Annotated in this window: 60 protein-coding genes, 1 pseudogene and 1 other annotated feature; of the genes and pseudogenes, 45 read left to right on the forward strand and 16 right to left on the reverse strand. The window is 41.6% G+C overall.

The features are described 5' to 3' along the window. Positions 1 to 237 precede the first annotated feature (237 nt). On the forward strand, positions 238 to 795 hold the full coding sequence (locus OTG27_RS20950) for a peptidoglycan-binding domain-containing protein (protein WP_268937994.1): 558 nt from the start codon (positions 238 to 240) through the stop codon (positions 793 to 795). 499 nt (positions 796 to 1,294) lie between these two features. Here the strand turns inward: OTG27_RS20950 and OTG27_RS20955 are convergent, their stop codons facing one another. Beyond that, positions 1,295 to 1,741 (reverse strand): hypothetical protein, encoded by a 447-nt coding sequence (locus OTG27_RS20955; RefSeq protein WP_268937995.1) that lies wholly within the window; start codon positions 1,739 to 1,741, stop codon positions 1,295 to 1,297. 198 nt (positions 1,742 to 1,939) lie between these two features. On the opposite strand from OTG27_RS20955, the gene OTG27_RS20960 reads away from it, so the two are divergent. Both OTG27_RS20960 and OTG27_RS20965 read left to right on the forward strand, forming a co-directional pair. Further along, complete coding sequence (locus tag OTG27_RS20960; protein WP_268937996.1) at positions 1,940 to 3,367, forward strand: phospholipase D-like domain-containing protein; 1,428 nt, start codon at positions 1,940 to 1,942, stop codon at positions 3,365 to 3,367. Positions 3,368 to 3,492: 125 nt separating this feature from the next. Beyond that, positions 3,493 to 4,344, forward strand: coding sequence for an MBL fold metallo-hydrolase (locus OTG27_RS20965; RefSeq protein WP_268937997.1), 852 nt, complete (start codon positions 3,493 to 3,495; stop codon positions 4,342 to 4,344). A 39-nt stretch (positions 4,345 to 4,383) separates the two neighbouring features. Here the strand turns inward: OTG27_RS20965 and OTG27_RS20970 are convergent, their stop codons facing one another. The 6 genes from OTG27_RS20970 to kynU all read right to left on the reverse strand — a co-directional run bounded on the left by OTG27_RS20970 (position 4,384) and on the right by kynU (position 10,005). Further along, entirely contained in the window at positions 4,384 to 4,731 is a 348-nt protein-coding gene (locus tag OTG27_RS20970; protein ID WP_268937998.1) for a hypothetical protein, read from the reverse strand. A gap of 144 nt (positions 4,732 to 4,875) precedes the next feature. After that, positions 4,876 to 5,508: a LysE family translocator gene (locus OTG27_RS20975; protein WP_098866059.1), complete on the reverse strand. Its 633-nt coding sequence runs from the start codon at positions 5,506 to 5,508 to the stop codon at positions 4,876 to 4,878. A 145-nt stretch (positions 5,509 to 5,653) separates the two neighbouring features. Beyond that, positions 5,654 to 6,277, reverse strand: a complete 624-nt coding sequence (gene kynB, locus OTG27_RS20980; RefSeq protein WP_268937999.1) for an arylformamidase — start codon at positions 6,275 to 6,277, stop codon at positions 5,654 to 5,656. 39 nt (positions 6,278 to 6,316) lie between these two features. Beyond that, positions 6,317 to 7,171, reverse strand: a complete 855-nt coding sequence (kynA, locus tag OTG27_RS20985; protein WP_191928677.1) for a tryptophan 2,3-dioxygenase — start codon at positions 7,169 to 7,171, stop codon at positions 6,317 to 6,319. Between the two features lie 46 nt (positions 7,172 to 7,217). Continuing rightward, positions 7,218 to 8,639 carry an amino acid permease gene (locus tag OTG27_RS20990; protein WP_057276868.1) on the reverse strand — a complete coding sequence of 474 codons (1,422 nt, stop codon included), beginning with the start codon at positions 8,637 to 8,639 and terminating at the stop codon, positions 7,218 to 7,220. A gap of 88 nt (positions 8,640 to 8,727) precedes the next feature. Beyond that, positions 8,728 to 10,005 (reverse strand): kynureninase, encoded by a 1,278-nt coding sequence (gene kynU, locus OTG27_RS20995; RefSeq protein ID WP_268938000.1) that lies wholly within the window; start codon positions 10,003 to 10,005, stop codon positions 8,728 to 8,730. Between the two features lie 171 nt (positions 10,006 to 10,176). Here kynU and OTG27_RS21000 point away from each other — a divergent pair, with 171 nt between their 5' ends. Next, positions 10,177 to 10,791, forward strand: coding sequence for a TetR/AcrR family transcriptional regulator (locus OTG27_RS21000; protein ID WP_268938001.1), 615 nt, complete (start codon positions 10,177 to 10,179; stop codon positions 10,789 to 10,791). 67 nt (positions 10,792 to 10,858) lie between these two features. Here OTG27_RS21000 and OTG27_RS21005 read toward each other — a convergent pair whose 3' ends face one another. Next, positions 10,859 to 11,236, reverse strand: a complete 378-nt coding sequence (locus OTG27_RS21005; protein WP_268938002.1) for a hypothetical protein — start codon at positions 11,234 to 11,236, stop codon at positions 10,859 to 10,861. Between the two features lie 245 nt (positions 11,237 to 11,481). Between OTG27_RS21005 and OTG27_RS21010 the strand changes: the two genes are divergently transcribed. The 6 genes from OTG27_RS21010 to OTG27_RS21035 all read left to right on the forward strand — a co-directional run bounded on the left by OTG27_RS21010 (position 11,482) and on the right by OTG27_RS21035 (position 15,491). Next, positions 11,482 to 11,829 (forward strand): lmo0954 family membrane protein, encoded by a 348-nt coding sequence (locus OTG27_RS21010; protein ID WP_268938003.1) that lies wholly within the window; start codon positions 11,482 to 11,484, stop codon positions 11,827 to 11,829. Positions 11,830 to 11,848: 19 nt separating this feature from the next. Next, positions 11,849 to 12,484 (forward strand): PspA/IM30 family protein, encoded by a 636-nt coding sequence (locus OTG27_RS21015; RefSeq protein WP_034309579.1) that lies wholly within the window; start codon positions 11,849 to 11,851, stop codon positions 12,482 to 12,484. A 157-nt stretch (positions 12,485 to 12,641) separates the two neighbouring features. Continuing rightward, entirely contained in the window at positions 12,642 to 13,388 is a 747-nt protein-coding gene (liaF, locus tag OTG27_RS21020) for a cell wall-active antibiotics response protein LiaF (protein ID WP_063575359.1), read from the forward strand. Then, the gene (locus OTG27_RS21025; RefSeq protein ID WP_268938004.1) at positions 13,385 to 14,431 is read left to right on the forward strand and encodes a sensor histidine kinase; all 1,047 of its coding nucleotides are present in this window, start codon (positions 13,385 to 13,387) and stop codon (positions 14,429 to 14,431) included. The genes liaF and OTG27_RS21025 overlap by 4 nt, the downstream gene beginning before the upstream one ends. After that, positions 14,424 to 15,065, forward strand: coding sequence for a response regulator transcription factor (locus tag OTG27_RS21030; RefSeq protein WP_034309572.1), 642 nt, complete (start codon positions 14,424 to 14,426; stop codon positions 15,063 to 15,065). The genes OTG27_RS21025 and OTG27_RS21030 overlap by 8 nt, the downstream gene beginning before the upstream one ends. A gap of 126 nt (positions 15,066 to 15,191) precedes the next feature. Next, positions 15,192 to 15,491: a hypothetical protein gene (locus tag OTG27_RS21035; RefSeq protein ID WP_268938005.1), complete on the forward strand. Its 300-nt coding sequence runs from the start codon at positions 15,192 to 15,194 to the stop codon at positions 15,489 to 15,491. A 61-nt stretch (positions 15,492 to 15,552) separates the two neighbouring features. Here OTG27_RS21035 and OTG27_RS21040 read toward each other — a convergent pair whose 3' ends face one another. Next, positions 15,553 to 16,716, reverse strand: a complete 1,164-nt coding sequence (locus OTG27_RS21040; protein ID WP_063575362.1) for an MFS transporter — start codon at positions 16,714 to 16,716, stop codon at positions 15,553 to 15,555. 187 nt (positions 16,717 to 16,903) lie between these two features. Here OTG27_RS21040 and OTG27_RS21045 point away from each other — a divergent pair, with 187 nt between their 5' ends. The 4 genes from OTG27_RS21045 (at position 16,904) to OTG27_RS21060 (ending at position 21,487) form a co-directional block, all read left to right on the forward strand. After that, complete coding sequence (locus OTG27_RS21045) at positions 16,904 to 17,137, forward strand: hypothetical protein (protein ID WP_268938006.1); 234 nt, start codon at positions 16,904 to 16,906, stop codon at positions 17,135 to 17,137. A 466-nt stretch (positions 17,138 to 17,603) separates the two neighbouring features. After that, positions 17,604 to 17,840: a binding site (T-box leader), on the forward strand. Between the two features lie 59 nt (positions 17,841 to 17,899). Then, entirely contained in the window at positions 17,900 to 19,249 is a 1,350-nt protein-coding gene (locus OTG27_RS21050; protein ID WP_249597298.1) for an amino acid permease, read from the forward strand. 227 nt (positions 19,250 to 19,476) lie between these two features. After that, positions 19,477 to 20,133: a phosphatase PAP2 family protein gene (locus OTG27_RS21055; RefSeq protein WP_268938007.1), complete on the forward strand. Its 657-nt coding sequence runs from the start codon at positions 19,477 to 19,479 to the stop codon at positions 20,131 to 20,133. A 151-nt stretch (positions 20,134 to 20,284) separates the two neighbouring features. After that, a complete protein-coding gene (locus OTG27_RS21060) occupies positions 20,285 to 21,487 on the forward strand; it encodes a hypothetical protein (protein ID WP_268938008.1) in 1,203 nt (400 codons plus the stop codon). A gap of 136 nt (positions 21,488 to 21,623) precedes the next feature. Here OTG27_RS21060 and OTG27_RS21065 read toward each other — a convergent pair whose 3' ends face one another. Beyond that, entirely contained in the window at positions 21,624 to 23,012 is a 1,389-nt protein-coding gene (locus OTG27_RS21065) for an L-cystine transporter (RefSeq protein ID WP_057276854.1), read from the reverse strand. Positions 23,013 to 23,296: 284 nt separating this feature from the next. On the opposite strand from OTG27_RS21065, the gene OTG27_RS21070 reads away from it, so the two are divergent. The 7 genes from OTG27_RS21070 (at position 23,297) to OTG27_RS21100 (ending at position 28,764) form a co-directional block, all read left to right on the forward strand. Beyond that, positions 23,297 to 23,806 carry a GNAT family N-acetyltransferase gene (locus OTG27_RS21070; RefSeq protein WP_268938009.1) on the forward strand — a complete coding sequence of 170 codons (510 nt, stop codon included), beginning with the start codon at positions 23,297 to 23,299 and terminating at the stop codon, positions 23,804 to 23,806. Positions 23,807 to 23,980: 174 nt separating this feature from the next. Continuing rightward, entirely contained in the window at positions 23,981 to 24,439 is a 459-nt protein-coding gene (locus tag OTG27_RS21075; RefSeq protein WP_095679147.1) for a VOC family protein, read from the forward strand. A gap of 96 nt (positions 24,440 to 24,535) precedes the next feature. Next, complete coding sequence (locus OTG27_RS21080; RefSeq protein ID WP_268938010.1) at positions 24,536 to 26,146, forward strand: ATP-binding protein; 1,611 nt, start codon at positions 24,536 to 24,538, stop codon at positions 26,144 to 26,146. Positions 26,147 to 26,148: 2 nt separating this feature from the next. Next, the gene (locus OTG27_RS21085; RefSeq protein ID WP_268938011.1) at positions 26,149 to 26,853 is read left to right on the forward strand and encodes a response regulator; all 705 of its coding nucleotides are present in this window, start codon (positions 26,149 to 26,151) and stop codon (positions 26,851 to 26,853) included. 44 nt (positions 26,854 to 26,897) lie between these two features. Further along, positions 26,898 to 27,179, forward strand: coding sequence for a hypothetical protein (locus OTG27_RS21090; RefSeq protein ID WP_268938012.1), 282 nt, complete (start codon positions 26,898 to 26,900; stop codon positions 27,177 to 27,179). A 73-nt stretch (positions 27,180 to 27,252) separates the two neighbouring features. After that, entirely contained in the window at positions 27,253 to 28,554 is a 1,302-nt protein-coding gene (locus OTG27_RS21095; protein ID WP_268938013.1) for a CitMHS family transporter, read from the forward strand. Between the two features lie 63 nt (positions 28,555 to 28,617). Beyond that, complete coding sequence (locus OTG27_RS21100) at positions 28,618 to 28,764, forward strand: hypothetical protein (RefSeq protein WP_176548666.1); 147 nt, start codon at positions 28,618 to 28,620, stop codon at positions 28,762 to 28,764. Between the two features lie 76 nt (positions 28,765 to 28,840). On the opposite strand, the gene yyaC is transcribed toward OTG27_RS21100, so the two are convergent. Beyond that, complete coding sequence (gene yyaC / locus OTG27_RS21105) at positions 28,841 to 29,410, reverse strand: spore protease YyaC (RefSeq protein WP_268938014.1); 570 nt, start codon at positions 29,408 to 29,410, stop codon at positions 28,841 to 28,843. A 224-nt stretch (positions 29,411 to 29,634) separates the two neighbouring features. Between yyaC and OTG27_RS21110 the strand changes: the two genes are divergently transcribed. Next, entirely contained in the window at positions 29,635 to 30,477 is an 843-nt protein-coding gene (locus OTG27_RS21110) for a pentapeptide repeat-containing protein (protein WP_268938015.1), read from the forward strand. A 385-nt stretch (positions 30,478 to 30,862) separates the two neighbouring features. After that, on the forward strand, positions 30,863 to 31,600 hold the full coding sequence (locus tag OTG27_RS21115) for a MerR family transcriptional regulator (RefSeq protein ID WP_268938016.1): 738 nt from the start codon (positions 30,863 to 30,865) through the stop codon (positions 31,598 to 31,600). Between the two features lie 85 nt (positions 31,601 to 31,685). Here OTG27_RS21115 and OTG27_RS21120 read toward each other — a convergent pair whose 3' ends face one another. Next, on the reverse strand, positions 31,686 to 32,087 hold the full coding sequence (locus OTG27_RS21120; RefSeq protein ID WP_268938017.1) for a hypothetical protein: 402 nt from the start codon (positions 32,085 to 32,087) through the stop codon (positions 31,686 to 31,688). A gap of 127 nt (positions 32,088 to 32,214) precedes the next feature. Here OTG27_RS21120 and OTG27_RS21125 point away from each other — a divergent pair, with 127 nt between their 5' ends. Then, on the forward strand, positions 32,215 to 32,592 hold the full coding sequence (locus OTG27_RS21125; RefSeq protein ID WP_268938018.1) for a UPF0715 family protein: 378 nt from the start codon (positions 32,215 to 32,217) through the stop codon (positions 32,590 to 32,592). Between the two features lie 31 nt (positions 32,593 to 32,623). On the opposite strand, the gene OTG27_RS21130 is transcribed toward OTG27_RS21125, so the two are convergent. Further along, the gene (locus tag OTG27_RS21130; RefSeq protein ID WP_268938019.1) at positions 32,624 to 33,304 is read right to left on the reverse strand and encodes a copper homeostasis protein CutC; all 681 of its coding nucleotides are present in this window, start codon (positions 33,302 to 33,304) and stop codon (positions 32,624 to 32,626) included. Positions 33,305 to 33,521: 217 nt separating this feature from the next. Here OTG27_RS21130 and OTG27_RS21135 point away from each other — a divergent pair, with 217 nt between their 5' ends. The 4 genes from OTG27_RS21135 (at position 33,522) to OTG27_RS21150 (ending at position 35,814) form a co-directional block, all read left to right on the forward strand. Beyond that, positions 33,522 to 33,788, forward strand: a complete 267-nt coding sequence (locus tag OTG27_RS21135; protein WP_034309540.1) for a transporter suffix domain-containing protein — start codon at positions 33,522 to 33,524, stop codon at positions 33,786 to 33,788. 39 nt (positions 33,789 to 33,827) lie between these two features. Further along, the gene (locus tag OTG27_RS21140; protein WP_307730145.1) at positions 33,828 to 34,430 is read left to right on the forward strand and encodes an NUDIX hydrolase; all 603 of its coding nucleotides are present in this window, start codon (positions 33,828 to 33,830) and stop codon (positions 34,428 to 34,430) included. Between the two features lie 394 nt (positions 34,431 to 34,824). Continuing rightward, positions 34,825 to 35,286: a DUF2690 domain-containing protein gene (locus OTG27_RS21145; protein WP_052137328.1), complete on the forward strand. Its 462-nt coding sequence runs from the start codon at positions 34,825 to 34,827 to the stop codon at positions 35,284 to 35,286. Between the two features lie 84 nt (positions 35,287 to 35,370). Then, positions 35,371 to 35,814 carry a DUF2690 domain-containing protein gene (locus tag OTG27_RS21150; RefSeq protein ID WP_176548667.1) on the forward strand — a complete coding sequence of 148 codons (444 nt, stop codon included), beginning with the start codon at positions 35,371 to 35,373 and terminating at the stop codon, positions 35,812 to 35,814. A gap of 25 nt (positions 35,815 to 35,839) precedes the next feature. On the opposite strand, the gene OTG27_RS21155 is transcribed toward OTG27_RS21150, so the two are convergent. Both OTG27_RS21155 and OTG27_RS21160 read right to left on the reverse strand, forming a co-directional pair. Beyond that, positions 35,840 to 36,382: a methylated-DNA--[protein]-cysteine S-methyltransferase gene (locus OTG27_RS21155; RefSeq protein ID WP_268938020.1), complete on the reverse strand. Its 543-nt coding sequence runs from the start codon at positions 36,380 to 36,382 to the stop codon at positions 35,840 to 35,842. Then, a complete protein-coding gene (locus OTG27_RS21160; protein WP_268938021.1) occupies positions 36,372 to 36,968 on the reverse strand; it encodes a bifunctional transcriptional activator/DNA repair enzyme AdaA in 597 nt (198 codons plus the stop codon). Before OTG27_RS21160 ends, OTG27_RS21155 begins: the two co-directional genes overlap by 11 nt. 173 nt (positions 36,969 to 37,141) lie before the next feature. Between OTG27_RS21160 and OTG27_RS21165 the strand changes: the two genes are divergently transcribed. Together OTG27_RS21165 and OTG27_RS21170 are read left to right on the forward strand one after the other, a co-directional pair. Beyond that, complete coding sequence (locus OTG27_RS21165; protein WP_307730146.1) at positions 37,142 to 38,068, forward strand: DNA-3-methyladenine glycosylase family protein; 927 nt, start codon at positions 37,142 to 37,144, stop codon at positions 38,066 to 38,068. Positions 38,069 to 38,503: 435 nt separating this feature from the next. Next, a pseudogene (locus OTG27_RS21170) lies at positions 38,504 to 38,694 on the forward strand (collagen-like protein); the annotation flags it as partial. A 35-nt stretch (positions 38,695 to 38,729) separates the two neighbouring features. Here the strand turns inward: OTG27_RS21170 and OTG27_RS21175 are convergent. Next, positions 38,730 to 39,086 carry a hypothetical protein gene (locus OTG27_RS21175; protein ID WP_268938022.1) on the reverse strand — a complete coding sequence of 119 codons (357 nt, stop codon included), beginning with the start codon at positions 39,084 to 39,086 and terminating at the stop codon, positions 38,730 to 38,732. 174 nt (positions 39,087 to 39,260) lie between these two features. On the opposite strand from OTG27_RS21175, the gene OTG27_RS21180 reads away from it, so the two are divergent. The 15 genes from OTG27_RS21180 (at position 39,261) to OTG27_RS21250 (ending at position 56,525) form a co-directional block, all read left to right on the forward strand. After that, positions 39,261 to 40,856: an ATP-binding protein gene (locus OTG27_RS21180; RefSeq protein WP_268938023.1), complete on the forward strand. Its 1,596-nt coding sequence runs from the start codon at positions 39,261 to 39,263 to the stop codon at positions 40,854 to 40,856. After that, the gene (locus OTG27_RS21185) at positions 40,850 to 41,539 is read left to right on the forward strand and encodes a response regulator (protein ID WP_268938024.1); all 690 of its coding nucleotides are present in this window, start codon (positions 40,850 to 40,852) and stop codon (positions 41,537 to 41,539) included. The genes OTG27_RS21180 and OTG27_RS21185 overlap by 7 nt, the downstream gene beginning before the upstream one ends. A gap of 87 nt (positions 41,540 to 41,626) precedes the next feature. Next, on the forward strand, positions 41,627 to 41,857 hold the full coding sequence (locus tag OTG27_RS21190) for a hypothetical protein (protein WP_268938025.1): 231 nt from the start codon (positions 41,627 to 41,629) through the stop codon (positions 41,855 to 41,857). 215 nt (positions 41,858 to 42,072) lie between these two features. Further along, positions 42,073 to 43,365 carry a CitMHS family transporter gene (locus tag OTG27_RS21195; protein WP_268938026.1) on the forward strand — a complete coding sequence of 431 codons (1,293 nt, stop codon included), beginning with the start codon at positions 42,073 to 42,075 and terminating at the stop codon, positions 43,363 to 43,365. A gap of 202 nt (positions 43,366 to 43,567) precedes the next feature. After that, complete coding sequence (locus OTG27_RS21200; RefSeq protein WP_268938027.1) at positions 43,568 to 45,511, forward strand: PTS mannitol transporter subunit IICBA; 1,944 nt, start codon at positions 43,568 to 43,570, stop codon at positions 45,509 to 45,511. An 86-nt stretch (positions 45,512 to 45,597) separates the two neighbouring features. Then, the gene (locus OTG27_RS21205; protein ID WP_268938028.1) at positions 45,598 to 47,688 is read left to right on the forward strand and encodes a BglG family transcription antiterminator; all 2,091 of its coding nucleotides are present in this window, start codon (positions 45,598 to 45,600) and stop codon (positions 47,686 to 47,688) included. 5 nt (positions 47,689 to 47,693) lie between these two features. Further along, positions 47,694 to 48,836 (forward strand): mannitol-1-phosphate 5-dehydrogenase, encoded by a 1,143-nt coding sequence (locus OTG27_RS21210; protein ID WP_268938029.1) that lies wholly within the window; start codon positions 47,694 to 47,696, stop codon positions 48,834 to 48,836. A gap of 556 nt (positions 48,837 to 49,392) precedes the next feature. Then, positions 49,393 to 50,922 carry a nickel ABC transporter substrate-binding protein gene (nikA, locus tag OTG27_RS21215; RefSeq protein ID WP_268938030.1) on the forward strand — a complete coding sequence of 510 codons (1,530 nt, stop codon included), beginning with the start codon at positions 49,393 to 49,395 and terminating at the stop codon, positions 50,920 to 50,922. Then, the gene (nikB, locus tag OTG27_RS21220) at positions 50,923 to 51,876 is read left to right on the forward strand and encodes a nickel ABC transporter permease (protein WP_268938031.1); all 954 of its coding nucleotides are present in this window, start codon (positions 50,923 to 50,925) and stop codon (positions 51,874 to 51,876) included. It abuts the gene before it with no gap. Then, positions 51,867 to 52,706: a nickel transporter permease gene (gene nikC / locus OTG27_RS21225; RefSeq protein WP_191928698.1), complete on the forward strand. Its 840-nt coding sequence runs from the start codon at positions 51,867 to 51,869 to the stop codon at positions 52,704 to 52,706. Before nikB ends, nikC begins: the two co-directional genes overlap by 10 nt. Then, positions 52,703 to 53,500 (forward strand): ABC transporter ATP-binding protein, encoded by a 798-nt coding sequence (locus OTG27_RS21230; RefSeq protein ID WP_268938032.1) that lies wholly within the window; start codon positions 52,703 to 52,705, stop codon positions 53,498 to 53,500. The genes nikC and OTG27_RS21230 overlap by 4 nt, the downstream gene beginning before the upstream one ends. Then, positions 53,497 to 54,261, forward strand: coding sequence for an ABC transporter ATP-binding protein (locus OTG27_RS21235; RefSeq protein ID WP_268938033.1), 765 nt, complete (start codon positions 53,497 to 53,499; stop codon positions 54,259 to 54,261). Before OTG27_RS21230 ends, OTG27_RS21235 begins: the two co-directional genes overlap by 4 nt. Before the next feature lie 289 nt (positions 54,262 to 54,550). Next, positions 54,551 to 54,955, forward strand: coding sequence for a DoxX family protein (locus OTG27_RS21240; protein ID WP_268938034.1), 405 nt, complete (start codon positions 54,551 to 54,553; stop codon positions 54,953 to 54,955). 4 nt (positions 54,956 to 54,959) lie between these two features. After that, positions 54,960 to 55,805: a VOC family protein gene (locus OTG27_RS21245; protein WP_268938035.1), complete on the forward strand. Its 846-nt coding sequence runs from the start codon at positions 54,960 to 54,962 to the stop codon at positions 55,803 to 55,805. 33 nt (positions 55,806 to 55,838) lie between these two features. Then, a complete protein-coding gene (locus OTG27_RS21250; protein WP_268938036.1) occupies positions 55,839 to 56,525 on the forward strand; it encodes an FMN-dependent NADH-azoreductase in 687 nt (228 codons plus the stop codon). Positions 56,526 to 57,088 lie beyond the last annotated feature (563 nt).

Genomic DNA, 57,088 nt, shown 5'->3' on the forward strand with positions numbered 1-57,088 from the left:
ACCCGCTCAATTAACGATGTTTGAAGTTATAGGTAAACCCCCTTTTGTTTTTATTCAAGAAACGGGACTTCCATCATATACTGGCTTTTGGAAATGCCACGATGAATCATATTTACCATTTTTTATAATTAAAGTAATAAAACACCAATAGAATAACTCCTTGCGTTATAATGAATGGGCTCCAAGGGAAGTGTCAGAAACCTGCAGGAGTGATCATTTGAATGGAGGTTATATGTCTTGAAGAAAAAATTATTGGTCATGATTCCAACAGTTGCCTTGATTTTGGCCCCTTTAGGAACGGGGACTTCAAATACCGAAGCGGCATCAAAGGGAAGTCAAATCCAGAAAATCGAAACGAAGGCGGAAACACGCCCGACCCTCAAGAAAGGCTCACGTTCAAGTTATGTAAGAGACTTACAGCAAAGCCTTAAAGATGTTAAATATCATGTAGGTGTTGATGGGATTTTCGGTACCCAAACACAAAATGTGGTAAGGGTGTTTCAAGTGGATCATAACTTAGCTTCAGATGGTATCGTCGGACCGAAGACATGGGCTGCTTTAGATGAAAATAAGGTGGAAAGAAGACAGTTCACGGAGAAAGACGCGATCGCGTTAGGGAAGAAGAAGCTTGGCAGCAACATCGTATTCAGCGGTGATGGCAGATTGCTGAAAGATGGCAAGGGAAAATCATATTACAACTTTAAAGCAGCTAATAAAGATTGGATCGATCAAGGCGGCTCAGGAACGATTGGGTGGTTCCACATTTATAAAGATGGCCGTGTAGTGGAACAATAAAAGAATACATGCTACATGCAAAAATGGTTCTCACTTTAAGTGGGATTTTTTTTATGTAAAGCATCAAGAAGACTAAATGCATCTATTTTTGGCTATAAATAACAAGTAAATACAGATATAATAGTAAATGGACAGCAATTTGGTATAGTGGGCAGCGGTCACTCCTTTTCAGAAAGGGGGTGTCGCTGGTGATTTCTATTATGGACGGACTGATGCTAATGATTTCATTTGCCTCTTTAATCGTCGCAGTAATCGCGGTTACATTAAAAAAGTAACCCCCTCCATACCATCCGGCCAGATGTATGTAGGAAAAGGGTTACTTTCATGATCGAGTAGCAACTGACTTACCACAGAAAGCCGCTGCTCTTTATGCAGTTTGCTGTTCATTGAGACGCTGGTTTAACCAGTGTCTTTTTTTTATATTTATTATTATATCCTCATTTTCCCTATACATTCAACTAAAAAACCTGGATGTAATCTTGAATAAAAGTAAAATCAATTAGATTTTCGTTAAATTCTTGCCGTTTTCCAGTTTGAATGTTTTCATCCCTTTATAAGAAACAATCGCAGGAATCATACAAAGCAAGGCCATCGGTAAACAATAAAGAAGATAGAGATGCCCTCCGCTATCGAGCAAGGGAATGAAGGCTAATGCAACAAAAAGTAAAGTGAAAAAAATGATCGTGAAAATCCCGAAAGATTGATGATAGAATGCATGTATTTCCCTTCTTCGTTCACCCTGGTTGGGTAAGGTCTTAACTGCTTTGTGCGTTCGAAGGAATAGGTACAGGGAGAACATTAGAAATAAAGCGGAAAATGGCAAAGCGATCGCAAATAATGAAACGTCAAGAATGGAAAGATAAAAGCTGGATAAAAAGAAAACCTCTGATACCCCTAATGCAAAACAATAATTGAAGATACTTATTCTATCAGGTTGTTTAAGCATGAAATCCCTCCTTCTATATCATATTATGCAACTGCTTTCATGTTCACCACTTTGTCACATTTAAAAGGAAAAAAATTCTTCCAATTCCACTCATCGCCGCTCGCTGCCCCGTCGTGTGTATCAAACCTGCCGATGTTGAATAGAGTCTTTGCATTTTACGAATAGTAATAAAATATCGCTTAAAGGGGGGAGTGCTCAATGACTGTAAAAACGGCAATTAAGGGATTATTGCTTGTTCTTCTATTATATTTCCTTTATGTAGTTGTGACGGCTGTTGTTCTTTTCCCAAAAGCAGAAAAAGAAGAAGACAGGCAGATTAAACAGGTAAGTGAATATATGGGAGAGAAGGAAACCACCGTGGATCGTGTCCTGCTTTTCGAAGACGGCTATGAGTCTGGCCTCGCAAGAATGCGAATGATCCAGGAAGCAAGGCATTCAATCGATATCGCCTACTATGCTTTTGGAAAAGGTGAATCAACCGAGCTTTTTCTTGGAGCCTTGATTGATGCGGCTGACAGAGGTGTCAAAGTCCGAATCCTTCTGGATGGAATGGCTCATGGGCTTAGAGGTCAATTAAGCAGTGCCCGTTATGCATTGGCTTCACATGATAACATTGAATTAAGATACTATGAAACCTTTAAGCCATTTAAGCCGTGGACCTGGCATAATCGCCTTCATGACAAAATCATCACGGTAGATGGAAAGCTAGGCATCATCGGAGGCAGGAATATTGCCGATAAGTACTTAGCAAGCAAGCCGCCGAGGAATTTTGTCTATGACAGGGATGTACTCATTTTCAATGCTAAAGAGGAGAAAGATAGTGTAATCGTTGAAATGAAGGACTATTTGAATGAATTATGGACCCATCCGTTTACGAACGATGTTTTTTCGGACCTGTCAAAAAGGCAAATGGAAAAAGGAAAACGCGAAAGAAATGCATTAGTGAAAAAATACAGCAAAGCTTTGCGCACTGAAACCGATTTCGTGAAACCAGTCGTCGATTGGAGCAAGGCTACAACACCTACTAAAAAAGTGTCCTTCATTCATAATCCGATCGAACGGTTCAACAAATACCCTATAGTGTGGAGATCTTTATTGGGTATTGCCGCGAACGCCAATCAATCGGTATACATCCAAAGCCCCTATATTGTCCCTGCGGATGCCTTGAAGGAATATGTACCGAAGCAATTGGATTCAAAGGCTGATTGGACCATACTTACCAACTCGGCTGCCTCAACCCCGAACATGATCGCTTTTTCCGGTTACTTGGCTTTTAGGGATCGCGTCGTTGGGACGGGGGCAAGGGTATATGAATATTCAAAGCCTTATTCTTTGCATGGTAAATCGATTGTCTATGATCAACGATTAAGTGCAGTGGGTTCCTATAATTTGGATTCTCGATCTGCCTTTTTAAATACAGAATCGATGGTGGTCATCGATAGTGAAAGATTTGCATCACAGTTAATAGGAGCCATCGATTCAAAGATCAAAAATAGTACACTCATTGCGGACAATAAAAAATATATACAACCGCCGGAAGATCGGAAAAGGGAAGAGTCTTTTTTTAAGGCCACCTTTTTAAATGCCCTATCGAAAATTACGGTATATTTCAATAGGTTCATTTGAAACAAAAAGACAGCAATCTCAGCGATTGTTGTCTTTTTATCCTTTTCCGGAGATTATCTTATGAATACATATGTAATTTGCTATACTTGAGCAAGCTAACTACAACAATTAAGGAGAACGGAAACATGCAAACATTACAGCACCTATCGAAACATATTGCCTACCTGCCGCCGGTTCAGGAAACGGATCGCCCGGTTCTTGCCGCCGTGACGGGAAACAAGAAAACGCTCATCATCGATGCCGGTAACTCTGTCAGGCATGCACAGCTTTTTGAGGACGAATTGCGCCGGAATGATATAAGCGGGAATTTCCTTGTGCTTACCCATTCCCACTGGGACCATGTATTCGGACTGGAGAATATCGGGATTCCGGTGATTTGTCAGGAAAAAACATACACGAGCATTAAAGATATGCAGCAGCTTTCATGGGAAGATCGGGCCCTTGATCAACGAGTCGAAGAAGGAACGGAGATTGCCTTTTGTGCCGATGCAATCAAATTGGAACATGGGACGAATAGAGAGATTTCCCTTCCCCTGCCCGATATCATCTTTGAAAAAACGATGACGATCGATCTCGGCAATATAACCTGTGTCATCGAACATGTCGGCGGCGACCATGCCAATGATTCCTGCATCATTTATATACAGGAGGAAAAGACCTTATTTCTGGGAGACTGCCTGTATGCCAATCTTTATGCGGAAAAATGGAATTATACGGCTGAACAGGCTTTGCTGCTTCTTAAGAAAATAGAAGCCTATGATGCCGAAACCTATATACTTTCCCATCATGATCAGCCTCGCACGAAACTGGAGATGGAGGCGGAGCTTAAGCTAATGAAAGAATGTGCCAGAGCGGTGGTCGAACATCGGGGAAACCGGGCTTTAATGGAGCAGGAATTGGCTAAAGAATTAAAGCGGGATTTAACTGAGGACGAGCTCGAAACGATTGGATTTTTCGTGAATGGGTATGTTGACTGACTGAACTATAAAGTGGGGGATGAGCTGGCATTATTGGGCTCATACCCAGGCCGATAAAAAAGAGATAATAAACGTTATTAGTGCTGAAAGAGTGAGAACTGATAGGAAGCCTGATATGATTTTCCCTGCTTTTGCTCCTCTATTATCAGGATATATATGACCAATAATAAAGGAGGGGATGAAAAATATAGCCGAATAGAACACTGTATAATGAATACCTGAATCTCCATTTGACCAGGAGCTAAGTCCGATAGCGTGTAAAATTTGATCTCCCATGCAAGATTCATCGCCAAATTCAAACGTAAACAATATTCCCAATAAACATAGCACGATAGAAAGTGAACCTAATCCGATATCTTTTGTTTTCTTAATTTCAATGGTTGCCATGTTCTTTTTCCTCCTTGCATTAAAAACCAAATTATGGTTTTTTGTAACGTAACTCAGCAAGTACTTAAATCCCTACACCTGTACCAGAACCCCGATATATTAAAACTGCACCTCCAATGTCTAACAATTAGGGTGCAGTTCAAATTAATTATGGGCTTTTTCTAGAGCTAGCTTTATCCCGAAACCAATCAAGACTGTCCCGGTTATTCCCTCGAATATCGCTTGGGTTCTAGGCTTTTTCATAAAAGCGCTGATCTGGTTCAGCAGATAGATATAAAATACAAACCACAACGCAGTTAAAACGGTATACGTCATGCCCATGATCAGGAACGGTAAAAACGTATCATTCCCCGGATTCACGAATTGAGGCAGAAACGTTAAAAAGAAGACGGCCACTTTAGGGTTCAGCAGATTGGTAAGGAACCCTTGCTTAAAGCATGACTGGTTTTCGTACTTACTTTTGACCGTCGTTTCCGCCGCTGCGGCCACTTGCTTATTCCTTAATCCCCATAGTGTCTTGAAGCCTAGATATACCAAGTAAACGGCACCGGCATATTTGAAGATGGAAAATAATAAAGCGGATTTCACAATGATCGCTGAAAGTCCGAACACGGCAGCAGATGTATGAATGAGCAGGGCACAGCATGTGCCGAACATCGTTTTAAAACCTCCCGAAGTCCCTACGGTTACGGTGTTCCTTGTGGCTATTGCTGTATCTGGACCGGGTAAGATGATGAGAAGGATGCACATGATGATGAATAAATAAAAGTTTTCCATATTTGGACCTCCACTCTTAGTGATGAATTCTGAAAATTATAACATAGATGCACGTGATTTAGGGAGATAAATTTGATAGTTAATGATTACAAAAAAACAAGCCAAATCAGTTTTTGATCTGGCTCGTTTTTTGAAAACATTTTGTTTAGGGCTTTTTCAACACAGCACGTACAGGACTTCCATCTGCTTCAACTAAAGGAAGAGGGAGGGCTGCCAACTCATAATTACCCGGTTCGATGCCGTCTAATACAAGTCCTTCCAAAATGTGAATGCCATGATCGGCAAGTTCATGGTGGGCAGACAGTTCTTTACTATCCAGTGGATCTACTGATGGTAAATCAAGTCCAATAAGACGGACGCCGTGTTCTGAAAGATATGCCGCTAATTCTGGCTGGATATGTGGAATGGTTTGTGGAAACACACTTCGATCCTTCCATGCATCCGTGCGAATTAACAGACGGGTAACGCCTTGTAGATCTATATGGGATAATTCGTTGACTCCGATGCTTGTCTTGTTTGGTAAATGGATAACTCGGGCATTTCCCATATATAAGTCGAGATCCAAATCAATCACTCTTTTTCCATCATCATCAAAATGAAAAGGTGCATCAATATGGGTCCCGGTATGGATACTCATATTGATTTGACCTACATTGACAGATCCACTTTCTTCTTTACTCCAATTGACTTTATAAGAGAAAGGTGTATCTCCAGGCCAAACTGCAACGTTATCATCCAGACGTTGTGAAATATCAATCCATGTCCCCATGCATTTACCTCCAGTTCTTCTGGCTGTTTCTTGAATATCTTATAGCTTCGTTCTTAGACTCCATAGCTCTGGGAAAAAGTGTTGATCCAGTGCTCTCTTTAAATACGTTACACCTGATGATCCGCCCGTTCCTTGTTTATTACCAATAATCCTTTCCACTGTGGTCATATGATTAAAACGCCATAATTGCTGTTGATGGCCGATGTCCACTAACTTCTCGCCCAGCTCATATAAGTCCCAATATTGCTCAACATCGCGGTAAACTGTCAGCCATGCCTCTTCTACACTGGCATTTGGTTCATATCTTTGGGACCAATCCCTGCTGAGGGCTTCTTGATCAATAGGTAATCCGCGTGCCACAAGAGCATTGATTGCCGCGTCATATATACTTGGCTCATGTAGGGCCTGCTGCATTTGCTCGTATAAATCCGTTTGGTGCTGATAGACGGTTAGCGTATGGACATTCTTGTTTCCTAATGCGAATTCAATCAAACGATTCTGGTAAGATTGGAATCCGGAAGATTGTCCCAGTTTATCCCTGAACTCCATGTATTCAGCCGGTGTTAAAGTTGAAAGGACATTCCATGACTGGATCAATTGCTGCTGAATCCTCGAAACGCGAGACAGCATTTTAAACGAAGGTTCCAACTTGTTTTGGCGGATGGACTCTGTTGCTGCTGTCAATTCATGTAAAATGAGCTTCATCCATAGCTCACTCGCTTGATGGATAACGATAAATAGCATTTCATCATGATGATCGGAACATCTATGCTGACTGGTTAAAATCTTATCTAGGTGGAGGTAATCTCCATAGGACATCGATTTTTGAAAGTCGGTTTGAATTTCTTTCTCTAGACCCGTTATTGTTTGTTCATTTTTATCTGTATTCTTCATTCCGCAATCTCCTCACTTTTCGCAAAAAACTATTTATTCCGCCATTCTATTCTATCTTCTTTTCCAGAGATTCTTCCATTACATTATGGTTAATATTTCTTCCTTTTGAAATAAAATAAGCAACAGCTAAAAAAAGTAACCAAGGAATCCCGAATTGAAGCATGATTTTGAAATCCGTAAACCATGACGTAATCATCAAACTGAATAGAAGAACGGCTCCTAGTATCGTTAAATAGGGGAAGCCGATCATCCTAACAGGTAATTTGCGTCCGCCGGTTTTCTCCCATTTCACCCTGAAAAACAAATGGGAAATGAAGATCATGAGCCATGTGAACATGGCACCGAACATGGAAATCCCCATCATGAAAGCATAGGATGAACCAGGAAGTAACGCATGAACGCCTGCAGCGATGAAAATCCCCGTTGAAGAGACAGCAAGGGCTTTCGTAGGAACACCGCTTTTGTTTAACTTTCCTAAAAAAGTAGGTGCATGTTTTCCGCGTGCCAATGAAAACATCATCCGTGTTGAAGCATAGAGCTGAGCGTTCATGGCAGATATGGCAGCCGTTAGAATAATAAAGTTCATGATCCCGGATGCACCTGGAATGTTCAGGATTTCCATCACTTTTACGAATGGGCTTACCTCGATCCCGGCCGTTTTCCAAGGAACGATCATCAGCATGATGCCGATTGTCAGCACATAGAAAGTGGATAAACGGAACACAGTCGCTTTTAATGCTTTTGGGACGGCGGCATCGGGATCTTTTGCCTCCCCTGATGTAACCGCTATCAATTCAGTTCCAAGAAAGCTGAATAAAGAAATAAATACGGCTATCCACATCCCCTTCAAACCAAATGGGAAAAAACCGCCTTCATTCACGAAGTTTTCCGGTCCAATATGCGGCTGTTCGGATGAACCGAACAGTACATAGGCCCCAAGTAGGATAAAGCCAACAATGGCACTTATTTTAATAAAGGAGAACCAATACTCAAATGTCGCGAATGTATTCACGCTGGTAGCATTTACATAAATCAGGACACCTGCAAACAACAAAATCCATACGATTCCCGGGACGTTCGGAAACCAATAATTCATATATACGCTGACTGCACTTACTTCAACCCCAACAGCCAAAACATTGCCAATCCAATAGGAATAGCGGACAAGATAGCCTGCCATTGGACTCATGTACTTTTCCGCAATGGCCCCAAAAGATCCGGAAGTAGGGTGGGCAACCGTCATTTCGGCTAAACAGCCCATCAATAGTAAGACAATGAACGCCCCAAGAGCATAGCTGAGCAATACACTTGGCCCTGCCGCTTGAATCGCAAGTCCGCTGCCAAGAAATAGCCCCGTCCCGATGGCACAGCCCATCGCGATCATGGAAAGCTGACTTGTTTTCAGCTCTCGCTTTAATCCTTTTTCTGGCTCATCTTTAAAGTTCAATTGAGTATTGTTTTTCTCCATAGTTCATCTCCTTTTTATCAAAAAGATTTTATCCTGCCCTAATTAATTAACCATTTGAAGGATGAGCCCCATCTGGCGGAACTCCGGGTTATGCGACCACTTCACGCTCATTCTTGTATTTTTCATATTGTTTTTCTGACATGATTTTCTTGAGTATTTGTACAACTTCCCAAACTTCCGCATAAGAAGTATAGAGTGCAACCGGGGCGAGGCGAATGATGTTAGGTGCACGGAAATCGGGAATGACACCGTTCTCTTTCAATGCCTTGCATATCCGTGCAGCTTCTTTATGCTCAAGGCTTACATGACCTCCGCGGCGGATGTCTTCTCTGGGAGTTCCAATGAAAAATCCCATGTCTTCCAATTCGAATTCGACTAAATCCATTAAATATTGATTGATTTTCAGGGATTTTTCACGAATATTTTCAATTCCAGCTTCTATGAAAATGTCCAAAGACCCAATCAAAGGTGCACAGCTTAACACATGCGGCGTGCCAATTTGATACGCTCCTGCTGAATCAGCTGGTGTTAAAGTATGTTCCATATCGAATTGTTTATCTTTTTTGGAGCCGAACCATCCAGCCAATCCAGGCATCGTCCCAAAATGTTTTCGATTTACATATAAACCGCCAACACCGCCAGGACCGCCATTTAAATGTTTATAATTACACCAATACGCAAAATCCACATCCCATTCGCTGAATGAATGCGGGATGGCACCGATGGAATGACATCCGTCAAATCCGATTACAATGCCTCTTTTATGAGCTTCATCAGTCAACCGTTTCATATCCAGTATTTGACCGCTGCGATACAGGACCGTTGGCAAGATGATCAAAGCGATGTCATCGGTCATTGCTTCGATGATGTCATCTTCTTCAAGAAATCGGCCATCACGGCTTTTCACGCGGATGAGATCGGTTTCCGGATCGTATCCATGTGTACGCAGCTGACTTTGAAGAGCATAAATATCAGTCGGGAAGGTTAATTCATCAGCCAAAATCTTTTTGCGCGTTTCTTGAGGCTTATAAAAAGTAGCTACAAGCTGATGCAGATTTACAGTTGTGGAGCCGGTTACAATAACTTCCTCGGGAGAAGCTCCGACCAATTGGGACATCTTCGCGCCCAATTTCTCAGCCATGAAAAACCATGGGTGATTCCCTTGCGTCCATCCATCAATCCCATGCTCTTTCCAATCTTCCAAAGACTCCAGAAGAGTGCGTTCAGCCCTTTTCGAAAGAAGTCCCAATGAGTTTCCATCCATATAGATGGAATCCGGCTTTAAATAAAACTCTTCCCGAAAACCTTTAAGCGTATCATTCTCATCCATTTGTTTAGCGTGATCCAATGTATATTCAGAAACCATAATCATCCTCCTATATTAGTTTTTTTAAATTCTAGGAGAATCGTACCAAAGAATATGACACAGTGTCAATAAGTTAATTCAGAAAATTAAAAACATTCAAGCTGACATTCCAACAAATGTTTTTTATTTTATGGAAATCCTTTATGCTAGAAGATAAAGGGAGGAATAAGCATGGAGAATAGCAAAACAGGGGATAAACGGCATTTACGCTCGATCATGACACGACAAAAGCTATTGGAAGCTGCAAAGGAAATATTTCTTGAAGAAGGTTATCAAGCTGCGCTTATTTCCCAAATGATCAAAAGGGCAAACATCGGATACGGGACAGCCTATGTTCATTTTAAAGGGAAAGAGGATCTGTTAATTGTATTAATGGAAAATGTAATGGAGCAATTCTATGAAATTGCCGAGACCTCTTTCTTTCCAAAATCAAAAAACGAAGCAAAACATATCATCAACAGACAAGCTAATGCATTTTTGAAAATGGCAGAAGCTGAACGCAACATGATGCAGGTCTTCGAACAGGCCATTGGCATATCAACCATTATTTCAGATAAATGGAAAGCGATCCGCATGAAGTTCATTCAGCGAATCTCAAAAGATGTGGCCTATGCACAGCAAAATGGACTGGCTAGAGCTGAACTAAACCATGAGCTTGTCGCAAGAGGATGGTTTTTCACAAACGAAATGTATCTATGGGAAATCGTGCGAAACGAACATCAAAGTTCAGTAGAAGAAATATCTCAAACCATCACCTCAGTCTACGTCGAAGGCTTATATGTGTAATGATGGTGGCAGCTAACCAATCTTCCGATTATATACAATCGGAAGATTTTTTTTTTATTTTCAAAACTCACGAGTAAAGCGGGGCATAATTCACGAGTAAAGTGCTCAAACTCACGAGTAAATGGTGCAAATTCACGAGTAAACTGCCCAAATTCACGAGTAAAGTGCCCAAATTCAGGAGTAAATGCAAATTTACGAGAAAAACAGCAAAACTCACGAGTAAAGTGCCCAAACTCACGAGTAAATAGCGGAAACTCACGAGTAAAGTGCCCAAACTCACGAGTAAATAGCGGAAACTCACGAGTAAATGCAAATTCACGAGTAAATAGCGCAAATTCACGAGTAAAGTGCCCAAACTCACGAGTAAACTGCCCAAATTCACGAGTAAAGCAGCATAATTCACGAGTAAACTGTTCAAATTCACGAGTAAAACCGCAAAACTCATGAGTAAATTGCTCAAACTCACGAGTAAATAGCGGAAACTCAGGAGTATATCCTCAAACTCTGGTATATATCGCTCAAACTTACAATTAGGTGCAAATTCCCGAGTAAACCGCCAAAATACCCTCCTCATTAGCATCGGACTTATAGCGTCTACGCCTTAAGTCTTACTAGAAAATATAGCTAAGGCTCATTATACGAACCTGTAAAAGTAGATAAGATATAAACATAGAAAGGAGGACGAAAACAATGAAGAAAATTAGTTTATTTATTGTAGGACTGATCGCACTTTTCCTGTTGCTGGCGAACGTTGGTCCACTGATCAGCCTGGCGATTTGCTTGGCGATCCTATACTTTGGGTTCAAGCAGTTCATGAAGTCCGAATCGACAGGGGCGAAGATTGCGTGGGGATCAGTCTCCATTATCGTGCTGATCGTTTCTATTTCCCATATCCCGGCAATATTGGGACTGGTGGCAGCTTATGTTCTTTACCTGGTTTATAAAAAATGGAATGAAAATGATGAAAGTGCTTCATCGAAAGAAAGTGACCCATTCTCAAATTTTGAAAGAGAGTGGAAAGAGTTGAATAAGAACTAATAGAAGGGATGTAATTGGAATGGGTAATTTATTTTCAAGAATGAAACAAACGATTTCGGCTGATTTTCACGATCTGTTGGATAAAAAGGAGCAAAAAAATCCAATTGGGATGTTAAATCAATATTTGCGTCAATGTGAGCAGGAGACGGAAAAGGTCGGTAAGTTGCTTGAACGTCAGTATCTTCTGAAAGAAGAGTTTACGCGTGAATATAATCAAGCGCAAAATCTGGCTGAAAAACGTAAGCATCAGGCTGAGATTGCCAAGCAGTCGGGAGAGACCGATTTGATGGAGTTTGCTGTAAAGGAAAGCCTGCACTATGAAGAGCGTGCGCAAAGTTTGAAAGAGGCGCATAAAAGTGCAGAGGTTCAGTTGGCTGAGCTGGAGCGGAAATATGAAGAAATGAAACATAAGCTGAAGGATATGCATCTAAAGCGGTTGGAACTGATGGGCAGGGAAAATATTGCCCGGGCAAATAACCGGATCAATCGGGTTTTGGACGGAGGCAGTTCCGAAGCCAAACCGGTAGCGATGTTTGAAGAAATGGAGCATTATATCGATCGCATCGAGCACCAGGTCCATACAGATTATAATCGGCATACGATCGATGCCAGGATTGTTCAGCTTGAAAAAGAATTGGAACAGAAAGAAGCGTAAAGTTTTTTTAAGGCATCGCTGTCATCCCCTCGTCTTTTGGAATGGAGGGCGGGGGAAAACAGGCTGTCAGAACGTGACAATTTCATGGTATTCTTAAAAGGCACGGGTTTCTGTGCCTTTTAAGAATATCGTGATCATATACAGGGGAGGCGAACCGATGTTGAACAAGATGAAGACGGACTATATGGGATGGATACTTCTCATCGGAGTCGTCCTGATTTTTTTAGAGATTGCATTTACGGGTGGAGGTCTCCTTTTTTCCCTCGCTTTTTCAATAGGATGCATCTATTTAGGCAGGAAATTCACAAAACGGACAATCGGGAAAATCCTATTTTTTATAGGGCTGATTTCGCTTATCATCAATGTCTTGAATATGTTCGTCTTTAAATTTTTCCTAATGGCGATCCTCATTTATCTTTTGTTTTTATATTATCAGTCCAAAAAGAATCCTGACTGGGTCAGTCCCATTATAACCAATGATGATTCGGACGAAGAAAAGATCAATAAGGAACGACTGCTGAAAACCGATTATCTATTTAAAAATAAGTTGTTTGGTCATCAACAAACGACCGAACATGTATATGAATGGAATTCCGTGAATGTTCAGGGCGGGGTCGGCGATACGGTTATCGATTTAAGCAAAACGATTTTACCGAAAGGCGATGCTGTCATTTCGATCAGGAATATCATTGGCAATATCACCGTCCTTGTACCGTATGGCATCGAAATCAGGGTCCATCATTCTGTCATTGCGGGCAGGGCGCGGATTTTTGAAAATAAACCTGAATCCAGAGTCTTTAATCAAATTTATTCCTACCAAACGGAAGGGTTCAATGAAACGGATCACAAGGTTCATATCATCACTTCAATCTTAGTTGGCGATTTAGAGGTGAAGCGGATATGAGCATAATGACACGGCAGATATTGACTGCCCTTGGTGTTGCTTTCGTTCTTTCCCTTGCTTTGCCGGCGATGGTTTTCTTCATCTTTCCTTTATCCGATTGGAGTGTATTGTGGGAGAAAGTGGTCATGGGATTACCCTTCGTCATATTTTTGCCAAGCCTGGTCATGACGGTAGGGCTGATTTATGGAGTCGTTTCGGGGATGTTTTGGAAGAGACAGCTTGAAAGGGTGGATGAAGGTCTGCATTTTCTTGAACAGGGCCGCTTACCCTCGCAACAGGAAACGTATCCAATTCAAGAGATGGCTAAAATGGAGGAACGGATGCAACTGATCTATAAGCAAATCAATGAGCAGACTAAATTATCGCAAAAAATGGCGAATGAAAAGGCCATTGATCAGGAGAAACAGATTCAGGAAATCGTTTCCCAGGAACGAAACCGTTTAGCGCGGGAGCTGCATGATTCGGTGAGCCAGCAATTGTTTGCGGCTTCGATGTTCATGTCGGCCATCACCGAATCACAAACCGATATGGAAAAAACGGTAATGAAACAATTCAAGGTAGTGGAAGAAATGATCCATCAATCCCAGCTTGAGATGCGGGCGCTATTGCTTCACTTGAGGCCTGTTGCATTAAAGGGAAAATCTTTACATGAAGGAATGAAGGAGCTTCTTTTGGAATTGGCCCAAAAAGTGACGATGGATATAAATTGGAAGATGGAGCCTGTCACTCTGGATAAGGGGATTGAGGACCATCTGTTTCGGATTTTACAAGAATCGATTTCCAATACGCTGAGACATGCAAAAGCGAATTCGCTTGAAGTGTTATTGATCGTCCGTGATGGAATGATCATTTTACGAATAACGGATGACGGCATCGGTTTTAACGTCGAGGAGTCGAAAACGGGATCTTATGGTCTGCAAAACATGCATGAACGGGCTGTTGAATTAGGCGGGACGATGCAAATTGTAAGTGTTCCGAATAAAGGAACGAAACTTGAAGTGAAAATCCCATTATTAAATGCTGGAGGTGATCATGATGATTAAAGTATTATTTGTCGATGACCATGAAATGGTAAGGATAGGGGTATCGGCTTATTTATCTGCACAGTCGGATATCGAAGTGATCGGGGAAGCGGACAATGGTTTGAAAGCTGTAGAACTGGCAATGGAATTGCGTCCGGATGTAATTTTGATGGATTTGGTGATGCCGGAAATGGACGGCATAGAAGCGACGAAACGAATTATTGAAAAATGGCCAGAAGCGAAAATCATCATTGTGACAAGCTTCCTGGATGATGAAAAAGTGTACCCGGCATTGGAAGCCGGAGCGACGAGCTATATGCTGAAAACATCAAAGGCCAGCGAGATTGCGAGAGCCGTCCGTTCCACTTTCCAGGGTCAAAGCGTACTTGAACCTGAAGTGACGGGAAAAATGATGGAAAAGCTGCGTCGCCCTAAAATCACCCAGCTTCATGATCAATTGACAAACCGTGAAATGGAAATTTTACTGCTGATGACACAAGGGAAAACGAATCAGGAAATTGCCGATGAACTATACATAGCCCTGAAAACCGCCAAAGTGCATGTCAGCAATATATTAAGCAAGCTTGCCGTACAGGACCGCACGCAAGCAGTGATCTACGCATTTAAGCATTCGCTCGTTCAAGAAGAAGAGTAAAGAGCGTCTATTTACCAATAGAGGAAAGTTTGTTATATTTAGGGAAATATCCCATCCTGTAAAGTTCATTCAAGGTTGCTGATTGCAGCCTTTTTTACGGATTACAGGAAAAAAGCAGGTGAAATGATGTTAAGAGTGATTTTAGAATTATTTCGTATAATCACCATTATTTTCGTTATTGGAATGATTATGGGGCTCATCATTCATTCAATCTATGCGATTTTTGGAATAACCGTAGAGAATGCCACGGGCGGATGGATCGTTGGTATGGCAATTTTTCCATTACTTTATGTACTCTATAAAAACCGGCTTCAATTTTCAGGTTTCTATAAAAATGGCAAACAAGTAAAACTCTCAAACAGGACAACTGCTACACTGCTTTGCTCCTCTGTGTTAATGTTGACGGTTGCCCCTTTATTTCGCTAACGGAATGTAAAAAGAGCATGTTTTATTCAAAACATGCTCTTTTTTATACCGTTTTTTTAGATTATACAGCTTCCTCTGCGGTATCGAGCCTCGTTCCGTATATCCGATAAAGAACCAAAGCGAATACCATTCCTACAAAGGAGATGGAGGAAATGAACAAGTAAAGGGTCTTCCCGCCATATGCTCCATATATGGCTCCGCCTATATAAGAAGCAATGATTCCCGAAACCCCAAAGAATAGCAGCGCCAGTACGGTCTGGCCTGTGGCACGCCATTCCACCGGAACAATCCGGTATAGATATTGGATGGCCGCCGAGTAGAAAATCGGGAAAGTCAACAGCTGCATGATTTGCAAATAAGCTAATAGCTGTGGATCGGTAATCCACGCAGAGACGAAATAACGGATAAAGAAAAATGCTGCTGCAAACGAAATGATGATGATTTCCTTACCTTTGCGCAGCCACCAAAAGCTTAAGGCGAATACAACGATTTCACTTCCCGCCGCCAAGAACCAGGTCAAGCCTACAAGCTTGGCACTTCCTCCAAGTTCCCGGATATATACTCCAAGGAAGGTATCGTTCATCCTTGCTGGAACAGCACAGATAAAGACCAATAACAGAAAGAGAAGCGTCTCTTTATTGCTGAAAAAATGCTTAAGGCTACTTAAGGTGACAGGTTTCCCTGAAACGGGAGCATCAGGCATCATCCAGCTGACAATGAAGCTGATTAAACCTATGCCTGCAAAAAGGAACGCAAGGCTGTTCGCTCCGAAATATGACATAACATAGCCGGTGATCAGCGATATGACCGCATAACCCAATGCACCATATGTCCGGATGGAGCCGTAGCTGATCCCGGATTTCTCTGCCATTGTAAAATTGAGGCTTTCCGTCAGGGGATCGATCGGCATCAGAAAGAAATATAGCAGCATGGCAAACAGGATGAGCTGAAGATAACTGCTTGAATCATAGAGGAAATAACCGATTACGCTCGAGAAAAAGATGAGTAACAACAGGACTTTTCGTATAGTCCTTGTTTTGTCGCTGATCATTCCCCATAAAGGCTGGGTAATGAGGGTGACAAAACCTCCTGTACCGATGATGAATCCGATTTGGGCTGGACGCAAACCTTGATCAGCCAGATAGACTGGGAGAAACGGAATGAAAATGGCAAGCAGTCCAAAATATAAAAAGTTAAAACTCTTTAATAATCGTATTGCTTTCATAAAAAATATGATACCTCACGTGTTCTATAGAGTGGATTGATTTCAGACCATGTTATTGTATCATTGATGACAGAATTTGAAAAAATAGTTTTAAATAGATTTGGTTTCGAGGGTAAATCTCACTTTTAAAATATGGATGTAAATGTTAGAATTAACACTTATTGTTAATTGAAGAGGGTGTTAATTCATGGACCAGGACACAAAAGTGATTCAAGAGTTGCAGCAATTGAAGCAAAAAGTCGGTCATCTTGAAGACTTATTAACGCAGCAACAGAATAAAAAGGAAAAAGCAGGACCATTTCGAATCTTCCTGGACGCAGTAGGCTCACTGCTATTTGGATTAATTGTTGTAGGACCGGTTGTGGTGATTGTCGTTGGGATTCTGATGGTGGCAGCTTCATGGTTAGGGAAGGAGTTTTAAACGTTTAGGAGAGTCTGGGCTTTTGTGAATTTATTGATTTGATGAGGTGACCAGTGAAGTAAGCCCTGCAATAGACAAGAAAAGTGGGATTTATTTCTATATAGAACCTGCTAAATAAGTCATAAGAACATTTGTTGAATTTACGAAACTACTGGTAAATTGAGGGTATCCATAAAGGACACTCTTTGTCTTTTGGAAACCTTGCAAATATGCTTCAACCATCATGGGTTCTTCATTTTCATCTTTTAAGACTATCTAACACTTGATTCTGCAGCCGCAGGATGTTCCTTAAGTGCTATTGAATTTGTATATTGTTTGTCCGCCAGTATTCTATAATTGGGTCAAGGGCTTTCACGATTTCCCCTAATTTGTTTCTTTGAAAATATTATCCTAAGAAAGTTATTGACAAATTTACCTTGAGTCCGTATAGTATGGGATATTATTAAAAATATTCAGATATAATTTTTCAAACGCAATGAACAGGAGTAGTAAAAGCTCATTATTCGGTGAAGAGAGCTGCGGGTTGGTGCAACGCAGTCCAATGATACTTTGAACTTGCCTGGGAGTGGTAAAGCGAAAGATAGGAATGATTCCATTCTTTTGTTTTAACGATTAACCTTCGTTACAAGGTTTTTAAAGCAGGGTTCTTTAAAGAGCCAATAAGAGTGGTACCGCGGTAAGCTTAAGGCATATCGTCTCTTTCTTCATTTGATTATGAAGGAAGAGACGATATGCTTTTTTTGATTTTTGGGAGGTAAGGATATGGAAACGGACAAACGGAATTTACAGAGGACAATGACTTCAAGGCATATTACGATGATGGCATTAGGCGGTGCCATCGGGGCAGGTTTATTTAAAGGAAGCAGTTCAGCCATTGATATGGCAGGCCCTTCCGTAATCCTTGCGTACTTGATAGGAGGCATCATCCTATTATTCATCATGCAAGGTTTAGCTGAAATGGCGGTCCGCAATAGCGGTGCACGAACATTCAGGGATTTGGTCCAATCGATCTTAGGAAAGTATCCTGCCTATTTCCTGGATTGGATTTATTGGAAAATGTGGGTGTTGAATATCGCGGCCGAATCAGTGGTTGCGGCGATTTTCCTTCAATATTGGCTGCCCGGATATCCAATCTGGATATTGGCATTAGCTGTTTCGGTTTTGGTTACTGCGGTTAACTTGCTGTCGGTAAAGGTTTTTGCTGAAACGGAGTACTGGCTTGCTTTAATTAAGATTACGGTCATCATTGTGTTCATCATGGCTGGATTATTGTTGCTGCTCGTTACTTTTGGTGATCATACCGCGGTCGGTTTTTCTAACTTGACCGAACATGGCGGTTTCTTTCCGAATGGATCGACAGGTTTGATCACGGCGATGCTGGTGGTAATCTATTCATATGGCGGTACGGAAATCATCGGGGTCACATTAGCTGAAACGAAAAATCCTGAAAAGGTGGTTCCAAAGGCCGTTCGCAGTACATTGGTCAGGATCATTTCTTTCTATATCATTCCTTTTTTCATCATCGTTAGCTTAATTCCTTGGAACGAAGTAAACGGGGTGAAGGAAAGTCCGTTTGTAATGGTCTTTCAAATGATCGGGATTCCAGGTGCCGACCATATCATGAATGCCGTCGTTCTATTAGCGATCATATCATCGATGAACTCCGGGTTGTATGGTTCATCCCGCGTTCTGTATACACAAGCCGTGGATGGTCGCGTTCCGAAAATCTTTTCCCGTTTATCCAAGAAGAAAGTACCTGTTCCCGCAATATTGATGTGTACTTCCGCTTTATATGGCGGTGTATTGATTTCCTTATTTGCTGGAAGCAAGACCTTCGATTTCCTAATGGGTTCGCTGGGATATACCGTATTATTCATCTGGTTGATCATTGCTTTCGCCCATTTGAAATCACGTAAACAACAGTCCGGAAAAACAAGTGCCTATTCGGTAAAATGGTTCCCGTATACGACTTGGGCTGCAATCATTGCTTTAATAACGATCCTGATCGGAATCATTTTCACGACATCCATAGTCGTTACGATCATTACTCTTTGCATCTACATCTTCATTTCCTTAACGTATGTATGGAAAAAACGCCATAACAAAATCTAGAGATGGCGGATTGATCACTTTTGCCTTCCCGCATATAAGTTTCATATCAAGCCGTGGTATATGCCATGGCTTTCGTTATGTATTCTTAGTCGGATTAAAAGTAAGAGATATCCATTTTACTAGTTCATGGGATTCATTAACTTTAGCGATTAAAGAGTTAATCCATTGAAAAATGTAGTATAATAATCTTTGGAAAAAAACTAATATATTGAAAGCCGGAGCGAGCTATGAAAAACAATTCCATACTATCCTTTCACCCGTTATATTATTTATCACTTTTGATGATTACTAGTTCCATCTATTCAATCATCAATCAATCTTCAGGTCATGCTGTCGATGTTACGACTATAATAGATAGGGAGATTCCCTTTATTAAAGAATTTGCCGTTCCTTATTTACTTTGGTATCCGTATATTTATGGATTGCTGATTTACTATTGCTTTGTTGACCGAAAGCACTATTTCGTCGGATTAGGCAGTTTGATATCGGGGAAACTTCTCTGTTTTCTTGTATATTGCCTTTGGCAAACGACAGTTCCGCGTCCAGAAGTCGTGGGCAACGATATCTTTGCCCAGTTAATGCGGCTCATCTATAGTCATGATCAACCTGTCAACTGCCTTCCCAGTATTCATGTACTGACCACATTCATCATGATGATCGTCGCCCATAAGCGGAAAGAAGAGCACAAATGGGAGTATGCCAGTGTCACTGCATTCGGAACACTGATCATCCTCTCCACGCTATTTACGAAACAGCATGCTGTATTGGATGCACTCGCAGGAATCCTCCTTGCATGCGGAGTATATGCAGCCGTCCAGTATACCTTCCATGCGCTACCTGGTTTTCAGGCCAATCATTACGCAGCGAGGCAAATTAAAAAGTGACCACAGGAAAAAGCCACTGTAAGAATATTCACTCCCATGAGTTGATATGTTACAGTGGCTTTTTGTTTTTTATTGAAAAATTGGACATTTATGTAAATTATATATGGTATTATATTTTTAATCGAATGGAAACAGCGGAGGGAGGAAAAGAATGCCTCATCATCTTGATCGAATGGCTGAAGAATTGGTTAAAGCAAAGTTGGAAAATTATTGGCCGGGTTTTGAACTTGTTGCCTATGCCATATATGACAAGAGTAATGTTTATCTATTCAATCATCCTAAATTCAGTAACAATCCACTATGTACATATCATATTTTAAAGTGGGATACCGAGTTTGCTGCTGACACAATCATTATGTATGAAGAATATCCCACTGCAATTGTTAATATGGATCACTATAAGGAATATGAAGGTTTGTTTTCAATAGCGGTTCATGAATTGTTTCACGGCTATCAATATATAAAGGATGAAAAACGGTTTCCCGATGAAATGCTGGGAATCACATATCCGTTGTCAAAAGAAAATGTGGAATTAAGAAATCAGGAACGAACAAATCTTTATTATGCAATGTTGGAAAATGACCAAATTAACAAGAAACAATACCTTAATGCCTTCATTGCCCTAAGGGAAAAAAGAGCAGCCAAGATTGATGAGTACCTGACATATGAAAATTTGATTGAAACCATCGAGGGACCTGCGTGGTATGTCGAATTGAAGGCTTACTCGGAGAAAAGCCCGCTTGATTACGATTCAGTTTTAAAAAAGTATGCACAACAGCTAATAAACAAGTATGAATCCACTTCTAGTATTAGAAGTAGTTGTTATAGCTCCGGGTTGTGTATGTGTTTGTTACTGGAGGAGCTTTCACCAGGCTGGATGGAAAGTTTTTTTGATAGAGAAGATACATTATATGACCTATTAAAACAGCAGTCCGGTGATGATATAGAAGATTCAATGGCTGATGTGAAGATAAGTCCTGAAACAGAGGAAGTCGTTAATTTTGCCCTGGAAAAGAGAATGAAAGCATTTGAAGAGTTTAATGAACAAGCAGGCATTCATTTATATATTGAAGGGGAAATGACTGCTAAATCCTTTGACCCGATGAATATCATCCCATTAGAAGATAGACTGTTACATAAGAGCTTTATAAAAGTAAGGATGAACAATGAAGATTTTCTTATTCAACAACCGGTTATTGCCCATGTTGATCATGGAATTCAAAACATAAATAAATTACATCTGATAGTAGGGAATGAACCCTTTGAAACCAATGATTCTCTAACCATTGATGGTGTTGGAGAAATAAAGGGAAGATATAAGAAGCAAGAAAATATCTGGCATGTACTTATTTAAACTGAATTTTATCTTAAACTGGGTTTCAAGCATCAATCTCTTATTCCTTTTTGTACCAAGAATGCTTGAATTGAATGTACAGCCCATGAAAAAAAGCATCGAACCTCCCATGACAGGAAGTCCGATGCTTTTTCTTTTACATTTCAGCTTCAATTTTCAAAGATGTTTCTTCGCTGAACTGTTCTTTATCCAGGTCGCCCGTTATTTTACTTGTCAGAATACCGGAAGTCATGCTTCCGCTGACATTCACGGCCGTTCTTCCCATATCGATCAATGGCTCGACGGAAATCAACAGGCCGGCCAAGGCGATTGGCAGGTTCATTGCAGATAATACAAGGATGGCAGCGAATGTTGCTCCTCCGCCTACACCTGCAACCCCGAAAGAGCTAATGGCCACGATGGCAATCAACATGGCGATAAAGGAAGGATCTAGCGGGTTGATCCCAACCGTTGGAGCGATCATGACCGCTAACATGGCCGGATAGATTCCGGCACAGCCGTTTTGACCGATCGACAAGCCAAAGGATCCGGCAAAGTTGGCAATACCTTCGGACACCCCTAGTTGTTTCTGTGTTTGGATGTTCAATGGCAGAGCGCCAGCACTTGTTCTTGAAGTGAAGGCAAACGATAATACTGGGAAAGCTTTTCTCAAATATACGATTGGATTCAATCCTGCAAGCATCAGCAATAGCAAATGGATGAGGAACATGACAATCAGGGCCACATATGAGGCACCTACGAATTTCCCTAATTTCAGGATGGCATCCAAATCACTCGTAGCTACCGTCTTCGTCATGATCGCCAAGATCCCGTAAGGTGTTAAACGCAGGATCAATGTTACTACGCGCATGATGATGCTGTGCAATGTATCTACTATTTTAGCAAAAAATTCAGCATGTTCAGGCTGTTTCCTTTTGACTCCTAAATAGGCAATCCCAAGAAATGCAGCAAAAATTACAACGGAAATGGTTGATGTCGGACGTGCACCCGTTAAATCAAGGAACGGATTGGACGGAATCAATTCAAGAATTTGCTGCGGCATCGTTTTATCCTGAATCGTACCGTATGTTTCCGATATTTGATCCCCGCGGCTTAACTCCGCTTCCCCTTGCTCAATTTGAACGGCTTCTAAATTGAATACAGTTGCCGAGGTGATTCCGACAGCAGCTGCAATCGCAGTCGTTCCAAGCAGGATTCCGATGATCAGGACACTGATCTTTCCAATATTGCTAGTCAGTTTCAATCTTGTGAATGCGGATAAGATCGAAATGAAGACAAGCGGCATGACGATCATTTGCAGGAACTTGACATAGCCGGAACCTACAATGTTAAACCAATCGACCGATTTAACGATCGCCTCTGACTGAGGTTCATAGAAGTACTGCAAAAGAAGTCCGAATACAATTCCTAAACCAAGTCCAGTAAAGACCCTTTTTGTAAAGGAAATATGCTTCTTATTCATGTAAAATAAAACGCCTAAAAGAACGAGCATTATGGCAAGATTTAAAAACACATAACCAATCATATATATTCCTCCTAATTCCGATTAACCAAATGAGAATAATAAATATCTGAAGCCTATGATACAACATCCGTTGATTTTTTACCAGAAGAAAATAATTTATTTTTGACTTTTCAAGTAATTCATGTATTTATCTTTATTCAGGATCTGGATTTGAGGGAACAATAAAGGGATGCTGGATCAAGCCAGGGTACAAATCTTCATCTATCTATTTATCAGGAAGGATAAGCCCTTTGTTTTCTTGAATGGTATATGCCAAGCGTTTTTTTTGAAAGGGTGAAAGAATGATGGATATATACATTGACAGGCTTAATGAACGGGATGCACAAGCGTTATTTGCATTTGAATGCAAAAATAGAAGGTTTTTCGAACAAACGCTCCAGGGACGGGGTGATGATTATTATAGCTTTGGAACGTTTGGAATCAGGCATAAGGAATTATTAAAAGAACAAGAAGAGGCCATCTCCTCTTTTTATTTGATTAAGGATGGTTCAGGCATAATCGTCGGCAGGATTAATCTTGTGGATATCGACCCCATCAAGGGTACGGCTCATGTCGGTTATAGAATCGGTGAAGCGTTTACGCAAAAAGGGATTGCGAATGAAGCTTTAAAGCTTTTGATGAAGCTGGCGCCGGATTTGAATGTGATGCAAATACAGGCCAAAACGACAAGTGACAATATCGCCTCCCAAAAGGTTTTGGTGAAAAACGGTTTTGAACGGATTTCGATTAATGAGGAAATTGGTGCGGATTCGGGTCAAAAGCTAACATTCTTCCATTATAGTAGGAACCTTTAAATCCATTTCCTTCTATATAATAGAACGCATTCCATTTTTTAATTGTGAAAAGAGGGGGAGGTAGGGGCTGTCAAAGAAAAAACCTTCCCTTTAAACTAACCGAGCATAGATAATTGCGAGATATTTTCCCTGCAAAAGAGTTCCTTTACTAAAAAGAAGAAAGGAGAATCCAATATGATAGAAGGTTTATATGAAGCCCATTTACCAGTCAAGAACCTGGACATCTCCATGGATTTTTATAAGAAAATAGGCTTGAAGCTAGCTTGGAGAGATGAAGATACTGCCTTTTTTTGGATCGAGGAAAACAAAAGCTGGGTCGGCTTATGGGAAGGGAAGGAATATCAAACTCCATACCACCCTTCACTAAGGCATATCGCCTTTCGGGTAACTTATGATAATATGAAAAATGCATTAACTTGGCTCAAATCCTTGCAAATTGAAGTCGTCCCTTTTGGAAAAAGGACAACGATTGAACCATTTGTACGGCCGAACCAAGGAAACGCTTCCGTCTATTTCAATGATCCCGATGGCAATAGTCTCGAACTTATGTGTTCGATAAAAGTCCCTGATGCATATAAGCATATGACCGAAAAACTTTCGCTTGAAAAATGGGAAGAACTATTAACCAGGTGAACTTTGTAAAGGAAAATTTCCCCGCCCAGTCTCAATCATTAATTTTTTATAGAAGTATGAGCAATCAATATGGAAAGGCTTAGGGTATAAATGTAGATGTTTAAAATTAGAGTGAACTTATTAACTCAAATGACATTGCTCATCATATTCGTTGTTTTCATCAGTACCTTACTTGTGAGCATTCTATTCTCTACACTGCTGGAAGACATCGTCGAAAACCATATGGGTAAGCAAGCAATGACGGTTGCCAAATTAGCGGCTCAAAATCCAACGATCATCCAGGGATTTAACGATGAACAGCCCTCAAAGGTGATTCAACCCGCATCAGAACGGATTCGTCAAACAACAGGGGCCGATTATGTAACCATTGCGAATAATAAAGGACTGCGATACTCCCATCCCAATCCAGAATATATCGGAAAGCCCACGGCTACTAGTAATGATGCAGTACTCAATGAACACAAAGCAATTATTTATCAAGGAAATGGGATATCGGGACCAGCGATTAAAGCTAAGGCGCCAATCTGGAATGATAAAGGGGAAGTTATCGGTGTTTCATCTGTAGGGTTTTTGGTAGAGAATGTGCAAGATCAGCTATCCAATTATAAAATGAAGATTATTCATTTGTCACTTATCCCAATCAGTGTAGGTATCGTGTGGGCAATATTTATAGCGCGACGCTTAAAAAAGCTCATTTTGGGTCTGGAGCCTGAGGAAATTTCTTTTCTTTTTCAAGAAAGGGAAGCGACACTTGATGCCATCCGATATGCTACCATTACGATTAATATTGAAAAACAGGTTACTTCCATGAATAAAAGAGCACGTGAATTGTTTCAGGATCATCAGCTTATGGTGGGTAAGCGGATTGTAAATGGACATTTAGAAAAACTCATCAAAATCGTAATCAGCACAAAAGAGGGACAGTTCAATCGTAAGTTACTCTTAGGCCAACAGCTATACATTTTGGATTTATCCCCTATCTTAAATCATAAGGACGTCAGGGGCATCGTTTTAACAATAAGGACAGTATCCGAAATTGAACAATTAACAGATGAATTTTCAGAAATCAAGGCCTTTTCAGAAAATATGCGGGCACAAAATCATGAGTTTTTAAATAAATTGAATACCATTTATGGATTACTTAGTTTAAAACAGTATGATAGGGCAATGAACATCATCTCTTCTGAAGTGAGAGAGAGGCAAGATATCATTTCGTTTCTTATGTCATCGGTAAAAGATCCTTTAATCGCTGCCTGTTTACTTGGAAAGATAAACCGTTCAAAAGAATTGCAGGTTATCTTAGAAATAGAGCAGGAAAGCAATTTAAACAGTTCATTAAAACCTGAGGATTCCCATCACTTGGTATCCGTAATTGGTAATATCATCGATAATGCGATGGAGGCAGCAAGGCAAAAGAACAAAAATAAGGGAAAGGTCAAAGTTTCGTTTACAGATTTAGGAAACGAAATCATATTTGATATCGAGGATAACGGTCCTGGTATCCCTCATGCAATGGAGGATATTATTTTTACGGATGGTTATACGACTAAAAATGGGGAAAATCATGGGATCGGTTTGGCCATTGTGAAAAACTCCATTGGTCTTTTAAGCGGTGATATTTATATTGATCGCAGTTATTTGGGGGGAGCAAGATTTACACTCGTCTTCCCGAAGGATATAAATATAAAAGGAGAAACGGAGGCGTGAGAATGTCCAAAGGACCGATTACAGTTGTCATTGTTGAAGATGACGAGAATGCAGTGAATATATATAAACAATTTACGAATCAATTAGAGCAATTTACTGTCATTGCTACAGCTAGCACAGGCAAGCAAGCGCTGAATATACTGCATGCCGCACAACCTGACTTAATTTTATTGGATATCTTTTTACCTGATATGAATGGAATTGACCTTCTTCGGGAAATTAGGAGGGAATACCGGGGGATTGATGTAATTCTGATCACCGCCGCGAATGATACCGAAACAGTCAGTGAAGCGATTAGGGGAGGTGCATTTGGGTATCTTATAAAGCCGATCATTATCGATAAGTTTCTTGCGACGCTCAACCAATACGACATGACGAGACGGCAGCTGCATAATGGCAACTTGGTAAATCAAGATAAAGTGGATACTCTTTTTCGGACCATAAGTGATTCAAATACAGCAAATGATGTCCAAATGAATTCTCTTCCCAAGGGGATAGACAAACATACCCTGAAAATGGTCAGAAGCAAGATTCAAAACGTCAATGGCAGTTTAAACGCGGATGAACTAGGTCAACTTGTTGGAATTAGTTATTCAACCATGCGGAGATACCTGGAGTATTTAGTTTCCTGCAATGAAATGGAAGTTGAGGTTTTGTATGGAAGTGTCGGAAGGCCTGAAAGAAAATATAAAATAAAACACATGTAAATCCCAGTTGATGAAATTCGTTTTCATCAATGGGGTTTTTTCTTTTGGCTCTTTTCGTAAAGATTGTTGTTTTAAAACGAAACTATTATAGGTTGATTGGAGCGGAAGTGCGAGACTCCTGCGGGAGCTGCGGGACAGGTGAGACCCCACAGGCGTTTACGCCGAGGAGGCTCACCGCCCGCACCAAGGAAAGCGAGCACCTGGAGGGGAAATCAACCACACTGCACTACTTCGTAAATAGCAACAAAGTATGCGAAAACAGCCTTTCTTTTTCAGGCGTGAAAAAAATGAAAAAAACTCTTATTACTTTCTTTATATGTGAATAAGGCTTAATGGATGATAGTCTCTAAAGAAAGCGCTATCAAAACAAGATGGTGATAAACAGAAGGGGGCTTGAAGATGTTATCCATTTTAGGATTTTCGATGATTGCAGTATTCATGTATTTAATTATGTCGAAGCGACTATCGGCACTAGTGGCCATTATGCTCGTTCCCATCATATTTGGAGTGATTGGAGGATTTTTTACAGAGCTGGGACCCATGATGCAGGAGGGTGTTGAAGGGATAGCTTCAACTGCCATAATGATTTTGTTTGCGATTTTATATTTTGGAATAATGATAGATTCCGGTTTATTTGATCCGCTTATTTCTAAAATATTGAAAATAGTAAAAGGAGATCCTTTAAAAATAGTTGTAGGAACCGCTATTCTCTCAATGACCGTCGCATTGGATGGGGACGGGACAACTACTTACATCATTACTGTCTCAGCGCTTTTACCCCTTTATAAGCGTCTGGGCATGAACAAAATCATATTAGCCACTGTAGCGATGCTATCCATGGGTGTAATGAATATGACACCATGGGGGGGAGCTTCCGCCATGGCGATGGCATCGTTGAACCTTGACGCATCGGAATTGTTCTTGCCAATGATTCCTGTCATGGGATTTGGCCTGATTTGGGTTCTTGTCGTGGCTTTTATATTGGGAAAAGGGGAACGAAAGAGATTGGGCGTAGTGGAGATCCAGCATAATCACACAAACTCGGAGGCCAATTCCGAGTTAGCGGCAACAACGGTTTCCCGTGATTATCGCAGGCCGAAATTGGTCTGGTTCAACTTCATTTTAACGATTATGCTCATGGCATCATTAATCATTGATTTTATGTCTTTGACCATTTTATTCATGATTGCTTTCGCCATCGCGTTATTGGTCAATTATCCTGATTTGAAAGATCAGCAGGATAGAATCGCCGTTCATTCGAAAAATGCCTTGGCCGTCGTTTCAATTGTCATTGCAGCCGGGATTTTTACCGGCATCATGTCTGGAACGAAAATGATTGATGCAATGGCCATTACGTTGGTCTCTTTTATCCCGGAATCTTTCGGACCATTTTTACCGGTTATTGTTGCGTATGCAAGTGCCCCTTTTACTTTCTTTATGTCAAATAATGCATTCTATTTTGGCGTACTTCCCATTATCGCACAAGCCGCTGATGCTTATGGAATTAGCGCGGCAGAAATAGGGCGCGCTTCATTAATAGGGCAGCCGATACACGTATTGAGTCCTTTGGTAGCTGCAGCACATTTGCTAATAGGTTTAGTTGGCACTGACTTCGGTGATTTACAGCGGTTTGCCGTGAAATGGGCATTAGGGACTGTCACGGTCATGACAATAGCGGCGATAATCCTGGGAGTCATTTAGTAAAAGGAAGGGTTACTCTATCGTGCAGATCGGCAAATCGATATTCTATAATGGAGGATTTCAATGTGGATCATCACACTCTATAAAAGCAGAGATATTGTAATGTATGAATTTGAAACAGAACAAGCAGCAAGGGACGTTTTCTGTAATATTCAGGGCAATAAGTTTCTTTCAGAAGTTATTTACTTTAATGATCCAGGTTTAGCATGATGATAGCAATGTCCTTCAAGACTATGCATTTCATTGTTTACCCCGAAAAAGCTTAGGCTTTATTGGGGTTTTCCCATTATTTTAAACTTTTAACAATGATTCTTGTGGTAATCTTCGCCAGATTCATGACAGTATCCAGTCTTGTTTCATTTAGAGATTGTTTGGGCAAAAGGGGGTCTAAATAATTTACGACGGCCTTTAGGTGATAATCACCCAATTCAGGTAAGGGTTTATTCATCGCTTCACCAGGGCTAAAAGGACCTTTTGTCAGAATGATAGAACCGATTTGATGATAACCGCCCAAACAAGCATCGATGCCAAAAATAAAGGGATTTTTGAATTGCTTTTTTATTTCTTTCAAAATACTTTTCAAATTAAGGGCGTGAACAGGTTCTGCGAGTGTTCCGAAGACATGATAAGGGACTTGGTTTTCTCTTAGCATCGTCCCTACTAAAGACCCGAATGAGTCTCCTGTGGATCGATCTGAGCCAATACATAAAAAGATGATCTCTTTGGACGTTGACCGAAGAACTCCTGCGATCCGAAAAGACATTTCGTCCATTTCACCTTCTGTATCCAGCGTGTAGTTGCAATCCTGCATTTCTTTTTTTGTCTCCCCATTTTTCCTGCCACCAAAAGGATACATGCCTACACCCCCTAGAGTACCGTGATCTTGAATAAAGTATAACATGATTATGGAAATCACTTGCTTCCCTCTAATGATTAATTTCAGATTTCTTGTTTATTTGTATATTGTTAATATATAGATTAATTGGTTTTTTTGATAAAATGAAAACAAAAAAATATACTGTATGAAACTTTTGATTTTAAAAAAGGCAGAGCCAGTGTTTTATAGAAGGAAGTGTAAGAATGCAAGTAACGAATAACGATAGTATCCATTATCAATTACGTGCAGACTGTGAGAATTGTTTTGGTTTGTGCTGTGTAGCATTGCCATATGCAAAGTCTGCTGATTTTGCATTTGATAAAGATGGCGGTACACCATGTTCAAACCTTCAATCCGATTATCGTTGCGGTATCCATGAAAATCTCCGAGCAAAAGGGTATAAAGGCTGCACAGTATATGAATGCTTCGGTGCCGGTCAAAAGGTATCCCAGCTTACCTATGATGGAAACGACTGGAGGGACAACCCCGCATCAGCAAAGGAAATGTTCGAAGTTTTTCCAATTATGCAACAACTGCATGAAATGCTTTGCTACTTAAATGAAGCACTTAATTTAGAAGATGCGCAACCTCTTCACCGAGAATTGCAGGCCGCTTTTGAAGACACGGAATACCTCACTAAACAAAGTTCAAAGTCTATCATGGACCTGAATGTACCAGCTCATAGAACGATCGTTAACGATTTACTTCTGCGCACAAGTGAAATGGTACGTGCAAAGGTTTCAATTAAGAAAAATAAGAAAAAGCCGAACAAAATAGGTAGGGGAAGTGACCTAATCGGTGCAAAATTGAGAGGTGCTGACCTTAGGGGAGCGAACTTAAGAGGTGCTTTGCTTATTGCATCCGACCTCAAGGAAGCCGACATGAGAGTGACGGACCTGATCGGTGCAGACTTTAGGGACGCCGATTTAAGCGGTGCCGATCTCACCGGAAGTTTCTTCATCACACAAGCACAGATTAACTCGGCTAAAGGCGACACGAAGACAAAATTACCGCACTCATTAAGAATTCCCGATCATTGGAGGTAGAAGAATGTTTCATTCATGAGTAAAAGCGTAAAACTCACGAGTAAAGCCCAAACTACGAGTAAAAGTGCCAAACTTACGAGTAAAAGCGCCAAACTCACGAGTAAAAGCGTAAAACTCACGAGTAAAAGCGCGAAACTCGCGAGTAAATGCGTAAAACTTACGAGTAATGGGAAATTTACTACATAGTGCATGAACATCAATAGCGGACAAGTAAATTGGATTGGGCTTTAATCTGAAGTTTTTACAGAGAGTAAACTCTACTAACAGCGATTCTTCATTAGGAAGGATCGTCTTTTAAATTTGGGCGGGAAATGTTCATTTTTCCTTTGACTCTGACGTTGCGTGATACCTTAATGTAAATGTTATCGAAAGGAGGTAAGAAGCAGTGGCAATGAAAGTGAAGGAGCTAGCCGATTTGGTTGGCATTAGTGTGCGGACACTGCATTATTATGATGAAATCGGGTTATTATCGCCGGAGGAAATAACCGATGCAGGTTATCGCCTTTATTCGAATGATAATCTTGAGATGTTGCAGCAAATCCTGTTTTTCAGGGAACTTGGCATGCCATTAAAGGAAATAAAACAAATGGTAAACAGCACTTCGTTTGATAAACAAGATGCGTTAAAGCAACATCAAAAAATGTTACTGGAGAAACGCAGTCAGCTCGATAAATTAATTAAGACGGTCGAAAAATCGATCAAGCATATGAAAGGGGAAATTCAGATGACGAATAAAGAGAAATTTGAAGGATTTGACTTCAGTCAGAATCCATATGAAGATGAAGCTCGCAAGCTTTGGGGGGATAAAGCTGTCGATGAGTCGAAGGCTAAAGTGGCGGGCATGTCTAAAGATGCAGAGAAAGTTGTTTCGGAGATCTATTTAAAACTTGCGGCAATCCGAGATGCTTCGCCTAAGTCGGAGGAGGCACAAGAGGCCATTAAAGAATGGTATGATTGTTTGAACAATAACTTCGGCACATACACGCTGGATGCTTTCAAAGGGTTGGGTCAAATGTACGTGGACGATCAACGCTTCACCAAAAATATTGATCAATACGGTGAAGGATTGGCAAAATTCATGTGTGATGCGATGGGGCATTTTGCTGATGCTAACAAAAATTAAATCTCGGGATTGGGAAATTTCATGATGGAAGGTTGCTCCGGCAACCTTCTTATTTTGGAGCTGGATATCAGGCAATATCCAACCCCTATGGTCTATACCCGTATGAAAAATTGAATATGAATATGGAAAGTAAAAAAACGGCCAATGCTGGAATGAAACTAATTAGCACCCATCCCTTCGCTTCCTTACTTTTCACACTTGTGAACCATTTAAAATAAATGTACAGGAGAATGATTAAAAAGGACCATGAATAATAACCAGTCATCGTGTCAACCCAGGCTGAATTTTTATCCCAGTAGGCGTCAGGCACAGGAGTGATATTTTCATACCGTTCATCAATTTTATTTTTTGTGGTAATGAAGATATAGGAAATGACAGAGTAATAAACGACAATGGCGGCTTTTACCAACCAGGGTATGAATCTATTGGAAAGGACGATTATAAAGATGATGGCCAGAAACACGAATAATTCGATATATAGCTCCAAAATAAAAACACCTCCATTTTATATAGTATAATGATTATGTAAAAATTCCCATTATATTATGGACTGCGAGGTATTGGTTAAAATGGAACTTTGGAAAGTCAGTTAAAAGGTTTCGGAGCTAAGCGATTTGATTCCTTATTATTTTTTTAGTCTAGTTTCTTCCTGTCTGTCGCTTTCCACGGTGTTAGTTGTATTCAGCCTGGATACCTGGGGGGTGATTGGCATTATCGTGATTTCTTTTTATGTCGTCATCCCTTATTTATTATTTGCTGTTCCGGTACAGGTCCTTTTCAATAAACATCCTAAAAAATTCAGTGTAATCTATTTTTGCCTTTATATTTTTTTCTCTTTGCCGGCCGTATTCATTTATAGTTCGGTGCTTAATTTTGACTTCAGCATGGATATTTTGACTACAAAGAATTACTATGCAATCAGCCTTTTAGCGGCACTGTTTTTTTGGTTTTGGGATTCGGTCTTTTTACAAAAAAAAAGCTCTGCATCATAAAAAGGGACCGGTTAAATGGTCCCTTCCAACATTATTTCTTTAGCAAGTTTACGATTTCTTTAGCTTTTTCTAATGTAACTCCTTCGATGATACTGTTGTTTTTTCGAACAGCCGTACCGAAATGATAGTGACCGGTATGCAGTTCGGAATGGATAGAAAGGATATTATCCTTATTCAATCCGCTTCCAACCAGTATGGCTATGTCGCCGCAGACTCTTTTCATTTGTTGAATCGTTTTCATGCGGCTAGGGAAATCCCCATGCCCGCCTGAGGTCAATATCGTAGTGATTTCTGGATATTTGGCTAGCATTTCAGCTGAAATGACAGGGTCGTGCGTATCATCGATGGCTCGGTGGAATGTAATCTCCAAACCTTCACATACGGTCAATAGTTCTTCGAGGTATGGTCGATTGATTTCATTTTTTTCATTTAATGCACCTAATACGACCCCGTTCGCTCCCAGTGATCGAATGATTTGGATATCTTTTTTCATGATTTCCAAATCCTTTTGCGTATAGCAAAAAGATTGGCTATGAGGTCTTACCATCACGTTGACTGGTATCTTCACTGAATTGACGACAGCTTCTATCAGGGCGTGGCTTGGAGTTAATCCACCCTCGGCTAAAGAACTGACAAGCTCGATTCGGTCTCCTCCCGATTCTTCGATTATAAGGGCATCTTCTATCGTTGTGGCAATGAATTCAATGTACATTGGATTTTCCTTTCCTGCATGCAAGTGTTATATGAATATTAAATCCATTAAAAATCGCAAAGTCAATTCATTAATAGTTTTCCTCAAATGGAATATCTTTATTTCTCAAATTTATGAAACGAAATGAACATTCAAACGTATAAAAAAAGAATACATTCAATGGTATATTTGTTCGGCGGGGTAATTAAATGAAAATATCATGACGGAGGTTATTTAATTGGATAAAGAAAGTAAGGAAATAAAGAAATCGAGATTTTACAAAGTAGGGATGGGGTTCCTTATCATTTCCCTTCTCACTTGGATCATTCCTGTCGCGGCTCCTTTTACGCCATTTTCGACTGCGGTTAAGGCTGGGGTCATAACAGGTGCGATTGTCTTTGCTGAAGTGATGTTTTGGGCAGGTGCGCTTTTGGTCGGGAAAGAAGTGGCCGCTAAATATAAAGGCTATTTAAACCCGAAAAATTGGAGAAAAGAAAAAGGCTGAAGCTGTTTTTTATAAAAAAGGGCTGGGAGTGAAGCTCAAATGGAAACTGAGTTGTTGAAAGTTTTCGATTCCAATCGCATTCAAACCGGTGTGGCTTCGCGAGAGGAAGTACATAGATTGGGACATTGGCATGAGGTTTTCCATTGCTGGTTCGCAAGTTCGGAAGCGGGCGTTGATTATCTATATCTTCAGCATCGTTGTGCGATGAAAAAAGATTATCCGAATCTATGGGATATTACGGCTGCCGGCCATTTACTGGCACATGAAACGGTATACGACGGAGTAAGGGAGATTAAAGAAGAGCTAGGCATTGACGTTTCCTTTGACGAGTTGGTTCCATTAGGGATAATTGAATACCATCAAACGAAAGAAGGCTTCATCGACAAAGAACTGGCAAACGTCTTTCTATATGAACGTGCACATAGCTTCGATGATTTCACCCTGCAGCCAGAAGAGGTTTCCGGGATGGTGAAGGTTGTGCTGACTGACTTCGAAGAGCTTTGGACCGAAGCGAAGGACAAAGTGAATATTAAGGGATTTGAAATGAATCACGAAGGCCGCAGGATGATGATCGATGATTTGTTGGACGGAATGAGTTCGTTCCGCATGATCGTTCCTATTATGATAACATCATTAGATTGATCAGAGAAAACCTCGCTAATTGAATTTAAAGCCCTGACAAAACGATTCGAGTTTTGTCGGGGCTTTTCTTTTTTTTTTGAAAAAAACATTAAGTATATCGACCTGTATCTTTCACGATCAACGGCAGCCTATTGGCTCGTTTTGTTCCAGCTTGATACGCATAAGTTCTTAGTTACCTTATTTTGCCCTGAATGGCTCATAGGGATAATGACTTTGTCTCTGTGATGATTCAGCTGATAAAGCAAGACATACCATACTGTAATGATGATGCCAGGCTGCATCGTAAAGGCGGGGATGTAGTTTTTCATGAACTAGGGAATTTATCACTTGTAAGAATATTACAAAATTGTAAGATGAACAGTGTATAAATTTTGTTAAGGGGATGAGTGAAATAATGAAAAAAATGGTTTTATGCATTTCATTTTTTGTAGCTTCTTTAGTCCTTTTTGGCTCCCTTGATTCTTTTGCGAACAAAGCTTCAGCCGAAACACACACCTATGATGGAAAAAGTCCTTACTATAATAGTTGTGCGAATAGCGCTGTCACGAAGAAGTCGGTGAAAATTTATGCCAATGGCGGTTCTGCCAATTTGGAATTGAAATTCAGCACTGTCTGTAAAACCGCCTGGGCGAAGATCACTCTAAGCAGACCTGCTAAAGCAGATGGTGAGGCAACGGCATTGGTTGTCCGCAATACTGATAATAAACAATTCAGCTGTGCATCTCCCGGAGGAAATGGTGAAATAAATAAAGGTCAAACGTCATGCTATACACCGATGGTATATGATTTAGATCCGCGTAAAGCAAAAGCGGTAGCCTTTTGGCCATATACAGCAGGTGAAACCGACTGGTATTAATGAAAAAATAAAAACCTTCATCTATATTTTTGCAAAGAAAGGATGAATGAATTGAATAAAAAGCTTAAAATGATAGGTTTAACCATGGTGATGACACTGTCGCTGTTTATTGTCGACTTTGGATTTGGAAAAAATCAAGCACTGGCCGAAACACACACCTATGATGGAAAAAGTCCATACTATAATAGTTGTGCAAATTCGGCGGTAACGAAGGATAAAAAATGGATTGATTCCAATTCATACGTAGAATTGAAATACAGCACTGTGTGTAAAACAGCCTGGGCAAAAGTGACCGTAACACGCCCCGCCGTATACAATCATGAAGCGGATGCCAGAATCGTCCGAAGTACTGATGGTAAGGCCTATACATGCTCAAGTTCCGGGGGTAATGGTGTTGTGAATATCGGGCAGACCTCATGCTATACACCAATGGTATATGATTATGACCCGCGCAAAGCACAGGCCCAAGGGATCCATGCGATTCCAAATAGTGATGCCTATAATAAAGCGGTGACTATTTGGTACTAAAAACAAAAAACGCAAAAAAGCATCCTTATAGCCGGATGCTTTTTTTGCAGTCAGATTGTGCTTCCAATTCAAGTAGATATCGTTTCATCTCCGTACCTCCACGGTAGCCGGTAATGGCCCCGTTTTTTCCGATAACCCGGTGACATGGCACCGTGATCAGAATTGGGTTGGCTCCAATGGCCGTACCAACCGCACGAACAGCTGCAGGTCTTTGGATGATTTGGGCAATATCGGAATAGGAACAGGTTTGTCCATAGGGTATTTGATTCAGCGCTGCCCAAATTTCTTGTTGAAAGGGCGTGCCTTTTACATCTGCAGGAAGGGAGAAAGTTTGCCTGGTTCCTTCGAAATATTCTTGTAGTTCTTTTAGATAGGGATTTAATGCTTTTTCATTTTCAACAAGGTTCGCATTTGGAAAGCGTTTTTGCATCATGGACTTCAGTTCTTCATACGTTTGACCGGGAGAGCCTACATAGCAAAGCCCTTTTTCCGTCCTGGCAACATATAATTGCCACTTATCATAATGCAATATGGCCCATTCAATGGTTTGTTTTTTATCATTCTTCATTTTCTTCACGCTCCAAAGCTTGAGTTTTGAGATAAGCATTTCTATATCCTGAAGGGGTATTCCCCATTTTCCTTTTGAATAACGTCATGAAATAGGGTGTACTGGAGAACCCGGCAGTGAAGCCTATTTCAGTTATCGGCAGTTCGGAGGTTTCCAGCAGCCTCGCCGCTTTTTCAAGGCGAAGCCGCTGAATGTATTCAGTGGGCGATATTCCCTTCACTCGCTTGAATGTTCGTTGTAAATGATACGGGCTGCCATGGGAAATATCCGCCAATTTGTTCAAAGTGAGGGGTTCGCTGTAATGGGTGTCGATCCATTCTGCTATTTGTTCAACCCATTCTTCTGTCGGCACATTCAGTCCTTCCGGTTTACATCGTTTACAAGGCCTGAACTCCTCTTCCAAAGCCATCATGGCATTTTTGAAGATCTTCACGTTTTCCTTATTAGGCACCCTTGATTTACAGGAGGGCCTGCAAAAGATGCCTGTCGTAATTACCCCGTATAAAAAATGATCATCATATGTTGCATCACAATCTATAATAGCTTTCCAATATTCATTCGGGAAATCTGCTTTTTTCGGATTCACTGCATTCACCTCTCCATTTAGTATACAAGAAAGGGTTGATATACAAACATTTTGATAATATAAAAGCAAGATAACGTAATTGTTAATAAATTTTGTTAAAATTAGGGAGTTAAATGAAAGAGCAAGATAACGTATCGGTTTGTCATTAGAATAAAGCTAAAGGAGGGAGCAGGATGAAAAAGACATTATCACATGATGAAGGCATGATGGAATTGAGGATTCATGCACCAAAAGAGTTTCGTTTTTCGGAAAATCTTAAATATTTATCAAGATCCTCCAATGAATGTCTGTTCGATATTGTTGATCAAAAAATTTATCGAGCACTTGTTGTCGAAAACGAGACGCTTTTAGTAGAAATCAGTGCGATGAATGAAACGGAGCTGACCGTCCGTTTCCCAGGAAGAACAGCACCGATGGAAAATCAGGTAAAGGATGCTGTTTGCCAATACGTTCGTCACTGGTTCGATCTTGAGACAAATCTGCTTCCTTTTTATGAGCTGGCCCAAAATGACCCTTTATTGCAAAAGCCGGTAAGCCAATTCTTCGGCTTGAGAAATATGGGCATCCCTGATTTATTTGAAGCGATTGCCTGGGGAATACTTGGTCAGCAGATTAACTTGACTTATGCCTATACCTTGAAACGGAGGCTTGTGGAGGGATTTGGTGAATATGTTGAATTTCAAGGAAAGCAATATTGGCTGTTTCCGACACCTGATGCAATCGCGAAATTGACCGTCGAAGATTTTGCCGATTTGAGGATGACGGTAAAGAAGTGTGAATATTTAATAGGTGTTGCTCAACTGATTGCAGAAGGGGAACTTACTAAAGAAAAGCTGTTGAATGCAAAGAATGTAAAAGAGGCTGAAAAAATGCTGACCAACATACGGGGAATCGGTCCGTGGACAGCGAACTATGTCTTGATGCGCTGTTTGCGTTTTCCAGCAGCCTTTCCAATCGATGACGTCGGGCTGCATAATTCCATGAAACTGCTCATGCAAACAGAAGCAAAACCAACGAAAGCGGAAATCCTGAAACTATCGGAAGCATGGGCTGATTGGGAATCCTATGCAACCTTCTATTTATGGAGATTGCTATATTGAATCCCGGGATAAAACTGCAGTAACGTCGATATATCCCTATATTCGGAGATAAAACTATAAATTACGACGATATATCTTTATTCGGAGATAAACAGTAGAATTCGTTGATATATCTCCATATTCGGAGATAAACAGTAGAATTCGTTGATATATCTCCATATTCGGAGATAAAACTGAAAGTAACGTCGATAAAACTCCATATTCGGAGATAAAACAATAAATTTCGTCGATATATCTCTATATTCGGAGATAAAACAATAAATTTCGTCGATATATGTCCATATTCGGAGATAAAACAATTAATTACGACGATATATCTCCATATTCGGAGATAAAACAATAAATTACGTCGATATATCTCTATTCGGAGATAAAACAATAAATTACGTCGATATATCCCTATATTCGGAGATAAAACTGCAAATAACGTCGCTTTCAGCATTTGCGATAGATCCGGGTGCGATTTCGTTTTGTCTGTTTTTTTATAACTAAACAATGGTGCGCGTTTCTGGTATTACCCCATCTTTGTCGGTCCGCGTTCTGTTGCCGGCTTCAGGTGGAATGGCAGGTTCTGGACGATTTTTGGCATCGATACAAGACAAATCAATTCATTTACCTGTTTTTGAAAAAATGCTCAAAGGAAATGTTTCCTTTGAGCATTTTATGTTTCTGATTGTTTTGCTTTCTTCCAATACGAAAAGGTATGGTAGCAAGACAGAAGCAGCACTATCCAAAGAAAAACATTATTAAGAGAAATGCCTATCGTTGATCGTCCCCCTAAAGCGGTCAACATTCCGACTAAGGAAAGGAGATACAAGGTGGAAAACAACTGCTCCTTGAACTTCGCACCATGATCGGCATGACGATCTTTCTTAAATAGGATACTGAGAAATAATCCTATCATAACGCCAAGAAGCACCTCAGATGAAATGATATCAGAAAGAAAGAAGACTGGAAAAAAATCATAAATCAGCAAAAGGGTGAGGATGATCATATAAATCATTTGAAAAGGATTCAATTCAGCACTTCCTTTTTTGTTAAATTATACCTTGTTTTGTTGCTTAAATCCTTTCATTCTTGAATGTGGCTAAATAAATGGCCAACAATGTTCAATATTTAATAGAAATGGTAAAATCATTATGCTCCTATAAAAATTAGTGAATGAAAATGAAAATAGAGGATGCTGTTGAATATGAGGAAAGTATCGCTGGAAACCAAGATTCTCGGGTTAGTCTTATCGTTGAGCCTGTTTTTGATCCTGTTATTGACGACTAGTTTTTCCTATATGGAGGGAAGGCAAATAGCGAAGGATAAAGGTCAATTGGCGTTGGAGCTTTCAAAGACGATTAGCTTCATGCCTACCGTTACAGAGGCTTTTGAGACGGATGATCCCGCTGGCATCATCCAGCCGATTGCCGAAAAGATCCGCAGGGAAACAGGTGCTGAGTTCATCGTTGTGGGGAATGCAGAGGGAATTCGCTATTCCCATCCGCTGGCTTCCGAAATTGGGAAGCGGATGGAAGGCGGGGATAATAGCAGGGCCATTCAGGAAGGCGAATATTATGTCTCCGAAGCGGCAGGATCACTCGGTCTTTCCATTCGGGGGAAGTCACCGGTATTCAATGAGGATGGAAAAATAATTGGAATCGTCTCCGTCGGTTTTTTGGTGGACGATGTCCGCGCCCAAATTTTCAAGGATTTGTCCAAGGAGATGATTGTATCTTTAGTGGCCATCATGATCTCGATCATTGGCAGTTATATGCTGGCAAGGAGCATACGTAAAGATACCCTGGGGCTGGAACCATTTGAAATCGCCAATTTATATAAAGAAAAAAATGCAGTGCTTCAATCGGTGAAAGAAGGGATTCTGGCCATTGACCAAAATGGGCTGATTACCTCGATGAATCAGCCGGCAAAAAAATTGCTGGATATTAAAGAGTCCGTTCGCCATTTGAACGTCGATGGCCTATTTCCTTCGAAATATTTATTCGAGGTGCTAAAGTCCGGTGAACCGCAAGTGGATAAGGAGATTTCATGGGAAGACAAATCCGTTATCGTCAATTGTACGCCGATTTTCGATAGTGAAGGGGTAAGCGGTGTTGTCGCTTCGTTCCGTGATCGAACGGAAATTGAGGAAATGGTCAACACACTATCCGAAGTGAAGATGCATTCAGAGGATTTAAGGGCACAAACCCATGAATTCACCAATAAACTATACGTCCTTTCAGGTTTGATACAATTAGGGGAATACGATGAAGCAATCGAGATGATTCAAAGCGAAACATCCGAATTGCATTCCCTGAACCGTGTCGTGTTCGAACAGATAAAGGATACAAAGGTACAAGCCCTGTTACTTGGCAAGATCGGGAAAGCATCGGAGAAGAAGATCATCTTCGAAATAGATGCACAAAGTTACCTGGAGAAACTGCCGGATCATATAAAACTGTCACAACTAACATTGATTCTAGGAAACATTATCGATAATGCACTTGAAGCGGTTTCAGGCATGGAGGAGCCGCTCGTGAAATTTTTCGCCACAGATATCGGAAATGATATGGTATTTGAAGTGAGTGATAACGGAAAAGGAATACCTGAGGATGCCATCGCCCATATTTTCGATAGGGGTTTCACTTCGAAAAACAGCGGAAGTCCGAGTGGTTATGGACTTTCGAATGCTGATCATGTCGTAAAAGAGCTTGGCGGCATCATCGAAGTTCAAAGCGAGGATGGGAACACCATATTCACCGTTTATCTTCCTAAAGAACAGCGAGGAGGGAAAGAATGCTGAAGATAAGAGCAGTCATTGCAGAGGATGATTTTCGTGTAGCAGATATCCATGAAAAATTCTTGAAAAACTTTGATGAAATAGAAGTGGTCGGAAAAGCTGTCAATGCCAAAAAAACGCTTCGGATTTTGGAACAAAAAAGCCCGGATTTGCTTTTGCTTGATGTTTATATGCCAGATCAGCTTGGTACAGACCTCCTTCCGGACATACGGAAAAAATTCCCGAATGTGGATATCATCATGATTACCGCGGCAACGGATAAAGAACAACTGGAAAAGGCGATTCACTATGGTGTTGAGAATTATTTAATTAAACCAGTGGAGATGAAGCGTTTCAACCAAGTTATTGAAGAGTATCTGAAGAAAGTCCATCTGATGAAATCCAAACAAGAGATAGACCAGGATTTTGTGGATCTCATTTTGAAAAAGGGTTCATCCGTATCGGAATCGAACGATGGGCAGGCCCTGCCGAAAGGGGTCGACGAAATCACTTTGGCGAAGGTGATCGAGGTACTCGAAGGAAGCGATATCGGTTTGTCGGCTGAGCAAGTGAGCGGACAGATCGGTGCTTCAAGGACAACCGCGAGACGCTATCTGGAATACTTGATATCCGTTAAGAAATGTAAAGCGGAAGTCGTATATGGGGTAGTGGGGAGACCTGAGCGAAGATATTATAAAATTCAATAGAATTAAGTGAGAGACACCTTCAAGATTGAAGGTGTCTTTTTTAGGCTGTTTTCCCATACTTTGTTGCTATTTACCAGGTAGTGAGTTGTGGTTGATTTCCCACTTCAGATGCTCGCTTTCCTTGGTGCGGGCGGTGAGCCTCCTCGGCGTAAACGCCTGTTGGGATCTCACCTGTCCCGCTCCTCCCGCAGGAATCTCGCACTTCCGCTCCAATCAACCTTAAATAGTTTCGTTTTAAAAACAAATACACCAACGACCAATATAGATTACGGCTGTGACCTTTTGGACGGACCGGAAAATTTATCATTTGAAGAATAAATGCGCGGAACATTTTCTTGAATATTCGCTTATTTCCTTAGAGAACGCGCCATTCAACCCGGGGAATGGCGTTCGGTTCCTCCTCGAAAAATCGGTTCCGTGAACACAATGAACACAATTAACAAAATAGTTTTAAAACACAATAAATTGAGAACGCTTACAAATGAAGCGGTTTCATATACACTTTATCTTATTAGAAGATAGGAGTGATAGATATGCTCGCTTTATTAGGATACTTGATGATAGTAGTGTTTATGATTTTAATTATGACAGGGCGACTTTCAGCCATGATAGCTTTGATTGCAGTACCAAGTGCCTTTGCACTTATTGGCGGGTTTGGCGGTAAAATGGGTGAGATGGCGCTGGAAGGGATCAAAGACGTTGCGCCAACGGGAATCATGATTTTATTTGCGATCCTTTTCTTTGGCATTTTGATTGATGCTGGGGTTTTTGACCCGATCATCAATACGATTCTTAAGGTTGTAAAAGGAGATCCGGTGAAAATTGCCATCGGCACGGCAGTCCTGGCTTTGCTGATTTCCTTGGATGGAGATGGAACGACTACTTATATGATAACGATTTCTGCCATGCTTCCGCTATATAAACGGATTGGAATGAGACCGCTAGTATTGGCCGGCATTGCCGTTTCGTCATCTGGAGTCATGAACCTTCTTCCTTGGGGAGGCCCTACAGCACGGGTGATGACCGCTTTAAAACTTGAAATGTCCGATGTGTTCACACCCGTCATTCCAGCGATGATTGGCGGAGTCCTATTCGTCCTTTTCATGGCATACTGCCTGGGTAAAAAAGAAAGAAAGAGAATCGGGATCATTGAAGTCGATTATCATGCTGTGGCACAGCACGCGGCTGCAACGGAAGATGCTTATCTAAAACGGCCTAAAATGATCATATTCAATTACGCATTGACTCTTACACTGCTGGTTGCGCTGATCATGGAACTTATGCCTTCAGCTGTTCTGTTCATGGTAGGTTTCGCGATTGCCATTACGGTAAACTATCCGAAACTCAGTGATCAGAAAGAACGTGTAGCAAACTATGCGGACAATGCTTTATCCGTCATTTCGATGATTTTTGCAGCAGGTGTTTTCACTGGAATCCTTGCCGGCACGGAGATGGTCGATGCCATGGCAAACTCTTTGATTCAGCATATTCCAGATCAAATGGGCGCACATTTTGCTGTCATTACAGCCGTCATCTCAGCACCATTTACGTTCTTCATGTCTAATGACGCATTTTATTATGGGGTTCTCCCATTGCTTGCTAAAGCGGGAGCTGCTTATGGAATTGACCCTGCCCTGATCGGCAGAGCTTCACTATTGGGGCTTCCCGTCCATCTGTTAAGCCCGCTTGTTCCATCTACCTATCTATTGGTTGGAATGGTAGGGGAAGATTTCGGTGCCTTGCAGCGCACTTTCCTGAAATGGGCATGCGGATCGACGCTTGTCATGATAGTGGTTTGTGTCCTATTGGGAATCATCCCGCTATAAAGCTTTAAAGAGTCCCATTCGCCACGATGCGAACGGGACTCTTTTCTGTCTGCATCAAGCGCTGAATAAATCTGGAAAAGTGAGATACATTATGTTTGTCTTCTCTTTCGCGACAAAGTTAGCTTTTTCTTTTATTGAATGAGGGATGTACGTACCTTAAGATTAAAGGAAACAATATTAATAAGAAGGGAAGAGAGCAAAAATGGCTCACTTTAATATAAAAGTTGCAGTTCAAAAGTTCGGTAACTTTCTAAGTTCAATGGTCATGCCGAATATATCAGCTTTCATAGCATGGGGGCTAATCACTGCCCTATTCATCCCATCTGGTTTTCTGCCAAATGAAAGCCTTGCCAAAATGGTTACACCGATGGTTACGTTTTTATTGCCGCTTTTAATTGGGTATACGGGCGGTAAGCTAATCCATGACCACCGCGGCGGCGTAGTCGGTGCGATTGCGACAATGGGCGTCATCGTCGGATCTGACATCCCGATGTTCCTTGGAGCCATGATAATGGGACCGTTCGGCGGTTATGTCATCAAGAAATTCGATCAATTGATTGAAGGGAAAATAAAAGCCGGTTTTGAAATGCTTGTTAATAATTTTTCGGCGGGGATTATTGGAGGCTTATTGTCCATTCTATCCTTCTTGGCCATCGGGCCTGCTGTTGACGTATTTACAGGCTGGCTTGTAGCAGGAGTCGATTGGCTTGTCGGTACAGGTTTACTGCCGTTGACAAGTATCCTGATCGAGCCTGCCAAGGTCTTGTTCTTGAACAATGCCATCAATCATGGTGTACTATCACCAATTGGTGTAGAGCAAGTCAAACAAACAGGGGCTTCCATCCTGTTCCTTCTGGAATCGAATCCAGGACCAGGTATCGGCGTACTGCTCGCTTATTGCTTTTTTGGAAAGGGAACGGCGAAGAAATCGGCGCCAGGAGCTGCCATCATTCATTTCTTCGGCGGGATCCATGAAATTTATTTCCCTTATATCCTAATGAAGCCGATGTTATTCTTAGCCGTCATTCTTGGAGGCATGAGTGGAGTTTTCACATTGGTCCTACTAGGCGGAGGATTGTTCGCTCCAGCATCTCCAGGCAGCATACTTGCCATTACAGCGGTAACTCCGCATAATGCAGGTGCATATATTGCTAACTTTGCAGGCGTCATCGTAGCCGCCCTTGTTTCATTCATCGTCGGTGCATTCATCCTGAAAACAGGAAAGCAATCTGAAGAAAATATTGAAGATGCCGCGAAAAAAATGCAAGAAATGAAAGGCAAGAAAAGCTCTGTTGCCGATGTATTCGCTTCAGAGCCGGGAACGATGCCAACAAACGTAAGCAAAATAATTTTTGCCTGTGATGCCGGAATGGGATCAAGTGCGATGGGGGCTTCGCTGCTTCGCAAGAAGGTGAAGGAAGCCAGATTGAATATCACTGTTACAAATACGGCGATCTCAAACATTCCTGCTGATGCACAAATCGTCATTACACAGGAGGAGTTAACTCCAAGGGCACAGAATAAGGTTCCGAATGCCTATCATGTATCCGTCGATAATTTCCTATCGAGCCCTGAATACGATGCATTGCTTGCACGGCTTCAGGATGACGGTACAGATGAGCTGCATGAAATCGTCGAAGATGCTGAAGAGAAGGTTCCCGGTGTTCGTGAACATTCAATCGAACCTGGCATCGACGAGGATGAGCCGGAAGGTAATGAATTGCTTCGTGAAGAAAATGTCTTCCTTAATCAACAGTTCGCCAATAAGGAAGAAGCGATCCGCTTTGCGGGAAGAGCTTTGGTCAATGCAGGTTACGTTAAGGAAAGCTATATTGAAGCGATGATTGCCCGTGATGAATTGACTTCAACCTATATGGGGAACGATGTAGCCATTCCGCACGGAACCGAGGAAGCAAAGAAAGATGTCCTTAAATCCGGATTTACCGTTTTACAAATTCCTGATGGTGTCGACTTTGACGGCCAAAAGGCACGATTGATATTCGGCATTGCAGGCAAGGACGGGACACATCTTGAAATTCTATCTGGCATTGCAGTTACATGCTCTGACATGGAGAATATTGAAAAGATGGTTAAAGCCACATCAGCCAGGGAATTGATGGATATTATAAATGTAGAAAATAATTAAATACTCTTAACCAAGAATAGAAAAGCGTTATACGCTTTTCTATTCAGTATTTTCTCGTGTTACTCCACCAGAAATGAGTTGGTAGCATGTATATTACTTCAAGGGAAAAATCAATCATAGAATTAATCATAAAAACTTCAGGAAAACATACAGCCTTATCCATTGCGACACAATTGAATGTTAGTGTCCGGACGGTTCAACGCGATTTGAAGTCCATAGAAAAAATTCTGCAATCATTCGAGTTGCATTTAACACGCAATACACATGAGGGACTGTCCATCGACGGGAAGAATGAACAAGTCTTTCGGCTTGTACAGCATCTGATGGGCAATCATCCGATCGATCAAACGCCACAAGAAAGAAAGCTGCATCTTCTTTTAGCTTTACTGCAGGAAGAATCCTATAAAACCCAAGTTCTTGCGGGGGATCTCGGAATAAGCATTACGACTCTTACAACCTATTTGGACGAACTGACCGAATGGTTAAAGAATTTTAATATCGTGATTACCAGAAAAAGGGGAGTCGGAATAGAGCTTGCCGGCACCGAAGAAAATAAACGGAAAGCCCAGGCAGCCTATTTCTTGCACTTCTTTAATGAAGAGCTGATTGAAAGTTTATTTTTGCTGCAAGAAGGGAAATTTCCAGAAGCGAAAATCCTCGACTATTTCGATCCCGAATATCTTCTGGCTATCGACGGGGTGCTGAACTCAACTTTTAACAGTGCCCACTCCCGGTTGGCGGATAGCGGGTATATAGGGTTAATTGTACATATTTATGTAACCCTGCAAAGGAATGAAAGCCAATATTTTTTGGAGAAGGATTTCAATAAAATAAGCGAACTTTCCGATGAGACTAATCTCATGAATAAAATAGGCAAGGAACTCAGCGCCATGCTGGAAGTCTCTTTTACCATCGATGATATAAGCTACCTTGCAGCCATCCTTAAAGGCTCCAAGCTTCATGCGGCGGATGCCGTTCCCTATGACAGTGTATTGCTTGGCCAGCTGATAAGAAACCTGATAAAAGATGTTTCGGCACAACTGCAAATCGATTTGACCAAGGATTTCCCATTGTATCAGGGGCTCCTCGCCCATATGGAACCATCGCTTTTCCGGATCAAACAGGAAATGGGATTGTACAACCCCTTAACCGAAGATATTAAGCGAAAGTATCCGGTTCTCTTTTTGGCAGTGAAGACCAGTCTGGAAAAGGGATTCAAAGAAATAAAAGAATTTCCTGAAGATGAAATAGCCTTCATCGTCCTTCATTTCGGATCTGCATTAGTGCTGCGGGAGGAAGAAATATCAATAAGGGCACTCATTGTTTGCCCGACAGGTATCGGTACGTCGAAGATGCTTGCAAGCCGGATCAAAAAGGAAATCATCGAAATCGAGACTGTAGAAATCAAGACGATCAAAGACATCCAGCAGCAGGGCAGCCTGAAAAACTATGATGTGATCATTTCTACCGTCCGGCTTCCGTATATCGATAGTGATTATATCCTTGTATCCCCTCTTTTGAGTGAAGAGAATATTTTGAACATCAGGAATTATTTAAGGAAGAATATCGAAAACTTCACGAAGAATAAGCGTTATGGCATTCAGTCAGCCGATAAGGATACCATGACCAAAAAAGAGGATGGCGAACTGAAAGAAGTGCTGCAGGAATTGAAAGATGCCCAGCAGAGCATCAAATCGATCATGGATAATTTCCGGTTTTATCGGCTGCCGCATCGGAAAGGACATCCAGAAATCATCGAAGAAATGGTGAGGATGGCTGAAACGGAAGAACTGCTGATGGGTGCTGATGATGTGGTCGGATCCTTGAAGGAACGGGAAAAAAAGGGCGGTTTAGGCATTCCGGGCACGGGGATGGGCCTTTTCCATACGAGACATAAGAATGTAAAAGAACTGATATTTCAGGTGGCTCACCTGGAGGAATATCGTCTCGTCAAAGGTATGGACGGCAATGACGTCCATATGAAAAATTTACTGCTGATGCTGGCGCCTGAAGAATTGAGTGTGAAGCAGCAGGAAATCGTCAGCTTAATAAGTTCAAGCTTAATTGAAAGCAATGAATCCATCATGATTTTTTCATCTTCGGACGAAGAAATGATTAGAAGAAGGCTGGAAGCCATATTTTTGGATTATTTATATACTAACTTGATAAAGGGATGATTGTAATGAAACAAGCAGTACATTTCGGTGCAGGAAACATTGGAAGAGGATTTATCGGAGCACTTTTTTCACAATCTGGATATCATGTGACATTTGTAGATATAGCTGATCAAATCATCGATCAGTTAAATGATAAAAAGCAATATCAAGTCAAACTGGCCACTGATCAACAAGAATCAGTCACTGTGAAAAATGTTTCGGGTTTAAACAGTTTAAAGCAGGAAGAGGAAGTCATTAAAGCAATTTCCGAAGCAACCTACCTCACCACTGCTATCGGTCCCAATATTTTGCCTCATATCGCTCCTTTAATTGCAAAAGGATTGGCATCAAGAGTGAAGGAAAACGATGAAAAACTATATGTGATCGCTTGCGAAAACCAAATATCGGCAACAGACCTTTTAAAAGGCTACATTCTGGAAAACCTGGATCAAGCCACAAAGGAAAAACTAGCCGATAAAGTCTACTTCTTCAACTCAGCAGTCGATCGCATCGTTCCTATCCAAAATAACGAAGGATCACTCGATGTTTTGGTGGAACCTTATTATGAATGGGTCGTTGAAACGAAGGAAAGCATACCTGCCGTTGAAGGGATGACCATTGTAAAAGAACTCGCCCCCTTCATTGAGAGAAAACTGTTTACCGTTAATACAGGGCATGCCGTCATTGCTTACCTCGGTTATCTCAAAAATAAAAAATCAACGATTGACCAGTCATTGGAAGACGCAGGCATTGTGGAGCAAGTTAAGAAAACCCTTGGGGAAACGGGTGCCTATTTAATAAAGCAATACGGTTTGGATGCAGGTGAGCATCAGCAGTATATCGAAAAAATCATTAATCGTTTTAAAAACTCCTACCTGAATGACTCGGTGAATAGAGTCGGACGTTCACCGCTGCGTAAACTCGGGCCAAACGACCGTCTCGTGCGCCCTGCCGTAGAAGCACAGAAAGCCGGACTTTCCTATACAAATCTGGCGAAAGCGATAGCGGCCGCTTTACTCTTTGATTTTAACGAAGATGAAGAAGCCCTTAAACTGCAAACGATGATCAAAGAACACGGTGTAGCATCAGCACTTAAGGAAGTTAGCGGCTTGGACGAGAATAGCGAAATCACCGAAGAAGTCATCAACCACTACAACAACTTGAAATAAAAGCCGAAGAACTCCTGAAATCCTTTTTCAGGAGTTTTTTACTTAATCAAAAAGCCAATCATCGAAGGAACTGGCATCCGATAATAAAACTCAAAAAAACCTTGTAAACAGTAATCATTACGTTTTATAATGGAAGACAATCAAGACAAGAGAGAGTGTTTTAAAGAATAAATCGTAATCATTTTGATTTATTAGACGAAAAGCACTGAAAGAATGGATTGAAAAAGGAGGATTCGTGCAATAAATTGAGAATTTGGTGCAGTTTTTATAATTTGGTGCTATTGCAATAGATTTAGCGCTGTTAATCAAGGGTTTAGAGCAAATACTCGTGAATTTGGAGGATTTACTCGTGAGTTTAGAGCAAATACTCGTGAATTTAGCACATATACTCGTGAATGGATGTTTTCTCTCGAGGAGGATTACATAGTTTGATTTCGGATAAGCATTCGGCGGTGTGTTACGTCGTTTGATGATGGTAAAGCCGCAACCTAAATCGTAATCAATACGATTTTAAAACAGTCAATAAAAATAGTTGAGGTAATGGAGGAAATATATCGTGTTCAGAAAATGTAAATTGATTTTTATTGTATGTTTATCAGTCTTTCTTTTGGCTGCTTGTTCCACCGAGTCTGCGAAGGATCAAGCGGGAGGGAAGAAGGAAGTGAACTTGCTTTTTAATTTTGCGACTAGCTCGCTTGATCCGAATGTTGATACTAGTTATGTGTCGCTTAGGGCTGGCATCACTGAGACATTGGTGCATCTCAATGATAAGGATTTGACCATCGAACCTTGGCTGGCGAAGAGCTGGGATAGCAAGGATGGTCAATTATGGAATTTTGAGTTAAGGGAGGGTGTGACGTTTCAGAATGGAAAGCCGATGGATGGCAAAGCGGTGAAGGCTTCCTTGGAGAGGGCGATGAAAGATAGTCCGGCGATCAAGAATGCTTTGCGGATTGAGTCGATTGAAGCGGACGGGAATGCGCTGACCATTAAGACGGTGGTTCCTTTTCCTGAGTTTCCTTCTGAATTGGTTCATCCAAATACATCGATTATTGATGTGAAGGAAAGTGACTATATAAACAAGCCGATAGGAACCGGGCCATTTGCCGTTTCGAAATTCATACCAGGTACGGCTGTTGATTTAATCCGATATGAGTCTTACTGGGATGGAGCCGCAAAGCTTGAGAGTGCCAGGTTTTCGTTTAATGAAGATGCCAATGCACGGTCTCTTGCCCTTGAATCGGGAGACGCTGATATTGTTTTCCGTCCGGAAGTGGAAAGCTTGGAAAATTTAGAGGCGAAAGATGGTGTGAAGGTTGAATCGACATCGACTTTCCGCGTACATCAAATGACGATGAATTTGGAACGTAAAGCATTGCAGGACATACACGTCCGGAAGGCGGTTGATGCCTTGATCGATCGTCCATCCATTGCGGAAGCGATTTTACATGGTCATGCTGAAGTGGCGACGGGGCCATTCCCATCCACTTTCTCTTTTGCCCCGGATTATCCGAAAAAAGCGAATGGAATGGAAGCCGCTAAGGCGTTTCTTGATCAGGCGGGATATAAGAAAGTAGATGGTGTCATGCAAAAAGACGGTAAACCGTTAACGTTTACACTGCTTACATACAGTTCACGTGCCGACCTGCCGTTAATTGCTCAAGTTTTTCAATCGGATGCCGGTCAGTTGGGGATTAATGTGAATATCAAGCAAATAGAAATCCCTGAAGAATATATGGCTTCCAATCGCGATTGGGATTTAACGACCTACAGCAATTTAACGGCTCCGAGAGGGGATGCCGGTTATTATTTAAATGCTACTTATCATCCAAAGGGTGCCTTGAACTTCAGTGGGGCTGATGATGATCGCCTGACGTCCCTGATTGATGAGCTGAACGTGACGGTCGGGCAGGAGGAGCGCTCGGATTTAGCTGAGGAGATTGCGATGTATGTGGATGAAAAGGTGTATAATTCATTCATTTTACATCCGAATACACTTGTTGCTTATGATGCCGATAAAGTTAAAAACTGGATCACTTCGAGAAGCGAATACTACATGCTGACGAATGAATTGGATGTGAAGTAAATGTTTCGCATCTTAGTCCGCCGGTTCATTGAGGTAGCGATTTTTGTTCTTGTGATTACATTCATTTCTTTCCTTTTTGTTCGGCTTGCTCCTGGCGACCCGGTTCTCTCGATACTTCAAGTGGATGATGTATCGGTCACAAACGAGCAAGTCAATGAGCTTCGTGAAGAATTAGGGTTCAATGATCCGCTGTTCGTGCAGTATGGCAATTGGTTTGCGGACTTTATCCGATTGGATTTCGGGCATTCCTATCTGACGAATCAGCCTGTGATGGAAATGATCATGAGCGGGCTGCCTGCAACACTTGAGCTGGCGGTTGGTGCATTGCTTGTCATGCTTGGTATAGCGATTCCGTTAGGTTCGCTTGCTGCCTTGTACAAGGGGAGCTGGATCGATCAATTCAGCCGGGCCGTTTCTTTATTGGGGGCAGCCATTCCTAGCTTTTGGCTGGGGCTGCTTTTGATAGATTTATTTGCGGTACGATGGGGAGCCCTTCCAACGATGGGCAGGGACGGGTTTCGTTCTTTGATTCTTCCGTCGGTCACGCTGGGGCTGGCCATCACAAGTGTGTACGTCCGTTTGCTGCGTTCGAGCTTGATAGATTCCCTCAGTCATGATTTCATCAGGGCTACCCGATCTAGGGGGATTTCAGAGATGCGGATATTCTTTGCCCATGCATTTCGTTATAGTTTGCCACCGGTCATTACCGTATTCGGCGTCAGCCTTGGCAGCCTGATCGGCGGTGTAGTCGTGATCGAAGTTATTTTTGCCTATCCGGGCATAGGTAAGATGGTCGTGGACTCGATTCGGTCGCGGGATTATCCAGTCATCCAAGGGTACCTGCTGGTCATGGCCATTATTGTATTCATGGTTAATAGTGCCGTGGATTTATCTTATCGCTATTTAAATCCGGAGCTAAGACTGAAGGAAAGGAAGCATGGAAAATGGAGTTAGTTATCAAAGGAAAATCCAAAAGGCGCTGGAGAATGACCGTCTTATTTACGGTGATGGCGACAATCCTTGCCGTTGCGGCTTACACCTTTCTTATTGTGAAACATGATCCGGCACTGGTCAATCTGGAAGAAAGGCTATGGCCGGCGAGCATGGAACATCCGTTAGGGACGGATCATCTAGGGCGTGATGTATTGACGCGCCTTCTGCTTGGTGCACAGCTGACGGTTGGCTACGGCCTCTTATCTTTGTTTGCCGCAGTTATCATCGGCGTCCCGTTCGGGATGATTGCCGGTTTTAAAGGAGGTCTGATCGATCGGATCTTCATGCGCATTGCCGACGCGTTTCTCGCATTCCCAGATACGATTGTTGCCATTGTTCTTAGCGGTTTATTAGGACCGGGAATCGAAAATCTCCTGTTGGCGATCGTTCTGGTGAAATGGGTGAATTATGCCCGGCTTGTGCGAAGTACGGTGATCACCGAACGTCAGAAGGAATATGTCACAGTTGCTAAAATCAATGGATTAAGTTCATTTGGGATCATGCGGAAGCATCTATTTCCGCACCTTATCGGGAATGTGCTTGTCCTTTCTAGCCTCGATTTAGGAAAAATCATTTTGCTCATATCTTCCTTATCATATATCGGGCTCGGTGCGCAGCCGCCGGCACCGGAGTGGGGAGCCATGCTGAATGATGCCCGTCCATATTTTCAATCCAATATGTTGCTGATGATTTACCCAGGGCTCGCCATCGTATTTGTCGTCCTTCTAACCAACATGCTCGGTGATTATTTGCGCGATGCATTCGATGTGAAAAAGGAGGTGGGATCATGAGCATTTTATCCGTGAGGCAGCTGCATATCATGGGAAAGCAAAATCATATCGTCAAGAATCTTTCATTAGATGTGCAGGAGGGTGAGTGGTTCGCACTTGTCGGACAAAGCGGGAGCGGCAAAAGCATGACGGCCATGGCAATATGTCAGCTGCTTGCACCCAATCTTCAAGCGAAGGGGGAAATATGGTACGGGGAAAAGAATTTATTAACCCTATCTTCCTCAGAAATCAGGAAGGTTCGCGGAAAGCGCCTGGCCTATATTTTTCAAGATTACCAGGGTTCATTCACACCGTTCCTTACCATCGGTCAGCATTTCGACGAATATCAGCGAACACATTTGAACCTTTCCAAAAAGGCAAGGAGGCAGCAAGCGGTCAATGCGCTCATATCGGTGGGCTTGAGCGACGATATCTATTGCAGATACCCTTTTCAATTAAGCGGCGGTCAGCTTCAACGCGTATCCATTTCAATTGCCCTGCTGCTTGAACCTGATATCTTGATAGCGGATGAACCGACCACAGCCTTGGACAGTGTATCTTCCTTTAAGGTCTTGCAGCTGTTATCAAAGCTCCAAAAAGAAACCGGATGTGCAATCTTGTTCATTACCCATGATTTACGTCATGTCAGGAAGTATGCGGACCGCATTGCGGTCATGAAAGACGGAGCCATCATAGAGACCGGTGATAAAAATCAGGTATTTAATCATCCGCAGCATGCTTATACGAATGAACTGATTCAATCATCGCCATCATTGAGGAGAATTACATTTAAGCTTGAAGGAGTGTCAGGATGAGTTTATTAGACGTGCGAAATGTCCATAAAAGCTATGATAACGGAGTGGAAATACTAAGGAACGTGAATTTCAGCATGGAAAGGAAGGAATGCCTCGGGTTAGTGGGGGAGAGCGGCTGCGGAAAAAGCACACTGGCAAGACTCATCCTTCAGATTGAATCTTTTGACAAGGGCAGCATCCTATTTGAAGGAACCGAGCTGCAAAACAAAAGCGAACGCAGTTTAAAACCGTATCGCAAGAACATCCAGGCCGTTTTGCAAAATCCTGCATCGGCTTTAAATCCAAAACTAAGGATAAAGGATTCATTAATGGATCCATATCTTCAATTTGGCAGCCAGGTCAATTTGAAATATTTTACGTATACAAGTGAAGTGAACTTTATCGGACAGCTCCTGGAAACGGTGGAGCTTCCAAGGAGTTTTGCTGAACGTTACCCGCATGAGCTAAGCGGCGGACAAAAGCAGCGGGTGACCATTGCGCGTGCAATCAGCATCGAACCGGCCCTCATTCTATTGGATGAACCGGCTTCAAGCCTGGACGTGCTGTCTCAAGCGGCAGTGCTGAAATTGTTAGGCGGGCTGCGGGAGACTTTGGACACTTCCTACCTTTTTATTTCTCATGATCTATCGGCTGTACAGGAGCTGAGCCAACGGATCATGGTGATGAAAGCGGGTGTTATTGTGGATTCTTTCGAGAAAGAACGGCTTTTTTGCAGCGATCGCCATTCATACACAAAAGAACTGATTTCGATGTTTGAATAATGAAGTTGTGTTTATTTGAGTTTTAAATCGCAATGATTTCGATTAACTTTAATGCTTAAGGAGGAGGTAAGGTGGCATGTTAGGAATTCGGGAGAACGATTGCAGATTCTTTCATCATCAATTCAACCATTTATTACACATTTAAATAGTGGCACCATATAACGAGTTGCTTTCGGCAATTCGTTTTTTTTAGGTAAAAAAATGAATTCCAATAAACTTACTTGACATTATAAGCTTATGAAAATATAATTACTTACATAAAGTAACCGACAAAAAGGAGAATTCATACATGAATAAAAATGATGCAGGTCAAGTTTTGTTAAGGGTGATTTTAGGTCTTACTTTTTTCATTCACGGCGTTTCAAAGTTTCAAGGGGGCATAGGAAATACGGCGGGATTTTTCGATAGCCTTGGAATTCCTGGCTTCATGGCATACATCGTTGCAGGAATCGAATTGATTGGAGGACTTGCGGTTATACTGGGTTTGGGAACACGAATCGTATCCGTCCTATTTGCGGTCATTATGGCGGGGGCGATTTTCACGGCTAAATTACCTGCCGGTTTTCTTGGAAACGGGCAAGCGGCGGGTTACGAACTGGACTTGGCACTGCTTGCCATGTCTGTCTATCTAGCGTGTGCAAACCGCACGGTTCTTTCTTTGGATAACGTGAATTTCAATAAAAAAGGGAAGTGACAATATGGAAAAATTTCATCAAAAACCAATTACATTTGTTGGCGAAGTGAGTATTAATGTTTTGGATTTGAATAAGGCCATTCTGTTTTATCAAGAAATCATCGGTCTTCAAGTATTGAAAAAAACCGACCGGAAAGCTGTTTTGACGACAGACGGAAAAACCCCGTTGCTGACACTTGAGCAGCCTGCGGATGTGATTCCGAAAGAAGGGCGTACGACGGGCTTATATCACTTTGCTCTGTTGCTGCCTACCCGTGCCGACTTATCGATTTTTTTACGCCATTTACTTCAAACGAAATATCCATTTGGAGCGGCGGATCATGAAGTGAGTGAAGCGCTGTACATCACCGATCCGGATGGAAATGGCATCGAAGTATACTCTGACCGGCCATCAGCTGATTGGAGATGGGCAGGCGGGGAGGTCGAAATGGGCACGGATCCGTTGGATGGGAATGACCTGCTGAAAGAAAGCGATGGGGAGTGGAGCAAACTGCCTGCTGGTACCTTGATGGGGCATATACATCTGCATGTAGCGGACTTACGTAAAACGGAGGAGTTTTACATGCAAGGTCTTGGGTTTAGCGTCGTGAATCGATATGGAGGAGCGCTCTTTACTTCAACCGGCGGATATCATCATCACATCGGATTGAACACATGGAATGGCGTTGGTGCCCCTGCCCCGAAGGAAAATAGTGTGGGGCTAAACTGGTATACACTCGTTTATGCAGATGAAGAAGCGAGAAACAAAGTAACGGAGCAACTGGAAGGAATCGGGGCTGTCGTCACGAAAAAAGAAGGGTTTTTCGCTGTAACAGATCCATCAGGCAATGAGATTCATTTAATCGTCTAAATATTATAATCAGAAAGCAATGGTGAGAGGATAATGGGATTCTTAAGCAGATTATTTGGAAATAAAGAAGCCGCGGCAGAAGAGAATGGGAAAAGGACAAAAGTATTATTCGTGAAAGTGAACGATCGTCCAGCAGATCAGGCAATCAGCTCGAAAATGTATGACACATTCTTACAAACATATAAAGAGACACACCGTGCGGATGAAGTGACCGAGCTGGATTTATTTAAAGAAGAGCTTCCTTACTACGGAAATACGGCGATTACCGGACTATATAAACGCAACCAAGGTCTTGAACTGACAGCTGAAGAGGAATATGCCGCAAAACTGGTTGACCAATATTTAAATCAATTCATGGCCATGGATAAAGTGGTATTCGCTTTCCCTCTATGGAACTCAACGGTTCCTGCACCGTTAATCACATATCTTTCTTATTTGGCACAAGCAGGAATAATGTTCAATTATACGGCGGAAGGTCCTGTCGGGTATGCTGGAGATAAAAAAGTCATGCTATTGAATGCCCGCGGTTCTGATTATGCATTAGAAGGAATGGCTTCCGCTGAAATGGCCGTGAGTTTAGTGAAAAATATCATTAGTCTATGGGGTATTAAGAATCCGGAGACCGTGGTCATTGAAGGCCATAATCAGTATCCGGATCGGTCACAAAAAATCATCGCGGATGGTTTGGAAAACGTTGCAAAAGCGGCTGAAGCATTCTGATTGCAAAGTGAAAAGAATAGCAGGCAAAGAAAGGCCTCCATATCAATGGGGGCCTTTAGACTGTAGACAAATTCATGGAAAGCGACTTTGCCTGCTGTTTTTTATTTGAAAAACATTTCAGCTGATTTCAGAAACCCGCTCCCTTTCCGTAGACTGTCTGCCAAGCCGCATCAAAGCAAGCGTCTGCGGGGTCTCGGCTAGCCAGTTATTCGGCAGGAGTGTCGCAAATTTCTTCAATGAGGGTTAATCCCATATAAATGAATACAAAATCATGGAGTATATCCAACTCTTTTTTTAAATTCATTGTAATCATTTCCTCGTTAAATTCTTGTTAGGAATTCGGAATGTGACCAACCTACCGTTTTTTAAAAAACATTCCATTTGATTGGAGCGGGTGTTCGAGACTCCTGCGGAAAAGCGAGTCCAAGGGAGACCCCACAGGCGCAAGGAGCACCGAGGAGGCTCCCGGACCGCCCGCGGAAAGCGAGTGCCTGGAGTGGAGATCAACTTCCTAAACTTGCTCCCTTTCCGCTGGTAAACAAAAGGCCCTCCATACTAATGGG

It is taken from the genome of Peribacillus sp. AS_2 (assembly GCF_026891895.1).
GTDB lineage: Bacteria > Bacillota > Bacilli > Bacillales > DSM-1321 > Peribacillus > Peribacillus frigoritolerans.

What these genes read in the sequence shown, in the direction of transcription:
- OTG27_RS20955 (WP_268937995.1), bottom strand. Translation starts at nt 1,741, where the DNA reads ATGCTTAAACAACCTGATAGAATAAGTATCTTCAATTATTGTTTTGCA.
- OTG27_RS20960 (WP_268937996.1), top strand. Translation starts at nt 1,940, where the DNA reads ATGACTGTAAAAACGGCAATTAAGGGATTATTGCTTGTTCTTCTATTA.
- OTG27_RS20965 (WP_268937997.1), top strand. Translation starts at nt 3,493, where the DNA reads ATGCAAACATTACAGCACCTATCGAAACATATTGCCTACCTGCCGCCG.
- OTG27_RS20970 (WP_268937998.1), bottom strand. Translation starts at nt 4,731, where the DNA reads ATGGCAACCATTGAAATTAAGAAAACAAAAGATATCGGATTAGGTTCA.
- OTG27_RS20975 (WP_098866059.1), bottom strand. Translation starts at nt 5,508, where the DNA reads ATGGAAAACTTTTATTTATTCATCATCATGTGCATCCTTCTCATCATC.
- kynB (WP_268937999.1), bottom strand. Translation starts at nt 6,277, where the DNA reads ATGGGGACATGGATTGATATTTCACAACGTCTGGATGATAACGTTGCA.
- kynA (WP_191928677.1), bottom strand. Translation starts at nt 7,171, where the DNA reads ATGAAGAATACAGATAAAAATGAACAAACAATAACGGGTCTAGAGAAA.
- OTG27_RS20990 (WP_057276868.1), bottom strand. Translation starts at nt 8,639, where the DNA reads ATGGAGAAAAACAATACTCAATTGAACTTTAAAGATGAGCCAGAAAAA.
- kynU (WP_268938000.1), bottom strand. Translation starts at nt 10,005, where the DNA reads ATGGTTTCTGAATATACATTGGATCACGCTAAACAAATGGATGAGAAT.
- OTG27_RS21000 (WP_268938001.1), top strand. Translation starts at nt 10,177, where the DNA reads ATGGAGAATAGCAAAACAGGGGATAAACGGCATTTACGCTCGATCATG.
- OTG27_RS21005 (WP_268938002.1), bottom strand. Translation starts at nt 11,236, where the DNA reads ATGAGTTTTGCGGTTTTACTCGTGAATTTGAACAGTTTACTCGTGAAT.
- OTG27_RS21010 (WP_268938003.1), top strand. Translation starts at nt 11,482, where the DNA reads ATGAAGAAAATTAGTTTATTTATTGTAGGACTGATCGCACTTTTCCTG.
- OTG27_RS21015 (WP_034309579.1), top strand. Translation starts at nt 11,849, where the DNA reads ATGGGTAATTTATTTTCAAGAATGAAACAAACGATTTCGGCTGATTTT.
- liaF (WP_063575359.1), top strand. Translation starts at nt 12,642, where the DNA reads ATGTTGAACAAGATGAAGACGGACTATATGGGATGGATACTTCTCATC.
- OTG27_RS21025 (WP_268938004.1), top strand. Translation starts at nt 13,385, where the DNA reads ATGAGCATAATGACACGGCAGATATTGACTGCCCTTGGTGTTGCTTTC.
- OTG27_RS21030 (WP_034309572.1), top strand. Translation starts at nt 14,424, where the DNA reads ATGATTAAAGTATTATTTGTCGATGACCATGAAATGGTAAGGATAGGG.
- OTG27_RS21035 (WP_268938005.1), top strand. Translation starts at nt 15,192, where the DNA reads ATGTTAAGAGTGATTTTAGAATTATTTCGTATAATCACCATTATTTTC.
- OTG27_RS21040 (WP_063575362.1), bottom strand. Translation starts at nt 16,716, where the DNA reads ATGAAAGCAATACGATTATTAAAGAGTTTTAACTTTTTATATTTTGGA.
- OTG27_RS21045 (WP_268938006.1), top strand. Translation starts at nt 16,904, where the DNA reads ATGGACCAGGACACAAAAGTGATTCAAGAGTTGCAGCAATTGAAGCAA.
- OTG27_RS21050 (WP_249597298.1), top strand. Translation starts at nt 17,900, where the DNA reads ATGGAAACGGACAAACGGAATTTACAGAGGACAATGACTTCAAGGCAT.
- OTG27_RS21055 (WP_268938007.1), top strand. Translation starts at nt 19,477, where the DNA reads ATGAAAAACAATTCCATACTATCCTTTCACCCGTTATATTATTTATCA.
- OTG27_RS21060 (WP_268938008.1), top strand. Translation starts at nt 20,285, where the DNA reads ATGCCTCATCATCTTGATCGAATGGCTGAAGAATTGGTTAAAGCAAAG.
- OTG27_RS21065 (WP_057276854.1), bottom strand. Translation starts at nt 23,012, where the DNA reads ATGATTGGTTATGTGTTTTTAAATCTTGCCATAATGCTCGTTCTTTTA.
- OTG27_RS21070 (WP_268938009.1), top strand. Translation starts at nt 23,297, where the DNA reads ATGGATATATACATTGACAGGCTTAATGAACGGGATGCACAAGCGTTA.
- OTG27_RS21075 (WP_095679147.1), top strand. Translation starts at nt 23,981, where the DNA reads ATGATAGAAGGTTTATATGAAGCCCATTTACCAGTCAAGAACCTGGAC.
- OTG27_RS21080 (WP_268938010.1), top strand. Translation starts at nt 24,536, where the DNA reads ATGTTTAAAATTAGAGTGAACTTATTAACTCAAATGACATTGCTCATC.
- OTG27_RS21085 (WP_268938011.1), top strand. Translation starts at nt 26,149, where the DNA reads ATGTCCAAAGGACCGATTACAGTTGTCATTGTTGAAGATGACGAGAAT.
- OTG27_RS21095 (WP_268938013.1), top strand. Translation starts at nt 27,253, where the DNA reads ATGTTATCCATTTTAGGATTTTCGATGATTGCAGTATTCATGTATTTA.
- OTG27_RS21100 (WP_176548666.1), top strand. Translation starts at nt 28,618, where the DNA reads ATGTGGATCATCACACTCTATAAAAGCAGAGATATTGTAATGTATGAA.
- yyaC (WP_268938014.1), bottom strand. Translation starts at nt 29,410, where the DNA reads ATGTATCCTTTTGGTGGCAGGAAAAATGGGGAGACAAAAAAAGAAATG.
- OTG27_RS21110 (WP_268938015.1), top strand. Translation starts at nt 29,635, where the DNA reads ATGCAAGTAACGAATAACGATAGTATCCATTATCAATTACGTGCAGAC.
- OTG27_RS21130 (WP_268938019.1), bottom strand. Translation starts at nt 33,304, where the DNA reads ATGTACATTGAATTCATTGCCACAACGATAGAAGATGCCCTTATAATC.
- OTG27_RS21140 (WP_307730145.1), top strand. Translation starts at nt 33,828, where the DNA reads ATGGAAACTGAGTTGTTGAAAGTTTTCGATTCCAATCGCATTCAAACC.
- OTG27_RS21145 (WP_052137328.1), top strand. Translation starts at nt 34,825, where the DNA reads ATGAAAAAAATGGTTTTATGCATTTCATTTTTTGTAGCTTCTTTAGTC.
- OTG27_RS21150 (WP_176548667.1), top strand. Translation starts at nt 35,371, where the DNA reads ATGGTGATGACACTGTCGCTGTTTATTGTCGACTTTGGATTTGGAAAA.
- OTG27_RS21155 (WP_268938020.1), bottom strand. Translation starts at nt 36,382, where the DNA reads ATGAAGAATGATAAAAAACAAACCATTGAATGGGCCATATTGCATTAT.
- OTG27_RS21165 (WP_307730146.1), top strand. Translation starts at nt 37,142, where the DNA reads ATGAAAAAGACATTATCACATGATGAAGGCATGATGGAATTGAGGATT.
- OTG27_RS21180 (WP_268938023.1), top strand. Translation starts at nt 39,261, where the DNA reads ATGAGGAAAGTATCGCTGGAAACCAAGATTCTCGGGTTAGTCTTATCG.
- OTG27_RS21185 (WP_268938024.1), top strand. Translation starts at nt 40,850, where the DNA reads ATGCTGAAGATAAGAGCAGTCATTGCAGAGGATGATTTTCGTGTAGCA.
- OTG27_RS21195 (WP_268938026.1), top strand. Translation starts at nt 42,073, where the DNA reads ATGCTCGCTTTATTAGGATACTTGATGATAGTAGTGTTTATGATTTTA.
- OTG27_RS21200 (WP_268938027.1), top strand. Translation starts at nt 43,568, where the DNA reads ATGGCTCACTTTAATATAAAAGTTGCAGTTCAAAAGTTCGGTAACTTT.
- OTG27_RS21205 (WP_268938028.1), top strand. Translation starts at nt 45,598, where the DNA reads ATGTATATTACTTCAAGGGAAAAATCAATCATAGAATTAATCATAAAA.
- OTG27_RS21210 (WP_268938029.1), top strand. Translation starts at nt 47,694, where the DNA reads ATGAAACAAGCAGTACATTTCGGTGCAGGAAACATTGGAAGAGGATTT.
- nikB (WP_268938031.1), top strand. Translation starts at nt 50,923, where the DNA reads ATGTTTCGCATCTTAGTCCGCCGGTTCATTGAGGTAGCGATTTTTGTT.
- nikC (WP_191928698.1), top strand. Translation starts at nt 51,867, where the DNA reads ATGGAGTTAGTTATCAAAGGAAAATCCAAAAGGCGCTGGAGAATGACC.
- OTG27_RS21230 (WP_268938032.1), top strand. Translation starts at nt 52,703, where the DNA reads ATGAGCATTTTATCCGTGAGGCAGCTGCATATCATGGGAAAGCAAAAT.
- OTG27_RS21235 (WP_268938033.1), top strand. Translation starts at nt 53,497, where the DNA reads ATGAGTTTATTAGACGTGCGAAATGTCCATAAAAGCTATGATAACGGA.
- OTG27_RS21240 (WP_268938034.1), top strand. Translation starts at nt 54,551, where the DNA reads ATGAATAAAAATGATGCAGGTCAAGTTTTGTTAAGGGTGATTTTAGGT.
- OTG27_RS21245 (WP_268938035.1), top strand. Translation starts at nt 54,960, where the DNA reads ATGGAAAAATTTCATCAAAAACCAATTACATTTGTTGGCGAAGTGAGT.
- OTG27_RS21250 (WP_268938036.1), top strand. Translation starts at nt 55,839, where the DNA reads ATGGGATTCTTAAGCAGATTATTTGGAAATAAAGAAGCCGCGGCAGAA.